The sequence below is a fragment of the Dickeya fangzhongdai genome, from assembly GCF_002812485.1.
GTDB lineage: Bacteria > Pseudomonadota > Gammaproteobacteria > Enterobacterales > Enterobacteriaceae > Dickeya > Dickeya fangzhongdai.
In genome coordinates this window covers 3,742,596-3,799,607 of record NZ_CP025003.1, presented here as the reverse complement: position 1 = coordinate 3,799,607, position 57,012 = coordinate 3,742,596, and the positions used below count along the sequence as shown (strand labels likewise).

Annotated in this window: 51 protein-coding genes, 3 tRNA genes, 3 rRNA genes and 1 other annotated feature (2 of these 58 running past the window's edge); of the genes, 29 read left to right on the top strand and 28 right to left on the bottom strand. The window is 56.3% G+C overall.

Annotated features, from left to right (window positions below; translation table 11 throughout):
• The 5 genes from ffh to rplS form a co-directional block, all read left to right on the top strand.
• Positions 1-393 carry the 3' portion of a signal recognition particle protein gene (gene ffh / locus CVE23_RS17025; RefSeq protein ID WP_038919949.1) on the top strand. 969 nt of this gene lie to the left of the window's left edge, so only the last 393 of its 1,362 coding nucleotides appear in the window; its start codon lies off the left edge, out of view; the stop codon is at positions 391-393.
• Between the two features lie 159 nt (positions 394-552).
• Positions 553-801: a 30S ribosomal protein S16 gene (rpsP, locus tag CVE23_RS17020; RefSeq protein ID WP_012768742.1), complete on the top strand. Its 249-nt coding sequence runs from the start codon at positions 553-555 to the stop codon at positions 799-801.
• 18 nt (positions 802-819) lie between these two features.
• Positions 820-1,368, top strand: a complete 549-nt coding sequence (rimM, locus tag CVE23_RS17015) for a ribosome maturation factor RimM (protein WP_100850005.1) — start codon at positions 820-822, stop codon at positions 1,366-1,368.
• A 38-nt stretch (positions 1,369-1,406) separates the two neighbouring features.
• Positions 1,407-2,162 carry a tRNA (guanosine(37)-N1)-methyltransferase TrmD gene (gene trmD, locus CVE23_RS17010; RefSeq protein ID WP_100850004.1) on the top strand — a complete coding sequence of 252 codons (756 nt, stop codon included), beginning with the start codon at positions 1,407-1,409 and terminating at the stop codon, positions 2,160-2,162.
• A 63-nt stretch (positions 2,163-2,225) separates the two neighbouring features.
• Complete coding sequence (gene rplS, locus CVE23_RS17005) at positions 2,226-2,573, top strand: 50S ribosomal protein L19 (protein WP_022634545.1); 348 nt, start codon at positions 2,226-2,228, stop codon at positions 2,571-2,573.
• Positions 2,574-2,649: 76 nt separating this feature from the next.
• Here the strand turns inward: rplS and CVE23_RS17000 are convergent, their stop codons facing one another.
• On the bottom strand, positions 2,650-3,600 hold the full coding sequence (locus CVE23_RS17000) for an SAM-dependent methyltransferase (protein WP_038919946.1): 951 nt from the start codon (positions 3,598-3,600) through the stop codon (positions 2,650-2,652).
• 404 nt (positions 3,601-4,004) lie between these two features.
• Entirely contained in the window at positions 4,005-4,355 is a 351-nt protein-coding gene (locus tag CVE23_RS16995) for a DUF2799 domain-containing protein (RefSeq protein WP_049853576.1), read from the bottom strand.
• A 641-nt stretch (positions 4,356-4,996) separates the two neighbouring features.
• Here CVE23_RS16995 and CVE23_RS16990 point away from each other — a divergent pair.
• Positions 4,997-6,061 carry a 3-deoxy-7-phosphoheptulonate synthase gene (locus CVE23_RS16990; RefSeq protein ID WP_038919944.1) on the top strand — a complete coding sequence of 355 codons (1,065 nt, stop codon included), beginning with the start codon at positions 4,997-4,999 and terminating at the stop codon, positions 6,059-6,061.
• Between the two features lie 12 nt (positions 6,062-6,073).
• Positions 6,074-7,195 carry a bifunctional chorismate mutase/prephenate dehydrogenase gene (tyrA, locus tag CVE23_RS16985; RefSeq protein ID WP_049853575.1) on the top strand — a complete coding sequence of 374 codons (1,122 nt, stop codon included), beginning with the start codon at positions 6,074-6,076 and terminating at the stop codon, positions 7,193-7,195.
• A gap of 106 nt (positions 7,196-7,301) precedes the next feature.
• Here tyrA and pheA read toward each other — a convergent pair whose 3' ends face one another.
• The 3 genes from pheA to bamD all read right to left on the bottom strand — a co-directional run bounded on the left by pheA (position 7,302) and on the right by bamD (position 10,193).
• Complete coding sequence (pheA, locus tag CVE23_RS16980; RefSeq protein WP_038921088.1) at positions 7,302-8,459, bottom strand: bifunctional chorismate mutase/prephenate dehydratase; 1,158 nt, start codon at positions 8,457-8,459, stop codon at positions 7,302-7,304.
• A 22-nt stretch (positions 8,460-8,481) separates the two neighbouring features.
• Positions 8,482-8,609 (bottom strand) — a sequence feature (Phe leader region).
• A gap of 214 nt (positions 8,610-8,823) precedes the next feature.
• Positions 8,824-9,159: a ribosome-associated translation inhibitor RaiA gene (gene raiA, locus CVE23_RS16975; RefSeq protein ID WP_038919942.1), complete on the bottom strand. Its 336-nt coding sequence runs from the start codon at positions 9,157-9,159 to the stop codon at positions 8,824-8,826.
• Between the two features lie 299 nt (positions 9,160-9,458).
• Complete coding sequence (gene bamD, locus CVE23_RS16970) at positions 9,459-10,193, bottom strand: outer membrane protein assembly factor BamD (RefSeq protein ID WP_038919941.1); 735 nt, start codon at positions 10,191-10,193, stop codon at positions 9,459-9,461.
• A 133-nt stretch (positions 10,194-10,326) separates the two neighbouring features.
• Between bamD and rluD the strand changes: the two genes are divergently transcribed.
• The 9 genes from rluD (at position 10,327) to CVE23_RS16925 (ending at position 21,428) form a co-directional block, all read left to right on the top strand.
• Positions 10,327-11,304: a 23S rRNA pseudouridine(1911/1915/1917) synthase RluD gene (gene rluD, locus CVE23_RS16965; protein WP_100850003.1), complete on the top strand. Its 978-nt coding sequence runs from the start codon at positions 10,327-10,329 to the stop codon at positions 11,302-11,304.
• 19 nt (positions 11,305-11,323) lie between these two features.
• Positions 11,324-12,049 carry a purine nucleoside phosphorylase YfiH gene (gene yfiH, locus CVE23_RS16960; RefSeq protein ID WP_167389554.1) on the top strand — a complete coding sequence of 242 codons (726 nt, stop codon included), beginning with the start codon at positions 11,324-11,326 and terminating at the stop codon, positions 12,047-12,049.
• A 134-nt stretch (positions 12,050-12,183) separates the two neighbouring features.
• On the top strand, positions 12,184-14,757 hold the full coding sequence (gene clpB, locus CVE23_RS16955; RefSeq protein WP_038919939.1) for an ATP-dependent chaperone ClpB: 2,574 nt from the start codon (positions 12,184-12,186) through the stop codon (positions 14,755-14,757).
• Positions 14,758-15,211: 454 nt separating this feature from the next.
• Positions 15,212-16,753: ribosomal RNA gene (locus CVE23_RS16950) — 16S ribosomal RNA — on the top strand.
• An 86-nt stretch (positions 16,754-16,839) separates the two neighbouring features.
• Positions 16,840-16,915: transfer RNA gene (locus tag CVE23_RS16945), tRNA-Glu, on the top strand.
• Between the two features lie 194 nt (positions 16,916-17,109).
• A 23S ribosomal RNA gene (locus CVE23_RS16940) occupies positions 17,110-20,016 on the top strand.
• A gap of 120 nt (positions 20,017-20,136) precedes the next feature.
• A 5S ribosomal RNA gene (gene rrf, locus CVE23_RS16935) occupies positions 20,137-20,252 on the top strand.
• Together the 16S, 23S and 5S rRNA genes with 2 tRNA genes alongside form the textbook arrangement of a ribosomal RNA operon.
• A gap of 66 nt (positions 20,253-20,318) precedes the next feature.
• Positions 20,319-20,395 (top strand) — tRNA-Asp (locus tag CVE23_RS16930).
• A 241-nt stretch (positions 20,396-20,636) separates the two neighbouring features.
• Positions 20,637-21,428 carry an endonuclease/exonuclease/phosphatase family protein gene (locus CVE23_RS16925; protein WP_145958430.1) on the top strand — a complete coding sequence of 264 codons (792 nt, stop codon included), beginning with the start codon at positions 20,637-20,639 and terminating at the stop codon, positions 21,426-21,428.
• 57 nt (positions 21,429-21,485) lie between these two features.
• Here CVE23_RS16925 and mltD read toward each other — a convergent pair whose 3' ends face one another.
• The gene (gene mltD, locus CVE23_RS16920; protein ID WP_038919937.1) at positions 21,486-22,886 is read right to left on the bottom strand and encodes a murein transglycosylase D; all 1,401 of its coding nucleotides are present in this window, start codon (positions 22,884-22,886) and stop codon (positions 21,486-21,488) included.
• Between the two features lie 70 nt (positions 22,887-22,956).
• Positions 22,957-23,712, bottom strand: a complete 756-nt coding sequence (gene gloB / locus CVE23_RS16915) for a hydroxyacylglutathione hydrolase (RefSeq protein WP_100850000.1) — start codon at positions 23,710-23,712, stop codon at positions 22,957-22,959.
• Between the two features lie 46 nt (positions 23,713-23,758).
• Here gloB and CVE23_RS16910 point away from each other — a divergent pair, with 46 nt between their 5' ends.
• The gene (locus CVE23_RS16910) at positions 23,759-24,481 is read left to right on the top strand and encodes a class I SAM-dependent methyltransferase (RefSeq protein ID WP_049853593.1); all 723 of its coding nucleotides are present in this window, start codon (positions 23,759-23,761) and stop codon (positions 24,479-24,481) included.
• 31 nt (positions 24,482-24,512) lie between these two features.
• On the opposite strand, the gene rnhA is transcribed toward CVE23_RS16910, so the two are convergent.
• The gene (gene rnhA / locus CVE23_RS16905) at positions 24,513-25,079 is read right to left on the bottom strand and encodes a ribonuclease HI (protein WP_161131269.1); all 567 of its coding nucleotides are present in this window, start codon (positions 25,077-25,079) and stop codon (positions 24,513-24,515) included.
• Between rnhA and dnaQ the strand changes: the two genes are divergently transcribed.
• Both dnaQ and CVE23_RS16895 read left to right on the top strand, forming a co-directional pair.
• Positions 25,033-25,767: a DNA polymerase III subunit epsilon gene (dnaQ, locus tag CVE23_RS16900; RefSeq protein ID WP_038919932.1), complete on the top strand. Its 735-nt coding sequence runs from the start codon at positions 25,033-25,035 to the stop codon at positions 25,765-25,767. The two genes, rnhA and dnaQ, sit on opposite strands and share 47 nt — an antisense overlap.
• 130 nt (positions 25,768-25,897) lie before the next feature.
• A tRNA-Asp gene (locus CVE23_RS16895) sits at positions 25,898-25,974 on the top strand.
• A gap of 52 nt (positions 25,975-26,026) precedes the next feature.
• On the opposite strand, the gene nrdF is transcribed toward CVE23_RS16895, so the two are convergent.
• The 7 genes from nrdF to CVE23_RS16860 all read right to left on the bottom strand — a co-directional run bounded on the left by nrdF (position 26,027) and on the right by CVE23_RS16860 (position 32,200).
• Positions 26,027-26,989, bottom strand: coding sequence for a class 1b ribonucleoside-diphosphate reductase subunit beta (gene nrdF, locus CVE23_RS16890; RefSeq protein ID WP_038919931.1), 963 nt, complete (start codon positions 26,987-26,989; stop codon positions 26,027-26,029).
• A 39-nt stretch (positions 26,990-27,028) separates the two neighbouring features.
• Complete coding sequence (gene nrdE, locus CVE23_RS16885; RefSeq protein WP_100849999.1) at positions 27,029-29,176, bottom strand: class 1b ribonucleoside-diphosphate reductase subunit alpha; 2,148 nt, start codon at positions 29,174-29,176, stop codon at positions 27,029-27,031.
• On the bottom strand, positions 29,155-29,562 hold the full coding sequence (gene nrdI / locus CVE23_RS16880; protein WP_038921086.1) for a class Ib ribonucleoside-diphosphate reductase assembly flavoprotein NrdI: 408 nt from the start codon (positions 29,560-29,562) through the stop codon (positions 29,155-29,157). The genes nrdE and nrdI overlap by 22 nt, the downstream gene beginning before the upstream one ends.
• Before the next feature lie 10 nt (positions 29,563-29,572).
• The gene (gene nrdH / locus CVE23_RS16875) at positions 29,573-29,806 is read right to left on the bottom strand and encodes a glutaredoxin-like protein NrdH (RefSeq protein WP_038919929.1); all 234 of its coding nucleotides are present in this window, start codon (positions 29,804-29,806) and stop codon (positions 29,573-29,575) included.
• 250 nt (positions 29,807-30,056) lie between these two features.
• Positions 30,057-30,851, bottom strand: a complete 795-nt coding sequence (gene speD / locus CVE23_RS16870) for an adenosylmethionine decarboxylase (protein WP_038919928.1) — start codon at positions 30,849-30,851, stop codon at positions 30,057-30,059.
• Between the two features lie 29 nt (positions 30,852-30,880).
• Complete coding sequence (gene speE / locus CVE23_RS16865) at positions 30,881-31,744, bottom strand: polyamine aminopropyltransferase (RefSeq protein ID WP_038919927.1); 864 nt, start codon at positions 31,742-31,744, stop codon at positions 30,881-30,883.
• Between the two features lie 108 nt (positions 31,745-31,852).
• Positions 31,853-32,200: a YacC family pilotin-like protein gene (locus tag CVE23_RS16860; protein ID WP_013319060.1), complete on the bottom strand. Its 348-nt coding sequence runs from the start codon at positions 32,198-32,200 to the stop codon at positions 31,853-31,855.
• A 238-nt stretch (positions 32,201-32,438) separates the two neighbouring features.
• Here CVE23_RS16860 and CVE23_RS16855 point away from each other — a divergent pair, with 238 nt between their 5' ends.
• Both CVE23_RS16855 and CVE23_RS16850 read left to right on the top strand, forming a co-directional pair.
• Complete coding sequence (locus CVE23_RS16855) at positions 32,439-34,046, top strand: ABC transporter permease (RefSeq protein WP_100850491.1); 1,608 nt, start codon at positions 32,439-32,441, stop codon at positions 34,044-34,046.
• A gap of 7 nt (positions 34,047-34,053) precedes the next feature.
• Entirely contained in the window at positions 34,054-35,118 is a 1,065-nt protein-coding gene (locus tag CVE23_RS16850) for an ABC transporter ATP-binding protein (protein ID WP_049853590.1), read from the top strand.
• A 169-nt stretch (positions 35,119-35,287) separates the two neighbouring features.
• Here CVE23_RS16850 and CVE23_RS16845 read toward each other — a convergent pair whose 3' ends face one another.
• Positions 35,288-35,620: a hypothetical protein gene (locus CVE23_RS16845; RefSeq protein WP_038919925.1), complete on the bottom strand. Its 333-nt coding sequence runs from the start codon at positions 35,618-35,620 to the stop codon at positions 35,288-35,290.
• Between the two features lie 156 nt (positions 35,621-35,776).
• Positions 35,777-36,229 carry a GNAT family N-acetyltransferase gene (locus CVE23_RS16840; protein ID WP_038919923.1) on the bottom strand — a complete coding sequence of 151 codons (453 nt, stop codon included), beginning with the start codon at positions 36,227-36,229 and terminating at the stop codon, positions 35,777-35,779.
• A 150-nt stretch (positions 36,230-36,379) separates the two neighbouring features.
• Here CVE23_RS16840 and hpt point away from each other — a divergent pair, with 150 nt between their 5' ends.
• Positions 36,380-36,910, top strand: coding sequence for a hypoxanthine phosphoribosyltransferase (gene hpt, locus CVE23_RS16835; protein ID WP_038669363.1), 531 nt, complete (start codon positions 36,380-36,382; stop codon positions 36,908-36,910).
• 44 nt (positions 36,911-36,954) lie between these two features.
• Here the strand turns inward: hpt and can are convergent, their stop codons facing one another.
• The gene (gene can, locus CVE23_RS16830) at positions 36,955-37,596 is read right to left on the bottom strand and encodes a carbonate dehydratase (RefSeq protein ID WP_038919922.1); all 642 of its coding nucleotides are present in this window, start codon (positions 37,594-37,596) and stop codon (positions 36,955-36,957) included.
• Between the two features lie 127 nt (positions 37,597-37,723).
• On the opposite strand from can, the gene CVE23_RS16825 reads away from it, so the two are divergent.
• Positions 37,724-38,647, top strand: coding sequence for an ABC transporter ATP-binding protein (locus CVE23_RS16825; protein WP_038919921.1), 924 nt, complete (start codon positions 37,724-37,726; stop codon positions 38,645-38,647).
• Positions 38,644-39,414 carry an ABC transporter permease gene (locus CVE23_RS16820; protein WP_038919919.1) on the top strand — a complete coding sequence of 257 codons (771 nt, stop codon included), beginning with the start codon at positions 38,644-38,646 and terminating at the stop codon, positions 39,412-39,414. Before CVE23_RS16825 ends, CVE23_RS16820 begins: the two co-directional genes overlap by 4 nt.
• Positions 39,415-39,482: 68 nt before the next feature.
• On the opposite strand, the gene panD is transcribed toward CVE23_RS16820, so the two are convergent.
• The 9 genes from panD to thpR all read right to left on the bottom strand — a co-directional run bounded on the left by panD (position 39,483) and on the right by thpR (position 46,564).
• Complete coding sequence (gene panD, locus CVE23_RS16815; RefSeq protein ID WP_033569519.1) at positions 39,483-39,863, bottom strand: aspartate 1-decarboxylase; 381 nt, start codon at positions 39,861-39,863, stop codon at positions 39,483-39,485.
• Between the two features lie 25 nt (positions 39,864-39,888).
• Positions 39,889-40,743 (bottom strand): pantoate--beta-alanine ligase, encoded by an 855-nt coding sequence (gene panC, locus CVE23_RS16810; protein ID WP_038919918.1) that lies wholly within the window; start codon positions 40,741-40,743, stop codon positions 39,889-39,891.
• A 15-nt stretch (positions 40,744-40,758) separates the two neighbouring features.
• Positions 40,759-41,553, bottom strand: coding sequence for a 3-methyl-2-oxobutanoate hydroxymethyltransferase (panB, locus tag CVE23_RS16805; RefSeq protein ID WP_038919917.1), 795 nt, complete (start codon positions 41,551-41,553; stop codon positions 40,759-40,761).
• A 160-nt stretch (positions 41,554-41,713) separates the two neighbouring features.
• The gene (gene folK, locus CVE23_RS16800; protein ID WP_049853589.1) at positions 41,714-42,202 is read right to left on the bottom strand and encodes a 2-amino-4-hydroxy-6-hydroxymethyldihydropteridine diphosphokinase; all 489 of its coding nucleotides are present in this window, start codon (positions 42,200-42,202) and stop codon (positions 41,714-41,716) included.
• Positions 42,199-43,602 carry a polynucleotide adenylyltransferase PcnB gene (pcnB, locus tag CVE23_RS16795; protein WP_100849998.1) on the bottom strand — a complete coding sequence of 468 codons (1,404 nt, stop codon included), beginning with the start codon at positions 43,600-43,602 and terminating at the stop codon, positions 42,199-42,201. The genes folK and pcnB overlap by 4 nt, the downstream gene beginning before the upstream one ends.
• A gap of 68 nt (positions 43,603-43,670) precedes the next feature.
• Positions 43,671-44,579 (bottom strand): tRNA glutamyl-Q(34) synthetase GluQRS, encoded by a 909-nt coding sequence (gluQRS, locus tag CVE23_RS16790; protein ID WP_100849997.1) that lies wholly within the window; start codon positions 44,577-44,579, stop codon positions 43,671-43,673.
• Between the two features lie 92 nt (positions 44,580-44,671).
• The gene (gene dksA, locus CVE23_RS16785; protein WP_012768782.1) at positions 44,672-45,127 is read right to left on the bottom strand and encodes an RNA polymerase-binding protein DksA; all 456 of its coding nucleotides are present in this window, start codon (positions 45,125-45,127) and stop codon (positions 44,672-44,674) included.
• 189 nt (positions 45,128-45,316) lie between these two features.
• On the bottom strand, positions 45,317-46,018 hold the full coding sequence (sfsA, locus tag CVE23_RS16780; protein WP_100849996.1) for a DNA/RNA nuclease SfsA: 702 nt from the start codon (positions 46,016-46,018) through the stop codon (positions 45,317-45,319).
• 12 nt (positions 46,019-46,030) lie between these two features.
• A complete protein-coding gene (gene thpR / locus CVE23_RS16775) occupies positions 46,031-46,564 on the bottom strand; it encodes an RNA 2',3'-cyclic phosphodiesterase (RefSeq protein WP_049853587.1) in 534 nt (177 codons plus the stop codon).
• 213 nt (positions 46,565-46,777) lie between these two features.
• Between thpR and hrpB the strand changes: the two genes are divergently transcribed.
• The 5 genes from hrpB (at position 46,778) to fhuB (ending at position 55,886) form a co-directional block, all read left to right on the top strand.
• Complete coding sequence (hrpB, locus tag CVE23_RS16770; protein WP_100849995.1) at positions 46,778-49,219, top strand: ATP-dependent helicase HrpB; 2,442 nt, start codon at positions 46,778-46,780, stop codon at positions 49,217-49,219.
• A 104-nt stretch (positions 49,220-49,323) separates the two neighbouring features.
• A complete protein-coding gene (mrcB, locus tag CVE23_RS16765; protein WP_038919912.1) occupies positions 49,324-51,825 on the top strand; it encodes a bifunctional glycosyl transferase/transpeptidase in 2,502 nt (833 codons plus the stop codon).
• Between the two features lie 328 nt (positions 51,826-52,153).
• The gene (fhuC, locus tag CVE23_RS16755) at positions 52,154-52,951 is read left to right on the top strand and encodes a Fe3+-hydroxamate ABC transporter ATP-binding protein FhuC (RefSeq protein ID WP_038669366.1); all 798 of its coding nucleotides are present in this window, start codon (positions 52,154-52,156) and stop codon (positions 52,949-52,951) included.
• Positions 52,952-52,962: 11 nt separating this feature from the next.
• Complete coding sequence (fhuD, locus tag CVE23_RS16750; protein ID WP_100849993.1) at positions 52,963-53,874, top strand: Fe(3+)-hydroxamate ABC transporter substrate-binding protein FhuD; 912 nt, start codon at positions 52,963-52,965, stop codon at positions 53,872-53,874.
• A complete protein-coding gene (gene fhuB / locus CVE23_RS16745; protein ID WP_100849992.1) occupies positions 53,871-55,886 on the top strand; it encodes a Fe(3+)-hydroxamate ABC transporter permease FhuB in 2,016 nt (671 codons plus the stop codon). The genes fhuD and fhuB overlap by 4 nt, the downstream gene beginning before the upstream one ends.
• A gap of 73 nt (positions 55,887-55,959) precedes the next feature.
• On the opposite strand, the gene hemL is transcribed toward fhuB, so the two are convergent.
• On the bottom strand, positions 55,960-57,012 hold the 3' portion of the coding sequence (hemL, locus tag CVE23_RS16740; RefSeq protein WP_100849991.1) for a glutamate-1-semialdehyde 2,1-aminomutase. The gene runs 228 nt beyond the window's last position; the window shows 1,053 of its 1,281 coding nt (coding positions 229-1,281); the start codon falls outside the window, past its right edge; its stop codon occupies positions 55,960-55,962.

Here is a 57,012-nt window from a genome sequence, read left to right as displayed (position 1 = left end):
AAGAAAGGCGATGGGTTTGATCTGACCGATTTCCTGGATCAGCTAAAGCAGATGCGCAATATGGGCGGTATGGCCAGCATGATGAGCAAGCTGCCGGGTATGGGGCAGATTCCGGATAACGTGAAATCGCAGATGGATGACAAGGTATTGGTGCGAATGGAGGCGATCATCAATTCCATGACGCAACAGGAGCGCGCCAAGCCGGAGATCATCAAAGGTTCGCGTAAGCGACGTATCGCGATGGGGTCCGGCATGCAGGTGCAGGATGTCAACCGACTGCTGAAACAGTTTGATGATATGCAGCGCATGATGAAAAAGATGAAGAATGGTGGCCTGGCCAAGATGATGCGCGGCATGAAAGGGATGATGCCGCCGGGTTTTCCAGGCCGCTAAGTCGGGGAAATGTGACCCCAACAGAAAAGTCGGTGGTGTGAATGCATGGTTTTAGATTGCTTTTTGCACCAAAATGAGTAAAATCTTCGGGCTTTTTATATGACACTGGGCCCCGTTCCTCGATGGGGCCCGGTTGTTTTATTAACTAAAGAGGATGTTATGGTAACAATTCGTTTGGCACGTGGCGGCGCTAAAAAACGCCCGTTCTATCAAGTCGTTGTGACCGATAGCCGCAATGCGCGCGACGGTCGTTTCATTGAGCGCGTAGGCTTCTTCAACCCGATCGCTACCGGTAAAGCTGAAGGCCTGCGCCTGGATCTTGACCGTATCGAGCACTGGGTTGGTCAGGGCGCAACCGTTTCTGATCGCGTTTCCGCGCTGATCAAAGACGCGAAAAAAGCAGCGTAATCTGTTGCGGTGGTGGTAATGAGCAAGCAACTCAGCCCGAAAGCCCCGGTCAACCCGATTACATTGGGGAAAATGGGGTCGACGTACGGCATCAAAGGTTGGCTCAGGGTATTTTCATCCACCGAAGACGCCGAAAGCATTTTTGATTATCAACCCTGGTTCATCCGGAATAAAGGGCTGTGGCAACCGATCGAAATCGAGAGCTGGCGGCACCATAATCAGGACCTGGTCATCAAGATCAAAGATATTGACGATCGGGATGCGGCGAATTTACTGACCAATTGCGAAATTGTCGTGGATTCTGCCCAACTGCCTGAGCTGGGTGAGGGTGATTATTACTGGAAAGATCTTATTGGCTGCGACGTCGTCACCGTAGGTGGCTATGAACTGGGAAAAGTCATCGACATGATGGAAACCGGTTCTAATGACGTTCTGGTGGTAAGAGCTAATCTGAAAGATGCTTACGGAGTCAAGGAACGGTTGATTCCGTTTCTGAATGAACAGGTTATCAAGCACGTTGACCTGTCTACGCATCGTATTGAAGTAGACTGGGATCCTGGTTTTTGAACTCTGTAGAGTCTGCAGTCAATGAGTGGAACGGCGCTATGTGGATTGGGGTAATTAGCCTGTTTCCTGAGATGTTCCGCGCCATTACTGATTATGGAGTCACAGGCCGGGCAGTTAAAAATGGCCTGCTGAGCGTACAGTACTGGAGTCCTCGCGACTTCACTTACGATCGGCATCGCACGGTGGACGATCGCCCTTACGGCGGCGGTCCCGGTATGCTGATGATGGTGCAACCCTTGCGGGATGCTATCCATGCAGCAAAAGCAGCGGCAGGCGAAGGGGCTCGGGTGATTTATCTGTCACCGCAGGGTCGCAAACTGGATCAGCAAGGCGTACGTCAACTCGCCGCACATCAGAAGATGATTCTGGTTTGCGGAAGGTACGAGGGCATTGATGAGCGTGTCATCAAAACCGAAATTGACGAAGAATGGTCAATCGGCGATTACGTTCTCAGTGGTGGCGAACTACCAGCAATGACGCTGATTGATTCTGTCGCCCGGTTTATTCCCGGCGTACTGGGTCATGAGGCTTCGGCACAAGAAGACTCTTTTGCCGATGGGTTGCTGGATTGTCCTCACTATACCCGGCCTGAAGTGTTGGAAGGTATGGATGTGCCGGCGGTATTGCTGTCGGGCAACCATGCGGAAATACGCCGCTGGCGTTTGAAGCAGTCGCTGGGCCGAACCTGGCTTAGAAGACCTGAACTTCTGAAAAGCCTAGCTCTGACTGACGAGCAAGCAGCGTTGTTGGCTGAATTCCAACTGGAATATCAGTCCGAACAACATGAGTATTAGGGGGCCGTTGCGGCAGCGCCGGACGAACCCATATATCAGTTTACCTAGGGTAAGAGACATATTATGAGCAATATTATCAAGCAGCTTGAACAAGAGCAGATGAAGCAAGACGTACCTGCGTTCCGTCCGGGTGACTCCGTGGAAGTTAAGGTATGGGTCGTTGAAGGTTCCAAAAAACGTCTGCAGGCATTCGAGGGCGTGGTTATCGCAATTCGTAACCGCGGTCTGCACTCTGCATTCACTGTTCGCAAGATTTCCAACGGCGAAGGCGTAGAGCGCGTATTCCAGACGCACTCTCCGGTAGTGGACAGCATTACCGTTAAGCGCCGTGGTGCTGTGCGTAAAGCCAAACTGTACTACCTGCGTGAGCGTGCTGGTAAGTCTGCTCGTATCAAAGAGCGTCTTAACTAAGCATACGCTTTCGCAACATCCGAAAGCGATAAGGGGTGGCATTTGCCACCCCTTTTTCTTTGGCGCCTTACTTGCGTTATGCGGCGTTTTCCATTTTCCGGGCGATCACGGTAGGGTACATCCGCATGCGATCATCAATAAAATGTATGTCGCTGAATCCTGCTTGCTCCAACTGGCGCTGTGTCTGGGCATAGGTGCGGAATGCGGTCCATCTGGCTTCCAGAATACGTGAGAACAGCAAATGCTGTAAGGGGAGTAAGCGCTGCTCTTCCTCGGTGACCTGCCAGGTCGATTCTGCCGATAGCACCGGGGGCGGCGTCAGAAAACTGGTGATCAGCGTACCCCCGGGTTTTAGTGCCTGATTAAATGCCCGATAGAGGTCCGTCACTTTTTCATCATCGTGTTCATAAACGTTGAGCCCATTACTGGTCAGGACATCCACGGGTTCAGGCAATTGTAATGACCAGGCATCGCACTGCAGCAACGTGATGCGATCGTCGCAATGCTGTTGTTTAGCCAGCGAATTCGCGGCTTCCAGCGCCTGCAGATCCAGGTCTACGCCGATTAACCGCACATCCTGATGATGCGAGTAATCCAGCAACAGCAAATCTCCCATCAGCCCGCAGGGAACAGAGGCAAATACCATTCCGTCGCGTAGGCGTGATTGTAACTGCTGGCGGAAAATACCAAACCGCTCACGGGTGGCAAGCACGGCGGGTAATCGCTCGTAAATCAATTTTTCCAGATCACTGTAGGATGACCGCGTCGCGAAAGCGGAAGGATTAGTGACCAGGTGGTGGGTCCAATAGGCATTCAACCCCCGGTGTACCAGAAGGAATTTCCCGAGGTCGAATGTCGCCAGTTCTTCGGCAATCGCGATTTGCTCTTCCACCGTCGCTCCGGGGAGATCGCCGGCCTGGCGAATTCTTGATCTGACAGCATCGAGAGTAGCGTAATGATCATCAGGTGAACTTGGGTGATGAGACAGTAGTTGTCCTTGTCCGGAATGCGATGACGTACTTTTCATAATGAAGTCCTGTTTGCCAGCTTATTGCGTGGATAGATGAGGTGAATGTCTGACCAGGGCAATGATGGCAATGCAAAACGAATGTGTGCGTTCAATTCCATTTGGCACCAGTGGTTTGTTGCGGATTGTTATGATTTAGTTAGGTTATTATAAGTTTGATTTATCACCAACGGTAGATGATTTATCCGAAAGCCATCTCAGCAGGTAACAAAACAGGCTGGATACTCAGACCGACTGCCGATGGGCGTGCCTGAAATAGCTGGCGAGCGTGAGTATGATGGATGCCTGCCAGCGACACGCTGGCCGGTTCATACAGATCTACCCAGGAGCTTAATAGAGGTCATTTGCAGGGAGAGGGGCAAAGAGTGGGGGGCGAAACAGCAGGCTGGCCTGTTATGACCAGTCTATTTATCCACCGTGTTTTGCCATACTTTTTTCAACTTTTCTGCGTCATTGACGCCATCACAGCCAGCCGGGAAGGATTTTCCCGCTCGCCCCCAGGCTGCGACATTATCGGGGTGGCACCATTCCGTCTGTCCGGCTCGATACCCATTCAGATAGGCATGACGATCTACATCCGGATTGCCAAACCATTCCGACAGTGTCTCGTTATCCCTGACAACCATACCGCTGGTGGCGTCCTTATATCCCGCGTCATACCAGAAATCGGACTCGCCTTTAGTCGGCGATACCGACGGAACGGACTGGCAGCCGGTGAGGAGCAACAACCCTATCAACACTATACCGTTTCTCATGATTGAACCTGTTTTTACAGCATCAGAATGGAGAGATACGGCCTAATATTACGCAATTTCCTGTTTTTCCTTTAATGATTTCAGTGCCCTGTGCTTGATTGGCGTTCTTCACTCAGTTCAGCGACGATACGTTTCCGCTTTCCCGAACACAACAACATACGGTGATAGCTGCGGCTGGGACGTGCTGGCATGATGCTGAATAATACGGTGTATAATTTTGTTTACGGTTGTAGCGTCACCGATGGTCGGCATTTTCGTCAGTCACGTGGTTTACCGCGGTTTAAGCAGGTCGCCAGCATCTATCCTGCGAAGGCCCGTAATCAGCATTCGCCAAATATCACCAGTAACATCATCAGGCTGTGAAATCATTTCAGATCTGCTGATTCTCTGCCTCTGAATACCTGAGAAACGGCGGCAGGTTGATAACGTCCAGCGCTTTCAATGAATTACTGTATTCGATGGTGAGACGCGCCCGATAGGCGTTAGCCAGTTTTGTGATTTCTAACCGGTTTTACGGGAGTAATTTTAACTTTACACCTATGGCTTGAAAAATTTACGACCTGTGTGTTAAGGTGTAAACCTGTTACTGACAATGACGAAATCGCTCCCCTTATACCAAAGGAACACACAGGATCATCATCATGCAAAAAGACACGCTCAATAATATTAATATCAGCGCCGAACAGGTTCTTATTACTCCCGACGAACTGAAAGCCAAATTCCCGCTCAATGAGCCGGAGCAGCAGGCGATTGCTTTGTCGCGTAAAACCATTGCTGACATTATTCATGGCAACGACAAACGTCTGCTGGTGGTGTGTGGTCCCTGTTCCATTCATGATACGGATGCCGCGCTGGATTACGCGCGTCGTCTGCAATCCCTGTCAGCCGAATTGAGCGATCGGCTGTATATCGTCATGCGTGTCTATTTTGAGAAACCCCGTACCACTGTCGGCTGGAAAGGGTTGATCAATGATCCCTACATGGATGGTTCCTTTGATATGGAGGCGGGGCTGCATATCGCCCGCGATTTGCTGCTTAAGCTGGTAAACATGGGGTTGCCGCTGGCGACCGAAGCGCTGGACCCGAATAGCCCGCAGTACCTGGGGGACTTGTTCAGCTGGTCGGCGATTGGCGCCAGAACCACCGAATCCCAGACTCACCGCGAGATGGCTTCCGGGTTATCAATGCCGGTGGGTTTCAAGAACGGCACTGACGGTAGTCTCGGCACCGCCATTAATGCCATGAAAGCCGCATCAATGCCGCATCGTTTTGTCGGTATCAATCAGAGCGGTCAGGTTTGCTTATTGCAGACGCAGGGAAATCCGGATGGACACGTGATCCTGCGTGGCGGCAAAAAGCCGAATTACAGCGCGGAAGACGTGGCTGAGTGTGAAAAACAGATGCGCGATGCAGGACTGAATCCGGCGCTGATGATAGATTGTAGCCACGGTAACTCCAGCAAAGACTACCGTCGGCAGCCGCTGGTGGTGGAGTCGGTGATCGAGCAGATCAAATCCGGTAACCGTTCTATTATCGGGCTGATGCTGGAGAGCCATATCCACGAAGGCAATCAGTCTTCCGAGCAACCGCGCGCCGACATGCGTTACGGGGTATCGGTGACGGATGCCTGCATCAGTTGGGAAAGTACAGAGACATTGTTGCGCTCGGTTCATAAAGAGCTGAGTGCGCGAAGCGCCAATCAGTAAGGAGAAGAACAGATGGTCGCTGAACTGACCGCATTGCGTGATCAGATAGATGAGGTAGATAAAGCATTATTGGCGTTGTTGTCGCGTCGGCTACGTCTGGTGGCGGAAGTCGGCGAGGTAAAGAGCCGTTATGGTTTGCCAATTTATGCGCCTGATCGGGAAGCAGCGATGCTGAGTTCACGACGTAAGGAAGCGGAAACGCTGGGTGTTCCCCCGGATTTGATTGAGGATGTTCTGCGTCGGGTGATGCGGGAGTCCTACGCCAGCGAGAATGACAAAGGGTTTAAAACGTTGTCTCCGTCGCTGCGCCCGATTGTGATCGTGGGAGGGCGTGGTCAGATGGGGCGCCTGTTTGACAGAATGCTGACGCTGTCCGGCTATCAGGTACGTATCCTGGAGCAGGAGGACTGGCCGCAGGCGGAGATGCTGCTGGCGGATGCTGGCATGGTGATCGTCAGTGTGCCAATCCATGTCACCGAACAGGTTATTGCCCGTCTGCCCCAACTGCCGGATGACTGTATTTTGGTGGATTTGGCGTCGGTTAAGAATGGTCCGCTGCAGGCGATGCTGGCGGCGCATCAGGGGCCGGTGCTGGGGCTGCACCCGATGTTCGGCCCGGATATCGGCAGCCTGGCCAAACAGGTTGTCGTGTATTGTGACGGACGCCAGCCGGAGGCCTATCAGTGGTTGCTGGAGCAGATCCAGGTGTGGGGCGCCCGGCTTCATCGCACCAGTGCGGTGGAACACGACCAAAACATGGCGTTCATTCAGGCGTTGCGCCATTTCGCGACATTTGCCTATGGCGTGCATCTGGCGGAAGAAAATGTGCAGCTGGAACAATTGCTGGCGCTTTCTTCGCCGATATACCGGCTTGAACTGGCGATGGTGGGGCGGCTGTTCGCGCAGGATCCGCAACTCTATGCCGACATCATCATGTCTTCCGGCAACAATCTGGCATTGATAAAACGTTACTACCAGCGTTTTGGTGAGGCGATTTCATTGCTGGAAGCGGGAGATAAAGCTGCGTTTGTCAGCAGCTTCAAGAAAGTCGAACACTGGTTCGGTGATTATTCGCGGCGATTCATGGCCGAAAGCCGTACTCTGCTGCGTCAGGCGAACGATATCCGCCAGTAGCGCAAAGGGCCTTGATGGTTTCCTGAAAAACCACCCTCGTTGAGAGGGTGGTTTTTTTATTGACGGGGTAGTCCATAGCTCCTGGCGGATACTGATGCGGAGTGGGTTATGCCGGTTCCACCGGCACCACATTTTCGCTGGGATAGCAGCCCAAAACCTTGAGCGAGCGGGTAATCGCGGCCAGCCCCTGCAGCGCTTTACGGGTATTGTCGTTGCGCAGATTGGCCTGCACATCAATATAAAACATCTCTTCCCACGGATTGCCGTTTATCGGCCGCGATTCCAGTTTTGTCATCACGATGCCGTGTTCGCGCAGCACCAGCAGCGCTTCCACCAGTGCGCCGGATTGCTGTCCGGTAGCCATGATTAAGGTGGTTTTAGCCGGCACTTGTTCGGTGACGTCGATCGGCTTGCGGGCCAGTACGATGAATCGGGTGATGTTTTGCACCTGATTGGCCAGATTCTGCTCCAGCGCCTGTAACTGATAAAGCATTCCACCGGCTTCGCTGCCCAGCGCGGCGGCATGCGGGGAATTGAGCTCGGCGACTTTCGCCATCGCGGCGGCGGTGCTTTCGCAGTACTCGATTTTCCAGTGCGGAAAACGGTTGATGAAATGGCTGCACTGCTGGAAAGGCTGCGGGTGGCTGTAAACGGTCTGGATCTGGTCCAATTGCGTATCCACCGCAACCAGCACGCAATGGTCGATAGGCGTGGTCAGCTCACCGACGATGGATAACCCGGTGTGCTGCAGCAGGTCGTAGACATCGTTGATTGAACCTGAGCTGGTGTTTTCTATCGGCAGCACGGCGTAATCGGCCTGGCCGGTTTCAACCAGGCTGATGATGTCCTGAAAACGCTGGCAGCCGCATTCAATAATCTGGTCAAAATGGCGCGCGGCATACTGACGGGCGGCTAAATGAGAGTAAGAGCCTTTGGGGCCGAGAAAAGCGACGCGGGCGGAATGCGACGCGCCAGAGTTGAGGTGCTGTTGCAGCAGCGCCTGCTGGGTCAGTACCGAATCTTCAATAATCAACTGGAACAGACGGGTAATGTAGTGACCGTCGAGCTGCCGCTTTTTACCTTCTTCTGCCAGCCGGGACAGTAAATCCCGCTCACGCTCTTTATCGCGAATAGGGCGATGAGAGTGCTGTTTGGCTCGCGCTACATCCAGCGCCAGCTCCCTTCGTTGTGCCAACAGTTCGAGCAGTTGCATATCCAGCGCGGTAATGCGCTCGCGCAGCGCCAGTAATGGATTATCGGTCATGGTGTGTACCTGTTTGCTGTCCAATAAAAAAGCCTCCTGATTCAGGAGGCTTTTTTTGTTCGTCTTCGTATTCTTACTCACACGACAAATCGCCCCCCCGGATCGGGGAGAGTAAAGAAGAATACGAAGAAAAACGGTTGTGGCGTCATGTCACCAAATCCTTGTTGGGAATGTTGATTAAGGTAACTGTTGCCTTTTCATCCTGTCAATACAAAATCGCCGGGAGCGATGCGCTCGCGTAGCGTTGTTCCATCAGGGAAGAGGAAACGTGAACCGTAAAAAACGCGCCTTACGGCGCGTTTCAGGCAACGGACAGGATCTGTCATTAAAAATGGAGACGCGGTGGGCGCGTCATCAGGTACTGCTATTCTGCCGGGGCCTGCTGATTGACATCTTTGATGCAGCTGTCCGCACGGCGGGCTTCGCCTTTGTGCTGGACCTTGTTCAGCTGTCGTTCCAGTTTTGTGATGAGTTCATTGACAGCGGTATACATATCTTCGTGTTTGGCGCTGGCCACCAACGGGCCATTGGGCGTACTGATGGTGGCGTCGACCACAAAACCCTGCGGCTCTTTAGACAGGATAATGTGCGGATTGATCAGGTGAGTCTGCCATTTATCCAGTTTGCTGAGACGGTCTTCGACATGCTGACGTATTGCGGGGGTAATATCCATCTGCTTGCTGGTAATGTTGATAGTCATAAAAACTTACCTCTCTGCCTTTTCCGTCTTGGGTGATTTCAGCATACCCCTAGTCGATGCAAAGTGGGTGATTTTGATCACCTTTTCTGGTCACTTTTCCGTCATGTGAATTGATTTGTGAGCGGCTTTGGGGAACCGGTGCGGCGCGCTTGTCGCCTTGCCAGGGCTGTGCCATTATCTATTAGATGTATTGGCGGGATTATCCGGTTACATTCAGGATGGCTGGCCATAGATCGAAAAAACAGGGCGAAAAAAACGGCAACCGAAGTTGCCGTGGTAATAGGGTTTCAGGCGTCTCTTCAGGCAGAAGGGTTGGCGGCGATGATTTTAGCCACCTTGTCGGCCTGCGCAGTCAATCGCAGTTCCCGATAGGCATTTTCCATCAGCGGCAGCGCGGTGCGCGTTGCCTGCGTATCCGGATAGTCCTTCAGCATTTGCTCTACGCGGTTAACCACTGCGACATAAGCGCCGCGTTTCGTGTAATACTGTGCGACAGAAAGCTCATATTTGGCCAAACGTTCTTTCAGGAATGCCAGGCGCTTGCTGCCGTCTGTGGCGTATTGGCTGTTCGGGTAGCCCTGAAGCAACTGGCTGAAAGCTTTAAACGCTGAACGAGCATACTGAGGATCGCGGTCTGAACGGTCGACGCCGAAGAAGCCTTGCAACATGCTGTCATCCTGCGCCATGTTGGTCAGCCCGCGCATATAGAGGACATAGTCCACGTTCGGGTGCGTCGGGTTCAGGCGGATGAAGCGATCAATCGACGCCTGAGCCAACGGCAACTCGGCGGATTTGTAATAGGCGTAAATCAGGTCCAGTTGGACCTGCTGGGAGTAAGGGCCGAATGGATAACGGTTATCCAGCGCTTCCAACTGCGTGATGGCGGCTTTAAAGTTGCCGTCCTGCAGTTTCTCCTGGGCGGTGGCATACAGTTCTGAAGGTGGACGGTCGGGAACCGCATCTTTGGAATTGGAGCAACCAGCCAGCGTCAGGCTCAACGTGGCAGCAGCCACCAGGTATTTCATACGCGTCATGACGATTTGATTATCCTCAGAGTGTTTTTCCGGGAAACTGTCCGTTAAGCTCCCGATTAAGACCAGCTACAATGGTACATTATTTTAAACGGCATCGCCGTTAAAACCCAACGTTAATAAGAAGCAGCATACTATGTCCCAACAAGTACAACTCACCGCGACGGTGGCCGAATCCCAACTTGGACAACGTTTAGATCAGGCTTTGGCCGAATTGTTCCCTGATTATTCACGTTCCCGCATAAAAACGTGGATTCTGGAACAGCGGGTACAGATTAACGGCAAGATGGTGGATAAACCAAAAGAGAAAGTGCTTGGCGGGGAATCTGTCGCTATTGATGCTTTGATCGAGGAAGACGCCCGCTGGGAAGCGCAGCCGATCTCGCTGGATATCGTCTATGAAGACGAAGACATTCTGGTGATCAATAAACCGCGCGATCTGGTGGTACACCCTGGCGCCGGTAATCCTGACGGCACCGTGCTGAACGCGCTGTTGCATCACTATCCGGAGATTGTCGATGTGCCGCGTGCGGGGATTGTCCATCGCCTGGATAAGGACACCACCGGCTTGATGGTGGTGGCCAAGACTGTACCGGCCCAGACCCGGCTGGTGGAATCATTGCAGGCGCGTGAAATCACCCGCGAATATGAAGCGGTGGCGATCGGCACGATGACGGCGGGCGGCACGGTAGAGGAGCCGATTGCCCGCCATTCCACCAAACGCATGCACATGGCGGTACACCCGATGGGGAAACCGGCCGTGACGCACTATCGCATCATGGAACATTTCCGTGCACATACCCGGCTGCGGCTGCGGCTGGAAACGGGCCGGACCCACCAGATTCGCGTCCACATGGCGCACATCAACCATCCGCTGATAGGCGACCCGTTGTATGGCGGTCGTCCGCGTCTGCCCAAAGGGGCTTCCGAGGCATTTATCGAGACGCTGCGCAATTTTGATCGCCAGGCACTGCACGCCACCATGTTGCGCCTTTATCATCCTATCAGCGGTATCGAGATGGAGTGGCATGCTCCCTTGCCGCAGGATATGGTGGATCTGATTGCCGCGTTGAAAGCGGATACCGATGCGTTTAAAGATCAACTTGACTGGTGATGGCATGGCGTCTGACAACATGATGTTAATACCCGACTGGCCTGCTCCGGCGACGGTACGGGCCTGTAGCACCACTCGTCTTGGCGGCGTCAGCGGCGCGCCGTATGACTCGCTCAATCTGGGTAATCATGTGGGAGACGATCCGCTGCATGTGCAGGATAACCGGCAACGTCTGGCCGCCGCGGCCGGATTGCCGGTCATGCCGCACTGGCTGGAACAGGTGCATGGCACAGAGGTGATTAACCTTGATCAGACATCGCCTGCGTCACTGACGGGCGATGCCGCTTATACCACCCGTAAGGATCGGGTATGCGCGGTAATGACCGCCGATTGTCTGCCGGTTCTGTTCTGCTCTGTTGATGGACGCGAAGTGGCGGCGGCGCATGCCGGCTGGCGTGGCTTGCAGGCCGGCGTGTTGGAACAGACGCTGCGTCATTTTCGTGCTCGCCCGGCCGACATTCTGGCATGGATGGGGCCGGCGATCGGTCCGCAGCAATTTGAAGTCGGGGGTGAGGTCCGTGAGGCTTTTATGCAGGGCGACCCCGCCGCCGATTGCGCTTTTATCCCCCGTAATGGTAAATTCCTCGCCGATATTTACCAACTGGCCCGTTTACGTTTACAGGCCGCTGGCGTCAGCCAGGTGTTCGGCGGCGACGACTGTACGGTCAGCGACGCCGGCCGGTTTTTCTCCTATCGACGCGATGGAACAACCGGACGTATGGCAACTTTGATTTGGCTGATATAACCTATTGAATTAAGACGATCCGGAGGATTAACGTTTTTCCTTCTATTATTACTGGCAAAATCATCTTGAATTTTTGAGGGATGACCTCACTTAATCTCCAGTAGCAATTTTGACCAGTATGTATGGGAGGAGTTATGCGTCTGGATCGTCTTACCAATAAGTTCCAGCTTGCCCTCGCTGATGCCCAATCTCTCGCCCTCGGACGAGATCATCAATTCATTGAGCCGCTGCATTTGATGAGTGCCCTTCTGAATCAGGAAGGGGGCACCGTCGGCCCGTTATTGACAGCAGCTGGGGCAAATGTGAGCCGTCTTAAAAGTGAAATTGAGCAGGCAATCAGCCGATTACCACAGGTGGAAGGCACCGGTGGCGATGTTCAACCGTCCAGCGAGCTGGTACGGACGCTCAATATCTGCGACAAGCTGGCGCAGAAAAAGGGCGACACATTCATTTCTTCAGAATTATTCGTGCTGGCGGTGTTTGAATCGCGCAGCGCATTGGGTGATCTGCTAAAAAATGCAGGCGCCACTCAACAGAATGTCACTCAGGCTATCGAGCAGGTTCGCGGCGGGCAGCAGGTCAACGAGCAGAGCGCCGAAGATCAGCGTCAGGCACTGAAAAAATTCACGATTGATCTCACGGAGCGTGCCGAACAGGGCAAGTTGGACCCGGTGATTGGCCGTGATGAGGAAATTCGACGCACTATCCAGGTGCTGCAGCGCAGAACCAAAAACAACCCGGTTTTGATCGGCGAGCCTGGCGTCGGGAAAACCGCCATTGTTGAAGGGTTGGCGCAGCGTATCGTCAATGGCGAAGTCCCTGAGGGGCTGAAGAATAAACGCGTGCTGGCGCTTGATATGGGTGCGCTGGTGGCGGGAGCCAAATATCGCGGTGAGTTCGAGGAACGTCTGAAAGGCGTGCTGAACGACCTGTCCAAACAGGAAGGCAACGTCATCCTCTTTATCGACGAGCTGCACACCATGGTCGGTGCCGGCAAGGCTGACGGCGCGATGGATGCCGGCAACATGCTCAAGCCGGCGCTGGCGCGCGGCGAGTTGCACTGCGTAGGGGCGACGACGCTGGATGAATACCGGCAATACATTGAAAAAGACGCCGCCCTTGAGCGTCGTTTCCAGAAAGTGTTTGTCGCCGAACCGACCGTTGAAGACACCATCGCCATTCTGCGCGGTCTGAAAGAGCGCTATGAGCTGCATCATCACGTGCAAATCACCGATCCGGCGATTGTCGCGGCGGCCATGTTATCGCACCGGTACATTTCCGATCGGAAATTGCCGGATAAAGCGATCGATCTTATTGATGAAGCCGCATCCAGTATCCGTATGCAGATCGATTCCAAACCGGAGCCGCTGGATCGCCTTGATCGCCGAATTATCCAGCTGAAGCTGGAACAACAGGCGCTGAAGAAAGAGTCTGATGAAGCCAGCCTGAAACGTCTGGAGATTCTGAATGCCGAGCTGGAGCAGAAAGAGCGCGAATACTCAAAACTGGAAGAAGAGTGGAAAGCCGAGAAAGCATCGCTGACGGGCACACAAAATATTAAGGCGGCACTGGAGCAGGCAAAAATTTCTCTGGAACAGGCAAGACGCCAGGGGGATTTAGGCCAGATGTCGGAATTGCAGTACGGCAAAATTCCTGAATTGGAAAAGCAACTGGCCGCTGCCACCCAGGTTGAAGGCAAAACTATGCGCTTGCTTCGTAACCGGGTAACGGATGCCGAGATTGCCGAAGTACTTGCCCGCTGGACCGGTATTCCGGTTTCACGGATGCTGGAAAGCGAGCGGGAAAAACTGTTGCGCATGGAGCAGGAGTTGCACCAGCGGGTGATTGGACAGAACGAAGCGGTGGAAGCCGTCGCCAATTCTATTCGCCGCAGCCGTGCCGGATTGTCGGATCCCAACCGTCCCATCGGTTCGTTTCTGTTCCTCGGGCCGACCGGCGTGGGTAAAACCGAATTATGCAAGACGCTGGCGTCGTTCCTGTTCGATAGCGATGACGCCATGGTCCGTATTGATATGTCCGAGTTCATGGAGAAGCATTCGGTTTCCCGTCTGGTGGGCGCTCCTCCGGGATATGTCGGTTATGAAGAAGGTGGGTATCTGACTGAAGCGGTACGCCGCCGGCCTTATTCCGTCATCCTGCTGGATGAAGTGGAAAAAGCGCACCCTGACGTGTTCAACATTCTATTGCAAGTGCTGGATGACGGCCGACTGACTGATGGACAAGGCCGCACGGTGGATTTCCGCAACACGGTGGTGATCATGACCTCCAACCTGGGTTCGGATCTGATCCAGGAACGGTTCGGTGAGATGAATTACAACCAGATGCGTGACATGGTGTTGAGTGTCGTCAGCCATCATTTCCGTCCGGAGTTCATCAACCGTATTGATGAGGTTGTGGTATTTCATCCGCTGGGTAAAAACCATATTACTTCAATTGCGCAGATTCAGTTGCAGCGGCTCTACAAACGGATGGAGGAGCGCGGCTATACCGTCACAATATCCGATGCGGCGCTGGAATTGCTCGGTAACTCAGGTTTTGACCCGGTGTACGGCGCCCGGCCGTTGAAACGCGCCATCCAGCAGATGATTGAGAATCCGCTGGCGCAGCAGATATTGTCAGGGGCTTTAGTTCCCGGTAAACCGGTTACCCTGGATGCAGATGACGAGGCGATTGTTATTCGCCAGTAATCGTTATTCTTATGATGAAGCCCGGCTAATGCCGGGCTTTTGTTTTATTTATCGCCTAATGGAGTGGTAAATCGCCATTAATTGTGGTTTTGGTTCAAAATGTGAGCGGTTGAGTTTTTTTTTGAAAATTAGTCTTGTCAGGCCAGAAGAACTCCCTATAATGCGCCTCCACTGACACGGCAACGGCGATGAGCCGGCGCGGTGTGAGGCGGAGAAAACGGGGAAAAAGTCGTTGACTCTGAATGAGGAAAGCGTAGTATACGCCACCTCGCGACAGCAGGCTGTAAGCCGGTCGCACTGCTCTTTAACAATCAATCAGACAATCTGTGTGGGCACTCGCAGGACGCTTCACTAAAATATTTGTGAAAAGTCTTGAAGAGTGACAACAGTTAATTCATACGAACTAACAGTAAATTCTTTGAGCACGTTTTCTTCGGAAAACACATCAAACTTTAAATTGAAGAGTTTGATCATGGCTCAGATTGAACGCTGGCGGCAGGCCTAACACATGCAAGTCGAGCGGCAGCGGGGGGAAGCTTGCTTCCCTGCCGGCGAGCGGCGGACGGGTGAGTAATGTCTGGGGATCTGCCCGATGGAGGGGGATAACTACTGGAAACGGTAGCTAATACCGCATAACGTCGCAAGACCAAAGTGGGGGACCTTCGGGCCTCACGCCATCGGATGAACCCAGATGGGATTAGCTAGTAGGTGGGGTAACGGCTCACCTAGGCGACGATCCCTAGCTGGTCTGAGAGGATGACCAGCCACACTGGAACTGAGACACGGTCCAGACTCCTACGGGAGGCAGCAGTGGGGAATATTGCACAATGGGGGAAACCCTGATGCAGCCATGCCGCGTGTGTGAAGAAGGCCTTCGGGTTGTAAAGCACTTTCAGCGGGGAGGAAGGCGGCAAGGTTAATAACCTTGTCGATTGACGTTACCCGCAGAAGAAGCACCGGCTAACTCCGTGCCAGCAGCCGCGGTAATACGGAGGGTGCAAGCGTTAATCGGAATGACTGGGCGTAAAGCGCACGCAGGCGGTCTGTTAAGTTGGATGTGAAATCCCCGGGCTTAACCTGGGAACTGCATTCAAAACTGACAGGCTAGAGTCTCGTAGAGGGGGGTAGAATTCCAGGTGTAGCGGTGAAATGCGTAGAGATCTGGAGGAATACCGGTGGCGAAGGCGGCCCCCTGGACGAAGACTGACGCTCAGGTGCGAAAGCGTGGGGAGCAAACAGGATTAGATACCCTGGTAGTCCACGCTGTAAACGATGTCGATTTGGAGGTTGTGCCCTTGAGGCGTGGCTTCCGGAGCTAACGCGTTAAATCGACCGCCTGGGGAGTACGGCCGCAAGGTTAAAACTCAAATGAATTGACGGGGGCCCGCACAAGCGGTGGAGCATGTGGTTTAATTCGATGCAACGCGAAGAACCTTACCTACTCTTGACATCCAGCGAAGACTGCAGAGATGCGGTCGTGCCTTCGGGAACGCTGAGACAGGTGCTGCATGGCTGTCGTCAGCTCGTGTTGTGAAATGTTGGGTTAAGTCCCGCAACGAGCGCAACCCTTATCCTCTGTTGCCAGCACTACGGGTGGGAACTCAGGGGAGACTGCCGGTGATAAACCGGAGGAAGGTGGGGATGACGTCAAGTCATCATGGCCCTTACGAGTAGGGCTACACACGTGCTACAATGGCGTATACAAAGAGAAGCGACCTCGCGAGAGCAAGCGGACCTCATAAAGTACGTCGTAGTCCGGATTGGAGTCTGCAACTCGACTCCATGAAGTCGGAATCGCTAGTAATCGTAGATCAGAATGCTACGGTGAATACGTTCCCGGGCCTTGTACACACCGCCCGTCACACCATGGGAGTGGGTTGCAAAAGAAGTAGGTAGCTTAACCTTCGGGAGGGCGCTTACCACTTTGTGATTCATGACTGGGGTGAAGTCGTAACAAGGTAACCGTAGGGGAACCTGCGGTTGGATCACCTCCTTACCGAGTTGAAGCGCCTGCGTGGTGTCCACACAGATTGTCTGATGATAAGAAAGAGTCAAAAGCGTCTTGCGAAGCTGACAAGTGATGTCCCCTTCGTCTAGAGGCCCAGGACACCGCCCTTTCACGGCGGTAACAGGGGTTCGAATCCCCTAGGGGACGCCAGTATGACTGACAGTGGGTGAAAGGCACGGTCAACGCTAACCTAAAACTGATTAGTGATAGTCAGGTTTATGTTATCTGCTCTTTAACAATCCGGAACAAGCTGAATAATTTGAAACGACGGCATATGAGTGTGAATTCGTATGTTGTTCGAGTCTCTCAACATACCCGCATCCCGAGACATTTTCGGGTTGTGAGGTTAAGCGACTAAGCGTACACGGTGGATGCCTAGGCAGTCAGAGGCGATGAAGGGCGTGCTAATCTGCGAAAAGCGTCGGCAAGGTGATATGAACCGTTATACCCGACGATACCCGAATGGGGAAACCCAGTGTGATTCGTCACACTATCATTAACTGAATCCATAGGTTAATGAGGCGAACCGGGGGAACTGAAACATCTCAGTACCCCGAGGAAAAGAAATCAACCGAGATTCCCCCAGTAGCGGCGAGCGAACGGGGAGGAGCCCAGAACCTGAATCGGCTTGTGTGTCAGTGGAAGCGTCTGGAAAGTCGCACGATACAGGGTGAAAGTCCCGTACACGAAGATGCACAGGCCGTGAGTTCGATGAGTAGGGCGGGACACGTGGTATCCTGTCTGAACATGGGGGGACCATCCTCCAAGGCTAAATACTCCTGACTGACCGATAGTGAACCAGTACCGTGAGGGAAAGGCGAAAAGAACCCCGGCGAGGGGAGTGAAATAGAACCTGAAACCGTGTACGTACAAGCAGTGGGAGCACCTTTTGGGTGTGACTGCGTACCTTTTGTATAATGGGTCAGCGACTTATATTCTGTAGCAAGGTTAACCGCATAGGGGAGCCGCAGGGAAACCGAGTCTTAACTGGGCGTTAAGTTGCAGGGTATAGACCCGAAACCCGGTGATCTAGCCATGGGCAGGTTGAAGGTTGGGTAACACTAACTGGAGGACCGAACCGACTAATGTTGAAAAATTAGCGGATGACTTGTGGCTGGGGGTGAAAGGCCAATCAAACCGGGAGATAGCTGGTTCTCCCCGAAAGCTATTTAGGTAGCGCCTCGTGAATTCATCTCCGGGGGTAGAGCACTGTTTCGGCTAGGGGGCCATCCCGGCTTACCAACCCGATGCAAACTGCGAATACCGGAGAATGTTATCACGGGAGACACACGGCGGGTGCTAACGTCCGTCGTGAAGAGGGAAACAACCCAGACCGCCAGCTAAGGTCCCAAAGTCATGGTTAAGTGGGAAACGATGTGGGAAGGCCCAGACAGCCAGGATGTTGGCTTAGAAGCAGCCATCATTTAAAGAAAGCGTAATAGCTCACTGGTCGAGTCGGCCTGCGCGGAAGATGTAACGGGGCTAAAACCATGCACCGAAGCTGCGGCAGCGACGCTTAGGCGTTGTTGGGTAGGGGAGCGTTCTGTAAGCCGTTGAAGGTGGACTGTGAGGTCTGCTGGAGGTATCAGAAGTGCGAATGCTGACATAAGTAACGATAATGCGGGTGAAAAACCCGCACGCCGGAAGACCAAGGGTTCCTGTCCAACGTTAATCGGGGCAGGGTGAGTCGACCCCTAAGGCGAGGCTGAAAAGCGTAGTCGATGGGAAACAGGTTAATATTCCTGTACTTGGTGTTACTGCGAGGGGGGGACGGAGAAGGCTATGTCATCCGGGCGACGGTTGTCCCGGTTTAAGCGTGCAGGTGGGTGGACCAGGTAAATCCGGTCTGCTGTCAACACTGAGGCGTGATGACGAGGTACTACGGTACTGAAGTGACAGATGCCCTGCTTCCAGGAAAAGCCTCTAAGCATCAGGTAACATTGAATCGTACCCCAAACCGACACAGGTGGTCAGGTAGAGAATACTCAGGCGCTTGAGAGAACTCGGGTGAAGGAACTAGGCAAAATGGTGCCGTAACTTCGGGAGAAGGCACGCTGGGCATGGTGAAGTCCCTTGCGGACGGAGCTGAGCCCAGTCGCAGATACCAGCTGGCTGCAACTGTTTAATAAAAACACAGCACTGTGCAAACACGAAAGTGGACGTATACGGTGTGACGCCTGCCCGGTGCCGGAAGGTTAATTGATGGGGTTATCCGTAAGGAGAAGCTCTTGATCGAAGCCCCGGTAAACGGCGGCCGTAACTATAACGGTCCTAAGGTAGCGAAATTCCTTGTCGGGTAAGTTCCGACCTGCACGAATGGCGTAATGATGGCCAGGCTGTCTCCACCCGAGACTCAGTGAAATTGAACTCGCTGTGAAGATGCAGTGTACCCGCGGCAAGACGGAAAGACCCCGTGAACCTTTACTATAGCTTGACACTGAACCTTGAGCCTTGATGTGTAGGATAGGTGGGAGGCTTTGAAGTGTGGACGCCAGTCTGCATGGAGCCAACCTTGAAATACCACCCTTTAATGTTTGATGTTCTAACGTAGACCCGTAAACCGGGTTGCGGACAGTGTCTGGTGGGTAGTTTGACTGGGGCGGTCTCCTCCCAAAGAGTAACGGAGGAGCACGAAGGTTAGCTAATCCTGGTCGGACATCAGGAGGTTAGTGCAAAGGCATAAGCTAGCTTGACTGCGAGAGTGACGGCTCGAGCAGGTGCGAAAGCAGGTCTTAGTGATCCGGTGGTTCTGAATGGAAGGGCCATCGCTCAACGGATAAAAGGTACTCCGGGGATAACAGGCTGATACCGCCCAAGAGTTCATATCGACGGCGGTGTTTGGCACCTCGATGTCGGCTCATCACATCCTGGGGCTGAAGTAGGTCCCAAGGGTATGGCTGTTCGCCATTTAAAGTGGTACGCGAGCTGGGTTTAGAACGTCGTGAGACAGTTCGGTCCCTATCTGCCGTGGGCGCTGGAAGATTGAGGGGGGTTGCTCCTAGTACGAGAGGACCGGAGTGAACGCACCACTGGTGTTCGGGTTGTGATGCCAATTGCATTGCCCGGTAGCTAAGTGCGGAAGAGATAACCGCTGAAAGCATCTAAGCGGGAAACTTGCCCCGAGATGAGTCTTCCCTGGGCCCTTGAGGCCCCTGAAGGGACGTTCGAGACGAGGACGTTGATAGGCTGGGTGTGTAAGCGTAGCGATACGTTGAGCTAACCAGTACTAATGACCCGAGAGGCTTAACCTTACAACACCGAAGGTGTTTTGGTGAGAGAGACGAGAAAGAATTTGGCTTGTTCGACGGATGGATTCTGATGGTTGTGCGGCGCATGAGTGTGGGCATAACGGTTGGAATGAAAAGAATTTGCCTGGCGGCGAGAGCGCGGTGGTCCCACCTGACCCCATGCCGAACTCAGAAGTGAAACGCCGTAGCGCCGATGGTAGTGTGGGGTCTCCCCATGCGAGAGTAGGGAACTGCCAGGCATCAAATTGTGGTGTAAGAAAACACCGGTTATCGGATTGACTCCTCTGATAACGTACAGAATCGGTGGTGCGGTAGTTCAGTCGGTTAGAATACCGGCCTGTCACGCCGGGGGTCGCGGGTTCGAGTCCCGTCCGCACCGCCAACATATAAAAGCCCTGAGCATAAGCTCGGGGCTTTTTGCTATTGTCCCTGCTCATCATTCTCTGACTGACGCTGGCGATCGTTTTTACCTCGTAATCGATCTTTTCAAAGCTATCATCTACCGCATTACATGCTATTCGATCTTGATACCGAATTTTTCATCTGACGAGTTATACCCATTGAAACTCGAAGATAAAAACCCTATAACGATTAACAGTTCATCGGTTATAAGCAGGAACAATGTGCGTAAGAAAACCTATGCCATGAGGTACGTTGCCGGACAGCCTGTTGAACGTATCTTTCAGCCTGCGGCAATGCATTATTTAAAACAGCAGCCTGCATCTTCGGGTCCTCTGATGCCAACGGAGAATCGCTTGCGGGTGATGGTGTGGAATATTTTTAAACAACAGCGTACGAATTGGCTCTCGGTCCTGAAAGGTTTTGGCGAGAACACCCAGTTGATGCTGTTGCAGGAAGCACAATCAAGTCCTGAACTGATTCGTTTTGCCACTACGCATTATCTTTCTGCCGAACAGGTACCCGCTTTTGTTCTTCCCTCTCATCCTTCGGGTGTGATGACGTTATCATCTGCACAACCTATGTATTGTTTTCCGTTACGCGAGAGAGAGCCGTTGATTCGTCTGGCTAAATCAGCGCTGATCACTGTGTATTCACTGAGCGATGGGCGTTTATTGATGGTCATAAATATTCATGCTGTCAATTTTAGCCTGGGTGTTGAGGCTTATACAAAACAGCTGGAAACTATTGGCGAACAGTTGAAGCGCCATAACGGACCAGTGGTGATGGCGGGGGACTTTAATGCCTGGAGCCAGCCCAGAGTGAGCGCGCTTTATCGGTTTGCCCATCGAATGGGACTTGGAGAGGTGGTGTTTTCTGACGATCAGCGGCGCCGCGCATTTGGCCGTCCGTTGGATTTCGTCTTTTATCGCGAGCTGGGGGTGGCAAATTCGTCGGTGCTGGTTACCGACGCATCCGATCATAACCCTTTGCTGGTGGAATTCGATGTTTCCTGAGCTCCTGCTGCACCAATAAAAAAACCGCCGTAAATGGCGGTTTTTTACTTACTAGTATCAGGAGTCCGGTGATTGTCTATTGGTGACATAAAGTGTCAGCCTGTCGCCTGGCTGGAGGTTGGCATCTTTGATGACCGTATTCCAGCGCATGACATCAGCAATGTTAACGCCATGGCGTTTGGCAATGCTTGCCAGCGAATCACCTTTGCGAACCTGATAAACAATCGAGTTCGACTTGTTGTTGCTTGCTACGACACCGGCCGTCACGGGCACCGTTGCTTTGGCAACCTGCAATGTTTGACCCACCTTCAGAGCGCTGCCCTTGAGGCGGTTCCAGCTTTGCAGATCCTGCGTGCGGACATTCATTCGTTTGGCGATGCTTGATAACGTATCACCTGCGCGAACTTTGTATCCTACAGAGCGAGTCGCGACCGCCGGTTGCGCGGCTTTAGCCGGTTGGACAGCGGCAATGTCACCGTCTGCCAGCGAGTCTTTCAACTGTCCCACATGAGACTTGGGTACCATAATGTAATGCGGCCCATTTGGCGCAGTAACATCACGTGTGTAACCCGTGTTGTAGCTCTTCAGCTTGGTGACAGATAATCCCGCCAGTTCAGCTGCTTGCGTCAACTCCATCTGCTGACCCAGATCTACTCGCGCCAGAGCGCGGTTTTCATTGGGCTTAGGCAGCTCAACTCCATATTTTTTGCTGTGCTTGAGAATATCGCTCAGCGCCAACATCTTGGGCACATAGGTTGACGTTTCATACGGCAACGCCAGCGCCCAATAATTAGTTGGACGGCCTTTCGCTTTATTCGCTTTCACCGCTTGCATGATTCGCCCTTCACCCGCGTTGTAGGCAGCCACGGTTAGTAACCAATCGCCGTCAAACATGCGGTTCAGGCGCTGCATCATATCCAATGCAGCGGTCGTGGATGCAACAACATCACGACGTCCGTCATACCATTGGGTATGTTTCAACCCATAATTGCGCCCGGTGCCAGGAACAATCTGCCAAAGCCCTACGGCGTTGGATGATGACCTGGCGTTTGGGTCAAAAGCGCTCTCCACTATGGGTAGCAGTACCAGTTCCATCGGCATCTTACGTTCTTTAATCTGCCCGACTATCCAGTACATGTACGGCTCTGCCCGTAATGTTACATCGTGGAGATAGCTCTTATTTTTTAAGTAACGCTGTTTTTGCTCGCGGATCCGGGTGTTTTCCGGAACCTCCATCTTCAGCTCGTCGCCAATGAAGTTCCACAGATCTCGTTGCGCGATGCTGTCATCATCCAGCCACCGCGCACCGGTCTCTCGACCATCTGTGTACTTTCCTGCTTCACTTTGACCTGCCGAAGACAGACTCTGTGCATGCTGTCTGGGTTGGGAGGTGTCATTAGGCGGCACCTGGCAACCGGTCAGCACGACTGAGGCGATAAATATCGCTTTAGTCTTCATATCTGTGTCAATAGTTGCTTAAAAGACAAACAATGATACTTTGATTGGCAATTCAGTACAACAAAAACCGTCAGAATCGGTCTTTCATGGCGCGTAAGTGCGCAAAAATCTGCCAATCACCCTTGTGGTCCGTATTAATGGACAATTTTCTTTGCAAATCAATGTCATGGTAACGTAAAAAAATATTTATTCTTCGTTCCCGCCCCAGTGTGGAAGGGAGGGATGATTCTCCTTTTTCACGTAATTGCCTGATTTTAAGTAGGTAATCATTGATATCCGCATCTTCTGGCCAAACGTGGTGCGCGAACTCCAGATTGGATAATGTGTACTCGTGTGCACAACATACTTGGGTTTCATCGGGTAAATCAGCCAACTTGATCAATGATTCGAACATTTGTTGTGCTGTACCTTCAAAAATGCGACCGCACCCAGCAGAAAATAATGTATCGCCACAGAACAGATATGGGCGGCTATGATACGCGATATGTCCTGCGGTGTGCCCGGGCACGGAAAAAATAGAAAATTCCGAGCCGGCCGCAGTAATTACGTCGCCTTCCTGTACTGTATGTGTCGCGCCACACGGTTTGGTTTCCTGTGGGCCGTAAATTTGTATGCCGGGGTAGTGTTCCGCCAGTTGGCGAACGCCGCCAGTATGATCATTATGGTGATGGGTCAACAGAATGGCGACAGGGAACAGCTTGTGATCTTCCAACGCCTGTAGCACGGGTGCGGCTTCGCCCGGATCCACAATCACGCATTGCTTTTCATCGTTGGCCAGTAGCCAGATGTAGTTGTCTTTGAAGGCCGGTACACTGATAAGATTCATGCTGCATCCTCATTTTTTGCGATTAGCCTGCGGAAGATACTAAAACATGAAGCCAGCACAAACATCCCAGAAGATCGTAGCGCCTGATAGTTGGGAGGCGATTCCCTGGGGAGAGTACTATCTTCATACGCTGAATTCGGCGCTGTCCCCGTGGTGGAGTCGGATATTTGGATTCCACCTGCTGAAAATCGGCCGGTTGAGTACGGCGATTGACAGCCAGACGTGTACGATTCCGCATCAGGTCAACGTCAGCCGGGAGCCGCAAGCGGCGCATGTCATGGCGGATCCTTACCAGCTTCCGTTTGTCGAGAAGTCGGTGGATGCCTGTCTGCTGGCTCATGTGCTGGCTTATTCTGCCGATCCTCACCGGATTGTACGCGAGGTGGACCGGATCTTGATTAACGATGGCTGGATCATCATCAGCGGGTTCAACCCGGTCAGCCTGGTTGGTCTGGGGCGACTGGTGCCCGGTATGCGTCGGCGTCAGCCGTATTGCAGCCGGATGTTCAGCCAGATGCGTGTGATGGACTGGCTAAGCCTGCTGAATTACGAGATTGTGCATCATAACAGTTTGCAGGTGCTGCCCTGGCGTCAGCCCGGCCAGGGCAAGTGGAACAATACGCTGCCGCTGCTGGGATGTCTGAACCTGATTGTCGCGCGCAAACGCACGATTCCGCTGACCATGACGCCGTCCAAAACCCTGCTGAGGAAATCACCGCTGAATCGCCCGGTCGGGGCGACGAAAAGCTATCGTTATCGGCATGATTGAACGTCAGTCAGGGGGGCTCGTTACGGTAAGGCTACTCCGGCTGATAGCCGGTGTCATCAAGCGTGGGTGCGCTGGCAGCCTGGCGGGCCAGTTCATCACAGCGTTCGTTTTCCGGATGGCCGGCATGGCCTTTCACCCATTGCCAGTGCAGGGTATGGCGCTGAATAGCCTGATCCAGCCGCTGCCACAGGTCGACGTTTTTCACTGGTTTTTTATCCGCGGTTTTCCAGCCGCGCTTTTTCCAGTTATGGATCCAACTGGTAATGCCCTGGCGGACATACTGGCTGTCGGTAGTGATGGTTACCTCGCAAGGTGTGGTCAGGGTTTCCAGCGCGACGATTGCCGCCATCAATTCCATCCGGTTATTGGTGGTGAGCCGGTAGCCTGCGCTGAGGGGTTTTTCGTGTTGCTTGTAACGCAGCAGTGCCCCGTATCCACCTGGACCGGGATTGCCGAGACAGGATCCGTCGGTGAAAATCTCTACCTGTTTTAGCATCTCTGGTAGACTCTTATTCATGGTCAAAAGTACAAGTCTGACATAAACGAAACCGATGAGCACTGTAATTACACGACAAATCGTTCTTGATACTGAAACCACCGGTATGAATAAACTGGGGGTTCATTATGAAGGGCACAAGATTATTGAGATCGGTGCGGTCGAGGTGGTGAACCGTCGTCTGACCGGGCGCCACTTCCATGTCTACCTCAAACCGGACCGGTTGGTGGATCCGGAGGCCTATAACATTCATGGCATCAGTGATGAATTCCTGGCGGATAAGCCGACTTACGGCGATGTCGTCGATGATTTTCTCGATTTCATCCGCGGCGCCGAGCTGGTGATCCATAACGCGGCGTTCGATATCGGCTTTATGGACTATGAGTTTCGCTTACTGAAGCGCGATATCCCGAAAACCGAGACGTTCTGCACCATTACCGACAGCCTGCTGATGGCGCGCCGGTTATTTCCCGGCAAACGTAATAACCTGGATGCGTTGTGCGATCGTTACCAGATAGATAACAGCAAGCGTACGCTGCACGGCGCGTTACTCGATGCCGAAATTCTGGCCGAAGTTTATCTGGCGATGACCGGCGGTCAAACGTCGCTGGCCTTTTCGATGGAGGGCGATACCCAGCAGCAGGCGGCGCAAGCGGAAACCATCCAGCGCATTTCACGCCCGGCATCGGCTCTGGCGGTGTTGTATGCCAGCGACGAAGAACTGGTGGCGCATGAGCAACGTCTGGATTTGATTGTGAAAAAAGGCGGCAGTTGCCTGTGGCGTAACTGAGTTTATGGTCTTTGATCACAAAGGCGGCGCTGCGCTGAAAATGTAAGCAAACAGAAGCAGTTAGTGATAAAAAGCATTGACGCAACCGATGGCGCCCCGTAGTATGCACCTCGCTCACTGAGCACAGCGCGGTGCGGTAGTTCAGTCGGTTAGAATACCGGCCTGTCACGCCGGGGGTCGCGGGTTCGAGTCCCGTCCGCACCGCCAACCATTCTGAAGCCCTGAATCATCTGATTCAGGGCTTCTTCGTTTCCGGGCTTCAGAAATCCCAGTCTTCGTCTTCGGTTTCCACCGCTTTGCCAATCACATAGGATGAGCCGGCCCCGGAGAAGAAATCGTGATTTTCCTCTGCGCCCGGCGACAGGGCGGCCAGAATAGCCGGATTGACGTCGGTCATGCTGGCGGGAAATAGCGCTTCATAGCCCAGATTCATCAGCGCTTTGTTGGCGTTATAGTGCAGGAACTTCACTACATCATCGCTCCAGCCGACGCCGTCATACAGTTCGTGGGTGTAATCCACTTCATTGTCGTACAGAGTTTGCAGCAAATCGTAGGCGAAGGCCTGCAAATCGCGTTGTTGTTGCGTACCCACGTGTTTTAACCCCTGCTGATATTTGTAGCCGATATAATACCCGTGCACCGCTTCGTCGCGGATGATGAGGCGAATCAGGTCGGCGGTATTGGTCAGCCGGCCGCGGCTGGCCCAGTACATCGGCAGGTAAAAACCGGAGTAAAACAGAAAGGACTCCAGAAAGACGCTGGCGATTTTCTTTTTCAGCGGGTCGTCATGCTGGTAATGCGAGAGGATCAGCGCCGCCTTGTTTTGCAACGGCTGGTTGCGTTCGCTCCAGCTATAGGCGTCGTCCACTTCGCTGGTCAGACACAGGGTGGAAAAGATGGCGCTGTAAGAGCGGGCGTGGACCGCTTCCATAAACCCGATGTTGGAGAGCACGGCCTCCTCATGCGGCGTCAACGCATCGGCCATCAGCGCAGGTGCGCCCTGGGTATTCTGCAATGTATCCAGCAGCGTCAGGCCGGTAAACACGCGCAGCGTGAGTTGACGTTCGATGTCGCTCAATTGCGCCCAGGACGGCATATCGTTGGACAGCGCGATTTTCTCCGGCAGCCAGAAATTGGTGGTCAGCCGGTTCCAGACCTCCAGATCCTTGTCATCCTGCGGGCGATTCCAGTTAATGGCCTTCAGGGGCGAAAGCGGACTCATGCAGTTATCTCCGTTGTTCATGTGGTGCAGCAGCGTGTATTAGAGCGAGCAGGACACACAGCCCTGAATCTCGGTGCCTTCCAGCGCTTTTTGGCGCACGCGAATGTAGTACAGGGTCTTGATGCCTTTTTTCCAGGCGTAGATCTGCGCTTTGTTGATATCGCGGGTGGTGGAGGTATCGGGGAAAAATAGCGTCAGCGACAGCCCCTGATCGACATGACGGGTCGCCACGGCATAGGTGTCGATAATTTTCTCCGGGCCGATTTCATAGGCGTCCTGATAAAAGCGTTGGTTGTCGTTGGTCATGTACGGCGCAGGGTAATAAACTCGCCCCAGTTTGCCTTCCTTGCGGATTTCGATGCGCGAAACAATCGGGTGGATGCTCGCCGTAGCATGATTGATATAGGAAATCGAACCGGTGGGCGGCACTGCCTGCAGGTTTTGATTGTAGAGCCCGTGGCGCATCACCTGCGCTTTCAGTGTCAGCCAGTCTTCCCGTAAGGGAAGCGCAATGCCGGCGGAAGCGAACAGGTCACGCACGCGTTCCGTGGCCGGTTGCCACTCCTGCGACAGATAACGATCAAAAAACGCGCCGCTGGCGTACTGCGAATCAGCGAAACCAGCGAAGGTTTGGTTATGCTCCTGTGCCAGCAGGCTGGAGGTGTGCAGGGCGTGATACGTCACGGCATAAAAATAGAGGTTGGTAAAATCCAGCGCCTCTTCCGAACCGTAAAACAGCCCTTCACGCGCCAGATAGCCGTGCAGGTTCATCTGCCCGAGCCCGATGGCGTGAGACTCAGTATTGCCGTTGGCGATAGACGGCACCGCGCCGATATGGCTCATATCGGACACGGCTGTCAGCGCCCGCACGGCAATTTCCACTGAACGGGCCAGGTTGCCGCCATCCATCACCCGGGCAATATTGAGCGACCCGAGGTTACAGGAAATGTCCTTCCCGACCTGACGATAATTCAAATCTTCCTGATACTCGCTGGCGCGGCTGACCTGCAGAATCTCCGAGCACAGGTTGCTCATGGTGATGCGCCCGGCCACCGGGTTGTGGCGGTTCACGGTATCTTCGAACATCAGGTAGGGATAACCGGATTCAAACTGGATCTCGGCCAGCGTCTGGAAGAACTGACGGGCGTTGATGGCCCACTTGCGAATCCCGGGGTGACTGACCAACTCGTCGTATTTTTCGCTGACGCTGATTTCCGACAGCGGCATGCCATACACCCGCTCAACGTCATAGGGTGAGAACAGGTGCATATCCTGATTGGCGCGGGCCAGACGCAGTGTAATATCCGGAATGACCACCCCCAGCGACAGGGTTTTGATGCGAATTTTTTCGTCGGCGTTTTCCCGGCGAGTATCAAGAAAGCGCAGGATATCCGGATGATGGGCATGCAGATAAACCGCTCCGGCCCCTTGCCGGGCGCCGAGCTGATTGGCGTAGGAAAAGGCGTCTTCCAGCATTTTCATGATGGGGATGATGCCGGATGACTGGTTTTCGATGCGTTTTATCGGCGCGCCGGTTTCACGGATGTTGGTCAGCATAAAGGCTACGCCGCCGCCGCGTTTGGAGAGCTGCAGCGCGGAATTGACCGCCCGGCCGATGGACTCCATGTTGTCCTCAATACGCAGCAGAAAGCAGGACACCAGCTCGCCGCGCTGCTGTTTGCCGCAATTGAGGAAGGTCGGCGTGGCAGGCTGGAAACGACCGCTCATCATTTCATCCACCAGTTGGCGCGCCAGTTGGACGTCGCCCCGCGCCAGCGTCAGCGCCACCATGCAGACCCGATCGTCATAGCTTTCCAGATACTGGCTGCCGTCGAAGGTTTTCAGCGCATAGCTGGTGTAAAACTTGAAGGCGCCCAAAAAGCTCTGGAACTGGTAGCGATGTTTGGCCGCGCGCTGGAACAGATCGGCGATGAAGTCAGGCTGGTAGCGCGTCAGCACCTGGGGTTCGTAATACCCTTCCTGTTGCAGCCAGCGCAGTTTCTCTTCCAGAGACGGGAAGCGGCGGGTGCGCGGCAGCACGTGATCGCGGAAATAGGCCTGAATCGCCTGTCGATCCTGTTCAAACTGAATACGGCCATCGGCGTCATAAATGTTCAGCATGGCGTTGAGCGCATGGTAATCCAGCTGGCTGGAAGGCGCTTCGGTCAGGAATTCTGCTGTAGCCAAAATTGGGTCACTCCTCTGCGTACGTTGTCTACATCTTCCGGGGTGCCAGACAGCTCAAAGCGGTAAAGGCAGGGAACCTGGCATTTGGCGGCGATAATGTCGCCGGCGATGGCGTAGGCGGCGCCAAAGTTACGGTTCCCGGCGGCGATGACGCCGCGCAGCAACGCACGGCGCGATGATTGGTTCAGAAAGTGGATGACCTGACGGGGCACCGCGCCGTGTGTACTGCCGCCGCCGTAGCTGGGCACCACCAGAATGTAGGGGCTGGCGATATCCGGCATTGGCGCTTCGGCCTGCAGTGGTATCCGCATCGCCGGCACCCCCAGACGACAGACGAACCGATGCGTGTTTTCCGACTGGCTGGAGAAATAGATGATCGGATTCATCATCGTTGTCTCAGGCTGTGACGGCGCGCAGCGATCGGAGTTTATCCGGGCGGAAACCACACCAGTGCGCCCCGTTGGTCTCCACCACCGGCACCTGACGGTAGCCGAGCGCCAGTACATGTTCCCGCGCCTGCTCATCGCTGGAGATATCGATCTTGCGGTAGGTCACGCCATAGCTATCCAGCGTGCGGCAGGTAGCGTCGCATTGGGGGCAGTCTGCTTTGCTATAAACGCTAATGATCATGATTCGTATTTACCTTTGTCATCGAAAGTGAGAGAGTCAGGGCGCTTTTGGGTGAGCCGGTTTTCAATGCATAGTTCAATACATGGTTCAATGCATACGGGCGAACCGTTGCTGTCCGTCTCGCAATAAATACTAGATATTGTGTTTTAAAATATCAACCACGCAATATATAGAGGTTTTGGCAAAGTGAACCTGGGAAAGGAATTGGTCGGCGAAGGAAACCTGAGGGCGGGCGCCCTCAGGTGAATGGTCAAACGGTCGCGATGTTTCTGCCGTAATAGATCTCCTGCATCTCTCGATACAGCAAATCGGTAATACGTTTGCGCTCTTCCGGGCTCAGTTCTTGCGGACTAACGTTAAACAGGTAGTGCTTCAGGTCGAAATCCTTCAGCAGCATTTTGGTGTGAAAAATGTTTTCCTGGTAAACGTTTACGTCCATCAGGTGATAGAGCGATTTTATGTCGTCAGACATGAAGTTCTGAATCGAATTGATTTTGTGGTCGATGAAATGCTTGACGCCGTTGATGTCGCGGGTAAAACCGCGCACACGGTAATCGATGGTCACGATGTCCGATTCCAGCTGATGAATCAGATAGTTGAGCGCTTTGAGCGGCGAAATGACCCCACAGGTAGATACTTCGATATCCGCACGGAAGGTGCACAGGCCGCCGCCGGGGTGGCTTTCCGGATAGGTGTGTACGCAGATATGGCTCTTGTCGAGATGCGCGACGACGGAGTTCGGTAGCGGGCCGGGATGTTCGGAGGTATCCACGTCGCGTGGGTCCATCGGTTCCTCGCTGACCAGAATAGTGACGCTGGCGCCCTGTGGTTCATAATCCTGGCGGGCAATATTCAAAATGTTGGCGCCAATGATGGAACAGGTTTCACTCAGGATTTCTGTCAGACGGTTCGCATTGTACTGCTCATCAATGTACGCGATATAGCCATCGCGGTCGGCAGGCGTTTTGGCGTAACAGATATCGTAGATACAAAAACTCAGGCTTTTGGTCAGATTGTTAAAGCCATGTAGTTTCAGCTTTTGCAATTTAATTCACCCCCTTATGGATGCCGTGGTCAGCGGGCGGCTGACAGGGCATTCAGTAAATATTGCGGCAGGGCAAAGCTGCCGGTATGAATGGCCGGATTGTAATAGCGGCATTCGATTCCCGCGGCGTCAAACCGCTGCTGCAGGCTATTTTGATCGATCGTACGCAATGCCGGGTTGTTGCTGGCCCAGGCAAAGGTCATGATTCCGCCGTAGTAAGTCGGAATGGCGGTCTGATAAAAACTGACGTCGCTGAAATAGCGGCTCAGTTTCTGATGGCTGTTGACCGCTTCATCCTGCTGCAGGAAGCAGACGCCGTTCTGCGCCACGAAGATTCCCCCGTCGTTCAGGCAGCGTGCGCATCCCTGATAAAAGTCCGAGGTAAACAGACTTTCGCCGGGGCCGATAGGATCGGTGCAGTCGGAAATGATGATATCGAACTTTTCCTGACAGGCGTTGACGAAGTTAACACCGTCGTCAATCACCAGACGAAAGCGCGGGTCATCGTAGGCGCCGGCGCTGTGGTTGGGCAGATACTGACGGCAGAACGCCACCACGCCGGCATCGATTTCCACCATCGTGATCTGTTCCAGGTTACGGTGGCGGCAGACTTCGCGCAGCATGCCGCCGTCGCCGCCGCCGATGATCAGCACGCGTTTAGCGTTGCCGTGGGCCAGCAGCGGAACATGGGTCATCATTTCGTGATAGATGAACTCGTCGCGTTCGGTGGTCTGCACTACGCCATCCAGCGCCATAATCCGGCCCAGCGCGGCGTTTTCGAAGATGATCAGATCCTGATGGTCGGTTTTTTCATGATAGAGCACCTGGTCTATCGAAAAGTACTGACCAAAGTTGGCATGCAGGGTCTCATACCAAATTTCTTTCTGGGACATGTTAGGGCTTCCTCCGCGATAACAGCCATGAAAATTGGCGCGCTATGATAGCTAACTCTCATGGTGCTTGCACGGTCAAATTTCACGCAATGCGGAGGATTTTACGCTTTACTGAGTATTCGCGAGTAAACTTAGCGAATTTCGTGCCAGATACTGGCATTTCTTCGGGGTGGGGATGGCGATGCCGCTCAGGTCGCGGTAACTGGCTTCGCCAAGGGCGATCATATCGAACTGATTGTAGTTGCTCAAATCCCAGCGATTTTGCTGGGCAAAGATCACCAGCGCCCGGCGGATTTGCTCGTTGGGGAGATCTTTGTAACCACAGTTGTTTTTCAGATAAACAAAAATGGCGGTCAGATCGGCGAGGTCTTCAGCCTCGAAATCATTCAATGCCTTACTGGCGGAGGAGAAGCCCAACAGCGAAAGCAGGAGCAGCACCAGCGCGGAATGTTTCATAATTCAACCTGTTTCATCTTTCATCAGATGACGTTATCACAGTTACCGGCCCGGATTTCAAGTTTTATTAAGATCAGCGTGATATCCGCAAGAGGCGAAGAACCGCGCCGGGCGGGGCAAACGGAGGGGTGTATGTTCAATGGCGCAATTACCGGCTATTTATCAGCGATTGACACCATGACGCCAGCGTCTGGCTTTGATATTAATAGTGCAGTTTAAATTTATCTCACGATTTCTCATGACTTCAGGTATCTGGCGCATCAGTAGTGTGCTGTTGGCAGGAATACTTCTATTCCCGCTGGTAACCATGGTCGGGATGGCGTTGTCCGCTCCTGGCGACGCGGTGTCGGCGCTATGGCATGCTCTGCCCGTTTATGGCATGAACTCGCTGATGCTGGTGGCGGGCTGCGTGCTGTTTAGCCTGCTGTTTGCGTTGCCGCTGGCCTGGCTGATGTCGCGCTACCGCTTCGCCGGTCAGGTGTGGCTGCATCGCGCGCTGTTGCTGCCGCTGGCGATGCCCGGTTATCTGCTGGCTGCGGTCTATGGCGACGCGCTGGGGTACGAAGGGCCGGTTAAGCAAACGCTGTACGCCCTGTCGTTTGATACGGACGTTGCGCCCCAGACATTCTGGCAACAGGCGCTGATGGTGGCGTGCGCCAGCCTGTGTCTGGCGCTGGTGCTGTTTCCGTATGTCTACCTGCTGGTTCGAACGGCGCTGATGTCGCAACCGGTCAGTCTGCAACAGGCTGCCCGGCTGATGAACCAGACCCGCGCTCAGGTATTCTGGCGTGTCGTTTTTCCCATGGCCCGCCCGGCGATCGCGCTGGGTATGGTGCTGATGGCGTCGGAAGCGCTCGGCGATTACGGTATTTCCGCTTACTTCTCTTTGCAAACGATCACCACGGCCGGTCTGGACCTGTGGCGCGACAAGGCGCAGCACGGTACGGCGGCATTATTGATGTCGTTGTTGTTGCCGCTGGTGTTCCTGATCTGGTTTCAGGCGCGTCGCAGCCGCGCCCGTCAGTTGCGTTACCAGAAAAACTGCGGAATATGCCCGAACAACTTGCCGGTGCTGCACGGGTGGCCGCGTTTTCTGACGATGCTGTTTGGCGGCGCACTGGTGGTGATTGCGTTTGTGGTGCCGGTCGGTCGGATGGTGGGGTGGGCGATAGTGTCCGAAGCGCCAATCTGGAGTTTGCCGTTTTTGCTGGCGTTTACCAGTAGCTTCATGGCGGCCTCCTGCGCGATGTTGCTGGTGATTGGGCTGGCGGTGGTGTGTACGTTTGATTTCCAGGCAATCGGCAATCCCGCTTACCGTAACCCGCTGCGCTGGCTGAATCTCAATCGGTTATTGCCCTCAACGGCGTTGGGTATGGGCCTACTGGTGCCGTTTCTGGGGCTGGATGCCTGGCGCGCCACGGCCGGCGGTGTGGTGGACGACCCCTGGGCGGGGTCAGTGCTGGTGCTGATTCTGGCTTACTGCATGCGTTTTAGCGGTTTGCTGATTGACCGGTTGCAAGTCCGTATGTCCCGCCTGTCGGGCGCCATGACGCATGTCAGCCAGTCGCTTGGCTATACGCCGGCCCTGCAGGTGCTGTGGGTTTATCTGCCGCAGTTGCGTCACTGCATGATTGTCGGCGTATTGCTGGTGTTTACCGAAAGCCTGCGTGAGCTGAATGCATCGCTGTTGTTGCAGCCGTTTGAAGTGGAAACCATGGCGACCTATGTGTTCCGCTTCATGATGGATGAACGGCTGCCGCTGGTGGCGACCCCCGCGCTGATGCTGGTGGGCGTGGGGATGATCCCGCTGTTTGGGATAACCCGATTGATGAGAATGGAAGGATAGGTAAGTTATGGCGACCCCGGAGATACTAACGATAGCCTCGCTCAGTTGCCGCTATCCGCAACTTTCCGTGCTGGAAAACGTGAGTTTTTCGGTGCATGAAGGCGAAATGGTGTGCCTGCTTGGGGCCAGCGGCGATGGTAAAACCACGCTGCTGAAATCGATAGCGGGTCTGCTGCCGCAGGAACAAGGCAGAATAGTCATCGCCGGTCAGAAGGCGGACTCCCAGGCGCAGGGCGCCGAGTCATCGCCGCGCGTCGTGGGGATGGTGTTTCAGGATGATGTGCTGTTTCCCCATCTGACGGTCATGGAGAACATTACCTTCGGGCTGCGCGGCAGGTCATCGGAAGAAGTCAGCACTCTGGCGATGGATGCGGTAGGGTTGATGCAACTGGAAACCTTTACCCGGTGTTATCCCCATGAATTGTCCAGAGAGCAGAATCAACGGGCGGCGCTGGCCCGTGCGCTGGCGTGCCAGCCTAAACTGTTGCTGCTGGATGAGCCTTTTTCCTCCGTTGACAGCCAAATCCGTTACCGCTTGATCAGCGAGCTGCGCCAGATTCTGCGGCAGCGTCAGATCGCCACGCTGTTTGCGACATCTGATCGGGAAGACGCCTTCGCCTTCGCCGATCACCTTATCCTGATCCATGACGGCGGTATTGTGCAGCAGGGGTTTTCCGCCGATCTCTACTACCGGCCGGTCAATCGTTATGTGGCAAGTTTTATGGGCAACACCAATTACCTGCCGGTGAAGATCAGCGGTGACCGTCAATGGCAGAGTTTTCTCGGCGAGCATCAGGCGACGCGAGCGTTGAAACTGCCGCATGGCGCACGTTATGACTGGCTGGTTCGTCCGCAGGAAATTGCGCTGGCGCTGGATGAGGAAGGCTCGGGCGTAATCGAAGATCGGTTGTTTATGGGAACCAGCAATTTTTACCGCGTCCGGGTCAATGAGCTGGAGCTTCAGGTGCAAAGCGGCAACTGGTTTGAACCGGGGCAGCCGGTCCGGCTCAGTATTCGCACCGATCAACCGGTTCTGTTTCCGCCGGAAACGGCGATCGGTTCGCAGGAGTAGCGGGCGTCAGGCCCGCCTCGTCCGTCGAACGCCGGGAGCGCCTGCTAACGACCTTGTTCAACACAGGCGCTCACCGTTCTGCTTTTTTCTCCGGGCTACCGGCATGGTCATCAATGCTTCGGTACTATCAGTTTCAGTACTATCAATTTCAGTACTATCACACGCGATGCTATTTGGCTGCATTCGGCGCGTGTGGTTCAGGCTGAGGCATGGGGGGAATTTCCCGCACGCTGATGCTGACTTCATAGGTTTTGCCATTGCCTTGCGGCACGTTGGCGACTAGCTTGTTGACGGCTTGCACCGGGTCGGTCGCCTGCAGCGACGCCTGGTACAGCGCAGGCATCGGCGGCGGGAATCCGGGCGGTGGTGGAAATGCGCCGGGTTTGCTGAATGCCGGCGGCTCGGCGCCTTCCGGATGAGCGGAGGCCACGGATACGGCGGAAATCAGAGAAATACCGGCGATAAGCGCTGCAGTACGGCAAATTTTCGATAGTGATGTCATGTTACACCTCTCCATAGGTTGGTCATGACATATGAAAAACCTTGTACTGATGCAGCGCAACGCGTTTTACCCTCTTTTATCTGCCGATAACGAAATCCTGACTCTCTTGCGAATACGTTGATATTTTCACCACACTCGGCAAACCTCACGCAGACCTCAACGCTCCAGCGCGAGAAAGTCGCCCGCCAGAATGTGCCAGGCGCTGGGGTGGGCTTCAAAGCCGATTTTGGGGTAATAATCCACGGCCTGAGGCGCGGCAATCAGAATCAGACGACATTGTGGTTTGAGCTGCTGTACGGTATGCGCGATAAGCTGACGACCGATGCCGCCATGCTGACAAGTTTCGTCCACCGCCAGGTCGGACAGGTAGCAGCAAAAGTGATAATCCGTCACACTGCGCGCCACGCCCACCAGTTCATCGCCGCGCCATGCCGTCACCAGCAGGTCCGTTTCGGTTAGCATGCCCGCAAGGGTATCCCGCTGATCCAGCGGTCGTCTCGGGCCCAGCGAGGTTCGGTTTAGCAGATGGATAAACTGATCGACATTGATGGGATCATTCACTTTATAGGTGATGGCGCTGTCAGCCATTGAAGACGATAAGGATGTCATGCTCTCTCCGCTAGTGGGGTGGGTGAACTCAGGCTTTCTGTTATACTGCGCGCCGTGATGAATTGCGGCACAGCCTGGCTGTGTGTCAGCATCGGAGTATGGCCCCAGAGGCCGATACTGGATACCTTTTTTCTGTGAGTTGTCAGTATGATGAAACATACGGTGGACGTCATGATCTCCGAGCGGGAGGTCAAGGCGCGGGTGGCCGAACTCGGACGCCAAATCAGCGAGCATTACCGCAACAGCGGCAGCGACATGGTGCTGGTGGGACTGCTGCGCGGCTCCTTTGTGTTTATGGCCGATCTGTGCCGCGCCATTGACCTTTCCCACGAGGTGGATTTTATGACCGCCTCCAGTTACGGCGGCGGCATGAACTCGTCGCGCGACGTGAAGATTCTGAAGGATCTGGATGAAGATATCCGCGGCAAAGACGTGCTGATTGTCGAAGATATCATTGACTCCGGCAATACCCTGAGCAAGGTGCGGGAAATTCTGCAACTGCGCGAGCCGAAGTCGCTGGCCATTTGTACGTTGCTGGATAAGCCGTCACGCCGTGAAGTTCAGGTACCGGTAGAATGGGTTGGTTTTTCCATCCCTGATGAGTTTGTGGTGGGGTATGGCATCGATTATGCCCAGCGTTATCGCCATCTGCCGTTTATCGGCAAGGTGATTCCGCAGTAAAGCGTGAAATCGCGCCCATGCCGGTATGGGCGCGATAGGAATGATTACAGCAGCGACGAGACCGCCCGGCGGTAACGCTGCTCCAGCGTCTCGCGGCTGGTGGCGGTGACTTCCAGGTCACGCAGACGACCATCCTGAATCCCGTAGACCCAGCCATGAATCGTCACCTTCTGGCCGCGTTTCCAGGCCGACTGCATGATGGTGGAGTGACCCAGGTTGTACACCTGTTCCACTACGTTGATTTCACACAGTTTGTTAATTCGCTGTTCGGGTGGCAATTCTCCCAGTAATGAGCTGTGCTTATACCACAGGTCACGGATGTGGAGCAGCCAGTTGTTGATCAACCCCAGTTCCGGGTTTTCAACCGCGGCCTGCACGCCGCCGCAGCCATAGTGGCCGCAAATGATGATGTGCTCCACTTCCAGAACCTCAACGGCGTACTGCACTACGGACAGGCAGTTAAGATCGGTATGGATCACCAGGTTAGCCACGTTGCGGTGAACGAACAGTTCGCCCGGTTCGAGGCTGGTCAGGCTTTCTGCGGGAACCCTGCTATCAGAACAACCAATCCACAGAAAGCGGGGACGCTGAGCTAATGCCAGTCGTTCAAAATAATCAGGGTCTTCTTTCACTATCGTTTCAGACCATTGCTGGTTATTGGCGATCAGCGTTTCTATCGTTTTCATGAAAGTAAATGACCTGTAACAACAAAAGGGCGGTGAGGGGTAATATAGAGCAATCACAGGGGTTTTGAAATCGAAAACTGGGTCCGACCAGGACTCGCTCAACTGATAATAAGGCACGCTTTCAGCTATGACATATGCACTGGAATTGATGAATGTGACCAAAACGTACCCGGGGGGCGTTCGCGCGCTGCGCGGTATCGACCTGCGCGTTGAAGCCGGGGATTTCTATGCTCTGCTGGGCCCTAATGGCGCAGGCAAGTCCACCACCATCGGCATCATCAGTTCACTGGTCAACAAGACCGACGGCAGGATTCAGGTGTTCGGCCACGATCTGGACCGGGATATCGTGAACGCCAAGCGGCAACTGGGGCTGGTGCCGCAGGAGTTCAACTTCAATCCGTTTGAGACCGTGATGCAAATTGTGGTCAATCAGGCCGGTTACTACGGCGTTCCCCGGCAGGAGGCGTTGCGGCGCGCCGAAAAATACCTCAACCAGCTCGACCTGTGGGGCAAGCGCAACGAGCGCGCCCGCATGTTGTCCGGCGGGATGAAGCGCCGGCTGATGATTGCCCGGGCGTTGATGCATGAACCCAAGCTGCTGATTCTTGACGAGCCGACCGCCGGGGTGGACATCGAATTGCGTCGCTCAATGTGGGGGTTCCTCAAAGAACTCAACGGGCAGGGCACCACCATCATCCTGACCACCCATTATCTGGAAGAAGCGGAAATGCTGTGCCGCAATATCGGCATCATCCAGTCCGGGCAACTGGTGGAAAACACCTCGATGAAGGCGCTGCTGGCCAAGCTGCAATCGGAAACCTTCTTTTTCGACTTGGCGGCGAAGAGCGCCCTTCCCAGGCTGGAAGGCTATCAGCACCGACTGGTGGATACCTCTACGCTGGAAGTGGAAGTGAGACGCGAGCAAGGGCTGAACGGCATTTTCAGCCAGCTCAGCGCGCAAGGCATTCAGGTTCTCAGTATGCGCAACAAGGCCAATCGCCTGGAAGAACTGTTTGTCGCGCTGCTCAATAACAACGGAGATAAAGCATGATGGGGTTATATTGGGTAGCGTTGCAGAGCATCTGGAGCAAGGAAATCAACCGCTTCGCCCGGATCTGGATCCAAACGCTGGTGCCGCCAGTGATTACGATGTCGTTGTACTTCATCATTTTCGGCAATCTGATCGGTACCCGCATCGGCGAGATGAACGGCTTTAGTTACATGCAGTTCATCGTGCCGGGGCTGATCATGATGTCGGTGATTACCAACGCCTATGCCAACGTCGCGTCGTCATTTTTCAGCGCCAAATTTCAGCGCAATATCGAAGAGCTGCTGGTGGCGCCGGTGCCGACCCACATCATCATCGCCGGTTATGTCGGCGGCGGCATGGCGCGCGGCATCTGCGTCGGCGTGCTGGTCACGGCGGTGTCGCTGTTCTTTGTGCCGCTGCACGTCCATGCCTGGTGGATGGTGGTGGTGACACTGTTGCTGACGTCGATGCTGTTTTCGCTGGCGGGGCTGATTAACGCCGTATTCGCCAAAACCTTCGACGACATCAGCCTGATTCCCACCTTCGTGCTGACGCCGCTGACTTATCTGGGCGGCGTGTTCTATTCGCTGTCGTTGCTCTCGCCGTTCTGGCAGGCGGTATCCAAACTGAACCCGGTCGTTTATATGATCAGCGGTTTCCGCTTCGGATTCCTGGGTATTCATGATGTGCCGCTGCCACTGACGCTGGCGGTGCTGCTGGCGTTTATCGTGGTGTTCTACGGGCTGAGCTGGTGGTTGATTGAGCGTGGGCGCGGCTTGCGCAGTTAATCAGGCGTTTTTGTCGGATGTGAAGCGGGATGGCGTGTGCCGTCCCGCTTTTTTATCGGCGCAATGACTCAGGCGATCTGCACCGGAATGGCTTTGGCGGTGCGCTGCAACGTATTGTTGTCGCCAAAATAGGCGACCTTCGGGCGGTGCTCGCGCGCCTGCTCATCCGGCATCTGCACATAGGAGCAGATAATCAGCTTGTCGCCGACGCAGGCGCAGCGTGCGGCCGCGCCGTTGACGGAAATGATGCGGGAGCCGCGTTCAGCGGCGATCGCGTAGGTGGAAAAACGATGGCCGTTGTCCACGTTGTAGATGTCGATCGCTTCGTATTCAAGAATACCGGCGGCGTCCATAAAATCCTGATCGATGGCGCAGGACCCTTCATAATGTAAATCTGCCTGGGTTACCTTCACCCGGTGCAGCTTACCTTGCAGCATGGTTCGAATCATCGGTCTGTCACTCTGGTTGGAGAAATCAGGTGGTCAAATCCACCTGCTGGTTGTCAATCAGGCGCGCCTTGCCCAGCCAGGCCGCCATCAGCACCACGGCACAGGTGCTGTCGATGGTCAGCGGCTGCAGCGTTGCGGCGTCGCGGATAAATAGCTCGTCGGGCGTGAATCCGGCCTCGCGCAGCGCCTCTGATGCGTTGGCGAGCATATCATCAATTTGCCGGTCGCCGTTGGATAATTGCTCTACCACCTCGTTCATGATGCGGCGAAGCTGTGGCGCCTGCTGACGCTCTTCGGCGGTGAGGTAACCGTTGCGAGAACTAAGCGCCAGGCCGTCTTTGGCGCGCACGATAGGCACGCCGACGATGCTGATGTCGTAGTCCATGTCGGCCACCATCTGACGGATCAGCGCCAGTTGCTGGTAATCTTTTTCGCCAAAGCAGGCTACATCCGGCTGCACCAGATTGAACAGCTTGCTGACGACGGTGGAGACGCCGCGAAAATGCCCCGGACGGCTGGCACCTTCCAGCATCTGCGACAGCCCCGGGACTTCCACGAACGTCTGCTGTTGCAGGCCGTTAGGGTAGAGAGTGTCGGGGGCGGGCGCGAACACCAGGTCAACGCCGCGCCGCGTCAGCTTCTCGCAGTCTTCCTGCAGGGTGCGCGGGTAGCGGGCCAGATCGTCCGCCCGCTCAAACTGCAATGGGTTGACAAAAATACTGACCACCACGATGTCGGCCCGAGCCCGGGCCTCGTCCACCAGCGTCAGGTGGCCGTCATGCAGGTTGCCCATGGTGGGCACCAATGCGATGCGTTTTCCTTCCTGACGCCAGCGGCGGAGTTCGCGGCGCAGCAGCACCGGCGTTTCAATAATCAACACACGCTTGCTCCTGTGTTAAACAAAACTGTATTGCTCGTCGGGAAAGGTTCCCTGTTCGACTTCCTGCACATACAGGCGAACGGCGGCGCGGATATCCGCTGCTTCCGCCATGAAATTGCGGGCGAACTTCGGCGTATGGCCGCCGGTCACGCCCAGCGCGTCGTGCATCACCAGAATCTGGCCGTCGGTGACATTGCCGGCGCCGATGCCGATGACCGGGATACTGAGTGCGTCGGTCACTCGCTGGGCCAGCGATACCGGCACGCATTCCAGCACCAGTAACTGAGCGCCAGCCTGTTCCAGCGCCAGCGCGTCTTCCAGCAGCTGGCTGGCGGCGGCTTCGTCACGCCCCTGGACTTTATAGCCGCCAAAGATATTGACCGACTGCGGGGTCAGCCCCAGATGTCCACACACCGGGACGGCGCGTTCGGTCAGCATGCGCACGGTCGGCACGAGCCAACTACCGCCTTCGATCTTGACCATATTGGCGCCGGCGCGCATCAACGCCGCGGCTTGCTGGCAGGCTTGTTCCGGCGTGGCGGCGCCCATGAAGGGGAGATCGGATAACAGCAGGCAATGCGGTGCGCCGCGCCGTACGCAGCGGGTGTGATAAACCATATCGTCAATGGTAACGGGCAGGGTCGAATCGTGGCCCTGCACGGGCATACCGAGAGAGTCCCCCACCAGCATTACGCGGATACCCTGTTCATAAAACAACTGGGCGAAGCTGGCGTCGTAAGCGGTCAGTGTGGCGAACTTTTTCTGTTCCTGTTTCCACTGGCGCAGATGAGAAATCGTCGTCGCTTTCATGGCAACCTTCCTGAGTCAACTCAAGGGCATTTCAAAGGTGAGTCATTCTAATGGAAGGCAGGCATCAGGAACAGCGATCTATTTCTATTTGTAAAACAAGAGATTGGTACCTATCCGGCGCCAACCGCGCGTCGCGGTCGGCAGGAGAATGGGGGGATGGTTATTGGTCGGCCCACAGGGTCAGGCCGTTGCGGGGGATCTGCTGTAACCGCGTCGCCAGCGCTTCTCCATCGGGAAACACCAGTTCCGGCGCCAGTTCAGCCAGCGGGTAGAGCATGAACTCACGGTTTTTCATGTCATAGTGCGGCACCGTGAGTCGTTCGGTATGCAGCGTCAGGGAGCCAAACAGCAGAATATCAAGGTCGAGAGTACGCGGTCCCCAGCGGTGATCCTTACGTACTCGTCCTTGTTCCTGCTCAATGCGCTGGGTATGGTCCAGCAGCGTTTCCGGCGGCAACGCGGTCTGTAACTCGGCGACCGCATTGAGATAATCAGGCTGATCCTGCGGGCCGAGCGGGCGGCTGCGATAAAATGACGAACAGCGCGCCAGCCGGGTGTGCGGAATGGCGTCCAGCGCGGTTAGCGCTGCGCGCACCTGTTGCAATGGTTCGGACAGGTTGCTGCCCAGCGCCAGATAAACCCGGATCACCGGGCGTTGTCCCGGCGGGCAGGGCGCTTGCGCGGGCGACGTGAGCGGCGATGCGGCGTCGGGCCGTCATCCAGCGTGTTCAGCATCACCTGCTGGCGCGGCGGCGCGGCGACCTGAAACTCGCCCCACCACTGCGCCAGGCGCTGTAGCTCATGATGGTTTTCGATTTCCGCGCGCAGGCAGAGCAGGTCATACGCGGCGCGGAATTTCGGGTGTTCCATCAGCTTGAAGGCGCGTTTGCCCTGACGGCGCGACAGACGCAACTGCAATTGCCAGATATCGCGGACAAGCGAGGTAATACGTTTGGGGATCGCCAGCGAGCGGCACTGTTCGTCCAGTACGTCGTTCATGGCTAAGGCGAACGCCTCGAAGTAGGCCAGCCCGCTCTCCTGCGTCAGTTTCTGGGCGTGCTCCACCAGCGGGTACCACAGCATGGCGGAAAACAGAAACGCCGGGTTGACGCGCATGTCGTTCTGGATGCGTTGATCGGTGTTTTTCAGCACCTGCACGATCATCCGCTCCATCGTACTTTCGCCGTTAGCGGTGAAATAACGGCTGATCAGCGGAAACAGCGGCTGAAACAGCTGGTATTCGCACAGCAACTGATAGGTCGGATAGCCGTAGCCCGCCTGCAACAGTTTCAGGGATTCTTCAAACAGCCGCGCCGGCGGAATATCGTGCAGCAGCGAGGCCAGACGGGGAATCGGCTCGGCGGTTTCCGGGCTGATGCGCATACTGAGTTTGGCGGCGAATCGCACGGCGCGCAGCATGCGCACCGGGTCTTCGCGGTAGCGGGTTTCCGGTTCGCCAATCAGGCGAATCAACCCCTGACGCAGGTCGTTCAGGCCGTTGGTGTAGTCACGAACGGTGAAGTCGGCGATGCTGTAATAGAGGCTGTTGATGGAGAAGTCGCGCCGCTGGGCGTCTTCCTCGATGGTGCCGAAAATGTTGTCGCGCAGCAGCATACCGTTGTGGCCTTGCTGGGCGGCGTTTTTCGTTTCCTGTTCCTGATGCTGTTCGTGGTGGCCGCGGAATGTCGCGACTTCAATAACTTCGGGGCCGAACATCACATGCGCCAGACGGAAACGGCGGCCCACCAGCCGGCAGTTGCGGAACAACTTGCGGACCTGTTCCGGGGTGGCGTTGGTGGTGATATCGAAGTCTTTGGGTTTTTTGCCCAACAGCAGATCGCGGACGCCGCCGCCCACCAGATAAGCCTCATAGCCCGCTTTGCTCAGGCGATACAGTACTTTCAGCGCATTCTCACTAATGTCGCTACGTGAAATGGCGTGCTGGTCACGGGGAACGACCATCATCGCCTGCGGCGGATTGTCCGCCCTGGCGGGCTCATTCTCACGATTCAGTACCTTGCGGCAAAAATTAGCTACCCGGGTAAAGATAATACACCTCGATAATCATTGGAAAATTAACGGCACAACAAAAAATAGCGGCTAATCATAGCTCACCCTCAGCCCTTTGAGAATGCTGATGTTATTTCCGGCGATGTAAGAGCGGCTTCGACAGGGACCGTAGCCAGCGACCAGTGCGCGACGGCCCACGCGAGCAACGCGTCCCGATCGAGGTCCCGCCAGTGCGCAGGCAATGGCTGGCGCAAAAAGGCCAGCGCCTGTGCCAGCACGGCCCGAGGATCGCCATCCGGCAGCGCCGGAGCATGGTTCTGCTTGGAGAGCTTATTGCCGTCGCAATTGAGCGCCAGCGGCAGATGTACGTAGGCCGGAGCCGGATAATCCAGCTGGTGGTACAGCGATAACTGGCGCACCGTCGGTTCGATCAGGTCCGCGCCGCGTACGATTTCGGTGACGCCCTGATCGTGGTCGTCGACCACGACGGCCAGATTGTAGGCAAACAGGCCATCGCGGCGATGGATAATAAAGTCTTCTCGCGCCAGCATCGGGTCGGCATCAATCTGCCCGCGCAAGCGATCGTGAAAGCTGAGAACCGGCTGGCTCTGGCGCAGGCGCAACGCCGCCTGATTTGACGGCAGGCCACGAGCGCGGCAGTGACCATCATAGTGGCCGCCAATCTGCTGGATGCGTTGCCGGGTACAGGTACAGTAGTAGCATTTCCCCTGACGCTGCAGGTCGGCCAGCACCGCGCGGTAAAGATCGTGGCGGCGGGACTGGTACACCACGTCGCCGTCCCAGAGCAGGCCATACTGTTCCAGTTGGCGGAGAATGCGTGCGGCGGCGCCGGGCACTTCGCGCGGCGGATCGATATCCTCGATACGCACCAGCCAGCGTCCGCGGCAGGCGCGGGCCTGCAGATAGCTGCCCAGTGCGGCAATCAGGGAACCAAAGTGGAGATCGCCAGACGGAGAGGGCGCAAAACGTCCGACGTAAGGGCGTGATTCAGGCATACGGCGACATCATGCCGGTTGAAGGTGATGCTGACTGGTCATAACAAGCGAAAACCCGGCGGTAGGGCGTTTGCTCTCCCGCCGGGCTGATATCATCCGGCCATCTGCTTTTCGCGGATTTCGGCCAGCGTTTTGCAGTCAATGCACAAATCGGCGGTGGGGCGGGCTTCCAGACGACGGATACCGATTTCCACGCCGCAGGACTCGCAATAGCCAAAGTCCTCGTCTTCGATTTTCTGCAATGTTTTGGCAATCTTCTTGATCAGCTTACGCTCGCGATCGCGGTTGCGCAGTTCAAGGCTGAATTCTTCTTCCTGCGCGGCACGGTCTACCGGGTCCGGGAAGTTAGCGGCTTCATCCTGCATGTGCGATACGGTTCGATCGACTTCGTCCCTGAGTTGATTGCGCCATGCTTCAAGAATTCGCCTGAAATGAGCCAGCTGAGCGTCGTTCATGTATTCTTCGCCCGGCTTCTCCTGGTACGGCTCCACTCCGGCAATCGCGAGAATGCTCAGAGAGGATGTCTTACGGTTTTGCCCTTCTTGCATGTTGCTTCTCCTACATAAACACGACACGCAGTATCGACTCCCCCAGGGGGGAAAAACAGGCCGCTATAAATAACAGATGGAGGTTAGGTTGGCAATGATTCCCGACACCGGCCTGACAAAGTGTGAGAAACGGCATAATCCCATCAGATAATACATAACGTGCGGCAGAATTAGCTCGCTGTCGTCACGTTATTGAAACGGTAACAATTGCCCCAGCGTCATGCCATCAGGGGTGATATGGGCACCGTAACACAGAATTTCAACCCCCTGCTGCCGGGATAGTTGTAATAATTCGGCGTAATGTCGGTCAATGTGTTGCGCCGGCGAAATCCGGTCGATGCCGGAGTGCAGCGCGGCGAAACACAATACGGCACGACGACCCTGCGCCGCCACCTGTTGCAGTTCCCGCAGATGCTTTTGCCCTCTGAGCGTTACCGCATCGGGAAAGTAACCACATCCGTGTTGCAATAATGTGACGGATTTGACTTCAATATAGCAGTCCGCCCGGTCCTCTGCCTGCAATAACACATCTATCCTGCTGTTTTCCGAACCATAGCGCACTTCGGCGCGGATAGTGGTGTAACCTGTGAAATCGGCCAGCAGGCCTGCGTGCAGCGCCTCAAGCACCAACTGATTGGCGCGCAGGGTATTTACGCCGATCCAGTGTCCCTGCGTGGTTTGCGTCAGTTCCCAGGTATGGGGGTACTTGCGTTTCGGGTTATCCGAAGTGGAGTACCAGACGGTATCGCCCGGCGCGCCGCAGCCGGTCATCGCGCCGGTATTGGGGCAGTGCAGCGTCAGGGTTTTCCCGTCAGGAGTCACCACATCCGCCAGAAATCGTTTGTAACGTTTGAGCAGCGTGGCGGGTTGCAGGCGTGGGGAAAATTGCATGAATGATGTCTCTCAGGAAGTCAGCAGCGGCCAGTGGGCGATGGGGTGATAATGGGTTCGCCCCGCGTCGGCGCGCGATTCGTACAGAAAAAAACGCTCGACCGGCACCGTCCAGCCGAACGTGGCGGCCGGCACCGGCACCGGGCGGGTGGCGCCGCGCAGCAGCGTGATATGCGGATGAAACGGCTGAGGGGGTTGATAACAACCGTTACGCGCCGCCTGCGAGCGTAACATATCCGCCAGTTGCAGCAATCCTCGCGGCGCCTGACGACAACCGAGCCACACCACGCCAGGTCGGGGCCAGTGTCCGGCGTCGTTCAGAGTGAGGGTAAACGCCGGCTGGCGGATACGGCCGGCCAGCGTCTGCAAAATCTGCATTTTGGCGTCGCTGACCTCGCCGAGGAATGCCAGCGTCAGGTGCAGGTTGGCCGCCGCCACCGGGCGCCCGGCTTCGGGAGCGAATTGCGCGGCGCGCCAGTGTACGATCTGCTGGCCGATCGCGTCCGGCAACGACAAGGCAAAAAACAGGCGGCGGGTCGGGGTCATGGCAATCTCTCCGTTCTGCGGGGTTCCGATGCTACAATGCCCGCCGCATAAAGTTAAGGTTGCGTTCCGCTATTCGCCGTGTTCAGACGCCGGCCGGCGCGCCGCTTTTCTATTTATTGAGATAATGTCTTTAGATAACGTCCGGCTAGTGTTGTGCAGTTGTTGTGCTGTATTGCTGTGCCGCCGGATTCAGCCATGATTACGGAGAGTTGTGTGAGTCTACCCCCCGTCAGCGCCGTACTGGATGACGTCATCCAGGCGTTGCATACCGCGCCGCAGGTGTTGCTGCATGCCCCGACCGGCGCAGGAAAGTCCACCTGGTTGCCGTTGCAACTGTTACAGCAGGGCGGGCTTCCCGGCCGCATTATTATGCTGGAGCCGCGTCGGCTGGCGGCTAAAAGCGTGGCTTTCCGGCTGGCGGAGTGGCTGGGGGAAACGCCGGGGCAGACCGTCGGTTACCGCATGCGTTCGGAAAGTCGGGTTAGCAGCCAGACCCGGCTGGAAGTGGTGACGGAAGGCATTCTGACCCGGATGCTGCAACATGATCCGGCGCTGGATGGCGTTTCGCTGGTAATGCTGGACGAATTTCACGAACGTAGTTTGCAGGCCGATCTGGCGCTGGCGCTGCTGCTGGATGTCCAGCAGGGGCTGCGCGATGATCTCAAGCTGCTGATCATGTCCGCCACGCTGGATAATTTCCGGCTCTCTTCTTTATTACCGCAATCGCTCAGCGTGTCGTCGCAAGGGCGCTCCTGGCCGGTGGAACGGCATTACCAGCCGATTGGCTCGCAGGAGCGGCTGGAGGAGGCGACGGCCCGGCTCGTTTACCGTCTGTTGCAGGACGAAACCGGTTCGTTGCTGGTATTTTTGCCGGGCGTGGCGGAAATCAAACGGTTGCAGACGCTACTGGAAAACGCGGTGCCGGCGGAGGCGGATATCTGCCCGCTGTACGGCGCGCTGACGCTGGCGGAGCAACAGAAAGCGATTCTGCCGGCCGCCGCCGGGCGGCGCAAAATAGTGCTGGCGACCAACATCGCGGAAACCAGTCTGACCATCGAAGGTATTCGGGTGGTGGTGGATTGTGGTCTGGAGCGGGTGGCGTTGTTTGATGTCAAAACCGGGCTGACTCGCCTGACGACGCAGCGTATCAGCCAGGCATCGATGGTGCAGCGCGCCGGACGCGCCGGGCGACTGGAGCCGGGCGTGTGCTGGCATCTGTTCGCCCGCGAGCAGGCTGAACGCGCTGCGGCGCAAAGCGAGCCGGAAATTCTGCACAGCGATCTGTCCGGGGTGCGGCTGGACCTGCTGCAGTGGGGCTGCAACGACGTCGCGCAGCTCTGTTGGCTGGATACGCCGCCTCAACCCGCATTGCTGGCGGCGGACCGTTTGCTGGCGCAACTGGGCATGCGCGATGCGCAACAACGGCTGACGGCGGACGGGCGTAAGATGGCGGCGCTGGGCAGCGATCCGCGGCTGGCGGCGATGTTGCATGCCGCCGGGCAGGATGCGGATGCGCTGGCGACGGCGGCGTTGCTGGCGGCGATCATCGAAGAGCCGCCGCGCGCCGGGTCGCCGAATCTGTCCGACGCCCTGCATCGTCCCGCCGGCCATTGGCAGCGCCGGGCGCAACAGCTGGCGCGCCGTGCCGGCAAGACGTCAGGCAAAGTGAATGAACGTCTGGCCGCAGGGTTGTTGTCGGCGGGATTCGCGGATCGCATCGCCCGGCGGCGTGGTCAGGATGGGCGCTATCAACTGGCGAACGGGTCCGGAGCCAGTCTGCCGCCGGAAGAGGCGCTGGCGGCGTCGGAATGGCTGCTGGCCCCGGTTCTCATGCAAAGCCCGCACAGCGCCGACGCCCGTATTTTACTGGCGCTGCCGATTGATATCGACCAACTGGCGCGGCAGCGACCGGAACTGGTGACAGAACAGAATCTGATGCACTGGGACGAAGAAAAAGGTACCCTGCGCGCCAGCCTGCGAACGCAGATCGGTAGCCTGACGCTGTCGTCGCGGCCATTAGCTAAACCGTCGGACGAGGCGTTGCAGCAGGCGATGCTTAACTGGTTGCGTGAACAAGGGCTGTCGGTGTTGAACTGGGACGAACCGGCGTTGCAGCTGCGCCAGCGGTTGCTGTGCGCCCGGCAGTGGTTGCCGGAGGTGGCGTGGCCGGCGGTGGATGACGCCGCCCTGCTAGGGTCGCTGGAGCTATGGTTGCTGCCGTCGCTCAACGGCGTGCGGGATCGTCGCACGCTTAATCAGATCAACCTGAGCGAAGCGCTGTGGCGTTTGCTCGACTGGTCGCAGCGCCAGCGGCTGGATAGCGCGCTGCCCAGCCATTACACTGTGCCCGGCGGCAGTCGTTTGCCGATCCGTTATGATGCTGATCAGCCGCCGGTGCTGGCGGTGCGGCTGCAGGAGATGTTCGGCGAACAGGCCAGCCCGTTGCTGGCTGAAGGGCGGGTGGCGCTGGTGCTGGAACTGCTGTCTCCGGCGATGCGGCCGTTGCAGATCACCCGCGATCTGGCGGCGTTCTGGAACGGCGCCTACCGGGAAGTGCAGAAAGAAATGAAAGGGCGCTATCCCAAGCATGTCTGGCCGGACGATCCGGCGAATACGGCGCCGACCCGGCGCACCAGAAAATACCAGAATACCTAATTTCAGATGTTTCCCCCTTCCTTGCGCAGCGTGGGAGACACAGAGTAGACGGCCACGGCGGGCAATCCGACGGCCGTCAGTAACCTGATGGAGATGTCACTGTAATGTCTCGGGATGACCGCGAACCTATCGGGCGCAAACGTAGTGCGTCACGACAAACTCCCCCTCGCAGGCAAGCGACTCGCCGTCGCAGGGATGATGACTACGACGACGATTATGAAGAAGAGTACGAAGAAGACTATGACGACGATGAGGATGACGAGGAAGAAGTCATGAGCAAGCGGCCGCGTAAGAAGCGCCGCTGGCTGGGGTTGCTGATCCGGCTATTCCTGATTTTCGTGGTGGTGATGTCGATTTATGGCGTTTACCTCGACGGGGAAATTCGCAGTCGTATCGACGGCAAAGTGTGGCAACTGCCGGCGGCGGTGTATGGCCGCATGGTCAACCTCGAACCGGGCATGGCCTACAGCAAGAAAGAGATGGTCAATTTGCTGGAAGGCATGCAATACCGCGAGGTCAGCCGCATTACCCGGCCGGGCGAATTCACGGTACAGGCCAACAGCATCGAAATCCAGCGTCGTCCTTTCGACTTTCCGGACGGCAAGGAAGGCCAAATCCACGCCAAAATGATCTTCAGCAGCGACCGGTTGTCGCAGATCCAGAACATGGATAATCAGCGCAATTTCGGTTTCTTCCGGCTCGACCCGAAACTGATCACCATGTTGCAGTCGCCGAACGGCGAACAGCGACTGTTTGTGCAGCGTTCAGGTTTTCCCGACCTGCTGGTGCAAACGCTGATCGCCACCGAAGACCGCCATTTCTACGAGCATGACGGCATCAGTTTCTACTCCATCGGCCGTGCGTTGATCGCCAACCTGACGGCGGGGCGGGCGGTGCAGGGCGGCAGTACGCTAACCCAGCAGCTGGTGAAAAACCTGTTCCTGACCAACGAACGCTCGTTATGGCGTAAAGCCAACGAAGCCTATATGGCGTTGATCATGGATTACCGCTACAGCAAGGATCGCATTCTGGAGCTGTATCTGAACGAGGTGTATCTCGGTCAGAGCGGCAACGATCAGATCCGCGGTTTTCCGCTGGCCAGCCTTTACTATTTCGGGCGGCCGGTAAACGAGCTGAGCCTCGACCAGCAGGCGATGCTGGTGGGGATGGTGAAAGGGGCGTCGCTCTATAACCCGTGGCGCAACCCGCAGGTGACGCTGGAGCGTCGTAACCTGGTGCTGAAACTGCTGCAGAACCAGCAGGTCATCGACGAAGATCTTTACAACATGCTGAGCGCCCGTCCGCTGGGGGTTCAGCCGAAAGGCGGGGTGATCAGCCCGCAGCCGGCGTTCATGCAGATGGTGCGCCAGGAACTGCAACAGCGGTTGGGCGACAAGGCGAACGATCTGTCCGGGGTGAAAATCTTCACTACGCTGGATCCGGTGTCGCAGGATGCGGCGGAAAAAGCGGTGGAAGACGGCATTCCGGCGCTGCGCGCGGCGCGCGGCGTCAAGGATCTGGAATCGGCGATGGTGATTGTCGATCGCTTTAGCGGCGAGATTCGGGCGATGGTGGGCGGTTCCGACGCGCAGTTCGCCGGTTTCAACCGCGCCATGCAGGCGCGCCGTTCGGTCGGTTCGCTGGCGAAACCGCCTACTTACCTGACGGCGCTCAGCATGCCGGATCGCTATCGCCTCAACACCATTCTGGCGGATGAGCCGATTTCGCTCAAACAGCCGAACGGTACGATTTGGGAACCGAAAAACTACGATCGCGAATTCCGCGGTCGGGTGATGCTGGTGGACGCGCTGGCGAACTCGCTCAACGTGCCGACGGTCAATCTGGGGATGGCGGTCGGTCTGGATCAGGTCAGCGATACATTGCAGAAGCTGGGGATCCCGCAGAACCAGATTCAGGCGGTGCCGGCGATGTTGCTCGGCGCCATCAGCCTGACGCCGATGGAAGTGGCGCAGGAATACCAGACTATCGCCAGCGGCGGTAACCGCGCGTCGCTCTCTGCGCTACGTTCGGTGATCGCCGAAGACGGCAAAGTGCTGTATCAGAGCTTCCCGCAGGCTGAACGGGCCGTGCCGTCACAGGCCGCCTACCTGACGCTGTACGGTATGCAACAGGTGGTGGAACGCGGCACCTCGCGTTCGCTGACGGTGAAATTCGGTAATTACCACCTGGCGGGGAAAACCGGTACCACCAACGACCTGCGCGACAGCTGGTTTGCCGGCGTCGACGGCAAGGAAGTGGTGATCACCTGGGTTGGCCGAGACAACAATGGCCCGGCGAAACTGACCGGCGCCAACGGCGCGCTGACTATTTATCGCCGCTATCTGGAAAACCAGACGCCGTTGCCGCTGATGCTGACGCCGCCGGAAGGCATTACCACCATGACGGTGGACGGCAGCGGCAACTTTATCTGTAACGGCAGCGCCGGTCGGGCATTGCCGGTGTGGACGGATAACCCGCAGGCGTTGTGCCAGGCCAGCCAGCAAGCGGTGCAGCAGCCGGCCAATTCGCCGAACGGTCAGCCACAACAAAATCAGCAGGAAGGCGGCAGCGTTCCCGACTGGATTAAGCAGATGTTCGGGCAGTAAACGCCTAACGACATGTCAATACCCACGCCCGGTTCGCCGGGCGTGCTTTTTTCCTTCCTTCCTTCCTTCCTTCCTTCCTTCCTTCCTTCCTTCCTTCCTTCCTTCCTTCCTTCCTTCCTTCCTTCCTTCCTTCCTTCCTTCCTTCCTTCCTCCCTCCCTCCGCTATTTTCCCGGCGCCCGTATTTCATGCGCCCGCGTCTAAATCGGTTGCGGATAGCCTCGGCTTACGCCTATCATTCAATCTTTATAAGAATCATTATCGTTTTCATATTCGCCCGCCGTGATAACTGGCGGACGAACCGAATACCTTCAACGCACGAACTTCATGATGCAAAAAGCTATGATGCCGCCGGAGATCACCTTCCGGCTGAACGAGGTCAGCTTTTCCGTGGCTGACCGGGTACTGCTGCATCCGCTGACACTGACTTTTCCCGCGGGAAAAGTCTGCGGCTTGCTCGGTCATAACGGGTCCGGCAAATCCACCCTGTTGAAAATGCTGGGACGCCATCAGGCGCCTTCCGGCGGTTCGGCGTGGCTGGCGGAAAAACCGCTGCTGGAGTGGGGCGGTAAGGCGTTTGCCCGCCAGGTCGCCTATCTGCCGCAGCAATTGCCCGCCGCCGACGGCATGACGGTGCGCGAACTGGTGGCGGTTGGTCGCTACCCGTGGCACGGCGCGCTGGGGCGTTTTGCACCGGCCGACCAGCAGAAAGTGGATGACGCCATTGAACTGGTGGGGCTGTCGCCCTTTGCCCACCGACTGGTGGACAGCCTGTCCGGCGGCGAGCGGCAACGCGCCTGGCTGGCGATGACCGTGGCGCAGGACAGCCGCTGTCTGCTGCTGGACGAACCGACGTCGGCGCTGGATATCGCCCATCAGGTAGAGGTACTGTCGCTGATCCGGCGGATGAGCCAGCAACGCGGTCTTACGGTGATTGCCGTGTTGCACGACATCAACATGGCGGCGCGTTACTGCGACGAACTGGTGGCGCTGCGTCAGGGGCGGGTAGTGGCGCAGGGAACGCCGCAGGCGCTGATGCAGGCGGAGGTGCTGCAGGCTATTTACGGCATCCCGATGGGGGTGTTGCCCCATCCGGTCGAAGGGACGCCGGTCAGTTTTGTGTGTTGAATGAGTGTCGTATGCTGAACAAGATGATGGGTAGCCCGAACAAACCGGATGCGCTCCGGCGCCGTCTGCTGGCGGCAATGCTGGTTGCCCCGTGGTTTTCTCCTTTTAGTACCCACGCTGCCGCGGTGGATAGCCAGCGCATCGTGGCGCTGGAATGGTTGCCGGTAGAATTATTGATGGCGCTGGGCGTCATGCCTATGGGCGTGGCGGATATCCACAACTACCGCCTGTGGGTGCAAGCGCCGGCGTTGCCGGCCAGCGTGGTGGATGTCGGCCTGCGCACCGAACCCAACCTCGAACTGCTGGCGCGGCTTAATCCTTCACTGCTGCTTTATTCGACGGGGTATGGCCCGGCGGCGGAACAGCTTGAGCGCATTGCGCCGTCACTGGGCTTTGCGTTTAGCGACGGTAACGGTAAGCCGTTGCAGGTCGCAAGACAGTCGCTGGCGACGCTGGCGGAACGTCTGGAGATGAATGCCGCCGCTGAACGTCATCTGACGGCGTTTGATCAGTTTATGGCGGAAGCCCGCGTCAGATTGCAGCCCTATACCCGCCGTCCGCTGTTGCTGTTTTCGGTGTTGGATGAGCGTCATGTGCTGGTGGTGGGAAAAAACAGCCTGTTTCAGGACGTGCTGGATCAGCTTGGCATTGAAAACGCCTGGCAGGGCAGTACCAATTTCTGGGGCAGTACGGTGATTGGCATGGAACAACTGGCGTCAGTCGGTCATGCCAATGCCATTTGCTTCGAACATGGCAACGATGGGTTGATGTCGCGGGTCAGCGCTAATCCTGTCTGGCAGTCGCTGCCGTTTGTTCGTGACCAGCGCTGGCAGCGTGCCGAGGCTGTCTGGCTGTATGGCGCCACCCTGTCGGCGATGCGTTTCTGCCGTCTGCTGGACGGGGCGATGGAGCGGCTGACATGACCGTGGAGAATGCCGTGAATATGCCAACGCGTGCGTCGAAGTCCGGTTTGCTGGCGGGGGTAGTGGCGGCGCTGTCGCTGCTGGCTATCCTGATGGCGTTCTATAATCTGCGTCAGCAGTTGCCGCTGGCGCTATGGCGGCAGGGCGCGCTGTCGCCCGATGTCGCCGATCTGCGTCAGTTGCTGTTCCATTACAGCCTGCTGCCGCGTCTGACGCTGGCGTTGCTGATCGGCGCCGGGCTGGGGCTGGTGGGCGTGCTGTTTCAGCAGGTATTGCGCAATCCGCTGGCCGAGCCGTCAACGCTCGGGGTGGCGAGCGGCGCGCAGTTGGGGCTGACGGCGGCGACGCTGTGGGCGTTGCCCGGCGGCTGGTTGGCGTCGCAACTGGCGGCGATGGCGGGCGCGTTGCTGGTGGGCGCGCTGGTGTTTGGCGTAGCCTGGGGCAAGCGCCTGTCGCCGGTCACGTTGATTCTGGCCGGGCTGGTGCTGAGTTTGTATTGCAGCGCCGTCACGCAACTGCTGGCGCTGTTTCACTACGAGCAGTTGACCAATCTGTTTCTGTGGAGCAGCGGTTCGCTCAATCAGCAAGACTGGCAGAGCGTAATGCGGGTGCTGCCGGCACTGGTCGTCGGTGTCGTGTTGACGCTATTGCTGGCGCGTCCGCTGACGTTGCTGGGGCTGGATGACGGCGTTGCCCGCAATCTGGGGCTGAGCCTGTCAGTAGCTCGCGTCGGCACATTATTGCTGGCGATTTTCCTCAGCGCGCAGTGGGTCAACGCCGCCGGTATCATCGGGTTTATCGGCCTGTTTGCGCCGCTGATGGCGAAAATGCTGGGCGCGCGCCGATTGGGGCAACGTCTGTGGCTGTCGCCGTTATTGGGCGCGTTGCTGCTGACACTGACCGATCAGATCTTACTGTGGCTGGCGGGCGTCTGGCGTGAGGTGCCGACCGGCGCCGCCACTGCGTTGATTGGCGCGCCATTGTTGTTGTGGCTGCTGCCGCGTTTGCGCTCTACCGCGCCGCCGGTGCTGCAGGACGGGCAGAAAGCGCTGACCGAACGCGCCAACTGGGGCGGATGGTGGTTGGCGGGGCTGGTTTTGCTGCTGGCGGTGGTAGCGGTGGCGCTGTCTCTGGGGCGCGAACCCGCCGGTTGGTACTGGGCGAGCGGCCAGGAGTTCTCGGCGCTGTTGCCCTGGCGTTGGCCGCGGGTGACGGCGGCGCTGACCGCGGGTGTGATGCTGGCGATGGCCGGTAGCCTGATTCAGCGTTTAACCGGTAACCCGATGGGCAGTCCGGAAGTGCTGGGGATCAGCGCCGGCGCGGCGTTTAGCGTGGTGGCGTTGCTGTTTCTGGTGACGGGCAACGTCACGGACTGGATGCTGCCGGCCGGTACGTTCGGGGCTGCGGTCACGCTGCTGCTGATCATGATGGTGGCCGGGCGCGGCGGTTTTTCGACGCAACGCATGCTGTTGGTAGGGATTGCGCTGGGCACCGCGTTTACCACGTTGATCAGCCTGTTGCTGGCCAGCGGCGATCCCCGCGGCGGAAGCCTGCTGACCTGGCTGTCCGGTTCGACCTATCAGGTGACCGGCACGCAGGCGATGACGTCTGCGGCGGTGGCGCTGCTGGCGTTGCTGGTGGTACCGCTGTGTCAGCGTTGGCTGCGCATGCTGCCGCTGGGTGTGACCACGACCCGGTCGTTGGGGGTAGCGGTGACGCCGGTGCGTTTGCTGATTCTGTTGCTGGCCGCGGTATTAACGGCGGTGGCGACCATGACGGTGGGGCCGATGAGTTTTGTCGGGCTGATGGCGCCGCACATGGCGCGCATGCTGGGGTTCAATCGCGTGATCCCGCAGTTGGCCTGCTCGGCGCTGGTCGGCGGTGGTTTAATGGTGCTGGCCGACTGGTGCGGCCGGATGCTGTTGTTCCCAAATCAGATTCCTGCCGGTTTACTGGCGACCTTCATTGGCGCGCCCTATTTTATCTGGCTGCTGCGCCGTCAGGCGCGGTAAAGCGGGAAGGAATAATAGCCGGTGGGGAAGGTCCCACCGGCACAGGGAGATAGCGTTTACAGGGAGATAGCGCTTACAGTTTGGCGAAGCTGCGACGGGCGGCGTCAACGGTGTGCTCAATATCCTGCTGACTGTGCGCCAGCGACATGAATCCCGCTTCGAACGCCGACGGCGCCAGATAGACGCCTTCTTCCAGCATCAGGTGGAAGAAACGTTTGAACCGTTCCACATCACACTTCACCACATCCTGATAGCAGGTCACCCGATCGGCATCGGTAAAGAAAATCCCGAACATCGCACCGACATGGTTCACCACCAGCGGGATCCGCTGCGTTTTCGCCGCCGCCAGCAGGCCGTCCGCCAGTTGAGTGGTCAGTTCGGTCAGTTTCTGGTGGACGCCGGGCTTGGCGACTTCGCTCAGGCAGGCGAAACCGGCGGCCATAGCAATCGGGTTGCCGGACAGCGTACCCGCCTGATACACCGGACCGGTCGGCGCCAGCGCTTCCATGACGTCGCGGCGGCCGCCAAACGCGCCCACCGGCATACCGCCGCCGATAATCTTGCCGAGGCAGGTGAGGTCAGGACGCACGCCGTAGTATGCCTGCGCGCCGCCCAGCGCCACGCGAAAGCCGGTCATCACTTCATCGATGATCAGCAGCGCGCCGAATTCATCGCACAGCGCACGCAGCCCCGGCAGGAAATCCGGCAGCGGCGGAATGCAGTTCATGTTGCCGGCCACCGGTTCGACGATAATCGCGGCGATGTCCTGCGGGTATTGTTCGAACGCGGCGCGCACCGAGGCCAGATCGTTGTAGGTGCAGGTCAGGGTATGGCGGGCGAAATCGGCCGGTACGCCGGGAGAATTGGGTTGCCCCAGCGTCAGCGCGCCGGAACCTGCTTTCACCAGCAGGCAGTCGGCGTGGCCGTGATAGCAGCCCTCGAATTTGATGATTTTGTCGCGGCCGGTGAACCCGCGCGCCAGCCGGATGGCACTCATGGTGGCTTCGGTGCCGGAGTTAACCATGCGCACCATCTCCATGCCCGGCACCAGCGACGTGACCAGCCGCGCCATATTGACTTCCATTTCGGTGGGCGCGCCAAAACTCAGGCCGCGCTCAGCCGCCTC

What these genes read in the sequence shown, in the direction of transcription:
- rpsP (WP_012768742.1), top strand. Translation starts at nt 553, where the DNA reads ATGGTAACAATTCGTTTGGCACGTGGCGGCGCTAAAAAACGCCCGTTC.
- rimM (WP_100850005.1), top strand. Translation starts at nt 820, where the DNA reads ATGAGCAAGCAACTCAGCCCGAAAGCCCCGGTCAACCCGATTACATTG.
- trmD (WP_100850004.1), top strand. Translation starts at nt 1,407, where the DNA reads ATGTGGATTGGGGTAATTAGCCTGTTTCCTGAGATGTTCCGCGCCATT.
- rplS (WP_022634545.1), top strand. Translation starts at nt 2,226, where the DNA reads ATGAGCAATATTATCAAGCAGCTTGAACAAGAGCAGATGAAGCAAGAC.
- CVE23_RS17000 (WP_038919946.1), bottom strand. Translation starts at nt 3,600, where the DNA reads ATGAAAAGTACGTCATCGCATTCCGGACAAGGACAACTACTGTCTCAT.
- CVE23_RS16995 (WP_049853576.1), bottom strand. Translation starts at nt 4,355, where the DNA reads ATGAGAAACGGTATAGTGTTGATAGGGTTGTTGCTCCTCACCGGCTGC.
- CVE23_RS16990 (WP_038919944.1), top strand. Translation starts at nt 4,997, where the DNA reads ATGCAAAAAGACACGCTCAATAATATTAATATCAGCGCCGAACAGGTT.
- tyrA (WP_049853575.1), top strand. Translation starts at nt 6,074, where the DNA reads ATGGTCGCTGAACTGACCGCATTGCGTGATCAGATAGATGAGGTAGAT.
- pheA (WP_038921088.1), bottom strand. Translation starts at nt 8,459, where the DNA reads ATGACCGATAATCCATTACTGGCGCTGCGCGAGCGCATTACCGCGCTG.
- raiA (WP_038919942.1), bottom strand. Translation starts at nt 9,159, where the DNA reads ATGACTATCAACATTACCAGCAAGCAGATGGATATTACCCCCGCAATA.
- bamD (WP_038919941.1), bottom strand. Translation starts at nt 10,193, where the DNA reads ATGACGCGTATGAAATACCTGGTGGCTGCTGCCACGTTGAGCCTGACG.
- rluD (WP_100850003.1), top strand. Translation starts at nt 10,327, where the DNA reads ATGTCCCAACAAGTACAACTCACCGCGACGGTGGCCGAATCCCAACTT.
- yfiH (WP_167389554.1), top strand. Translation starts at nt 11,324, where the DNA reads ATGATGTTAATACCCGACTGGCCTGCTCCGGCGACGGTACGGGCCTGT.
- clpB (WP_038919939.1), top strand. Translation starts at nt 12,184, where the DNA reads ATGCGTCTGGATCGTCTTACCAATAAGTTCCAGCTTGCCCTCGCTGAT.
- mltD (WP_038919937.1), bottom strand. Translation starts at nt 22,886, where the DNA reads ATGAAGACTAAAGCGATATTTATCGCCTCAGTCGTGCTGACCGGTTGC.
- gloB (WP_100850000.1), bottom strand. Translation starts at nt 23,712, where the DNA reads ATGAATCTTATCAGTGTACCGGCCTTCAAAGACAACTACATCTGGCTA.
- CVE23_RS16910 (WP_049853593.1), top strand. Translation starts at nt 23,759, where the DNA reads ATGAAGCCAGCACAAACATCCCAGAAGATCGTAGCGCCTGATAGTTGG.
- dnaQ (WP_038919932.1), top strand. Translation starts at nt 25,033, where the DNA reads ATGAGCACTGTAATTACACGACAAATCGTTCTTGATACTGAAACCACC.
- nrdF (WP_038919931.1), bottom strand. Translation starts at nt 26,989, where the DNA reads ATGAGTCCGCTTTCGCCCCTGAAGGCCATTAACTGGAATCGCCCGCAG.
- nrdI (WP_038921086.1), bottom strand. Translation starts at nt 29,562, where the DNA reads ATGAATCCGATCATCTATTTCTCCAGCCAGTCGGAAAACACGCATCGG.
- nrdH (WP_038919929.1), bottom strand. Translation starts at nt 29,806, where the DNA reads ATGATCATTAGCGTTTATAGCAAAGCAGACTGCCCCCAATGCGACGCT.
- speE (WP_038919927.1), bottom strand. Translation starts at nt 31,744, where the DNA reads ATGTCCCAGAAAGAAATTTGGTATGAGACCCTGCATGCCAACTTTGGT.
- CVE23_RS16860 (WP_013319060.1), bottom strand. Translation starts at nt 32,200, where the DNA reads ATGAAACATTCCGCGCTGGTGCTGCTCCTGCTTTCGCTGTTGGGCTTC.
- CVE23_RS16855 (WP_100850491.1), top strand. Translation starts at nt 32,439, where the DNA reads ATGACTTCAGGTATCTGGCGCATCAGTAGTGTGCTGTTGGCAGGAATA.
- CVE23_RS16850 (WP_049853590.1), top strand. Translation starts at nt 34,054, where the DNA reads ATGGCGACCCCGGAGATACTAACGATAGCCTCGCTCAGTTGCCGCTAT.
- CVE23_RS16845 (WP_038919925.1), bottom strand. Translation starts at nt 35,620, where the DNA reads ATGACATCACTATCGAAAATTTGCCGTACTGCAGCGCTTATCGCCGGT.
- CVE23_RS16840 (WP_038919923.1), bottom strand. Translation starts at nt 36,229, where the DNA reads ATGACATCCTTATCGTCTTCAATGGCTGACAGCGCCATCACCTATAAA.
- hpt (WP_038669363.1), top strand. Translation starts at nt 36,380, where the DNA reads ATGAAACATACGGTGGACGTCATGATCTCCGAGCGGGAGGTCAAGGCG.
- can (WP_038919922.1), bottom strand. Translation starts at nt 37,596, where the DNA reads ATGAAAACGATAGAAACGCTGATCGCCAATAACCAGCAATGGTCTGAA.
- CVE23_RS16825 (WP_038919921.1), top strand. Translation starts at nt 37,724, where the DNA reads ATGACATATGCACTGGAATTGATGAATGTGACCAAAACGTACCCGGGG.
- CVE23_RS16820 (WP_038919919.1), top strand. Translation starts at nt 38,644, where the DNA reads ATGATGGGGTTATATTGGGTAGCGTTGCAGAGCATCTGGAGCAAGGAA.
- panD (WP_033569519.1), bottom strand. Translation starts at nt 39,863, where the DNA reads ATGATTCGAACCATGCTGCAAGGTAAGCTGCACCGGGTGAAGGTAACC.
- panB (WP_038919917.1), bottom strand. Translation starts at nt 41,553, where the DNA reads ATGAAAGCGACGACGATTTCTCATCTGCGCCAGTGGAAACAGGAACAG.
- gluQRS (WP_100849997.1), bottom strand. Translation starts at nt 44,579, where the DNA reads ATGCCTGAATCACGCCCTTACGTCGGACGTTTTGCGCCCTCTCCGTCT.
- dksA (WP_012768782.1), bottom strand. Translation starts at nt 45,127, where the DNA reads ATGCAAGAAGGGCAAAACCGTAAGACATCCTCTCTGAGCATTCTCGCG.
- sfsA (WP_100849996.1), bottom strand. Translation starts at nt 46,018, where the DNA reads ATGCAATTTTCCCCACGCCTGCAACCCGCCACGCTGCTCAAACGTTAC.
- thpR (WP_049853587.1), bottom strand. Translation starts at nt 46,564, where the DNA reads ATGACCCCGACCCGCCGCCTGTTTTTTGCCTTGTCGTTGCCGGACGCG.
- mrcB (WP_038919912.1), top strand. Translation starts at nt 49,324, where the DNA reads ATGTCTCGGGATGACCGCGAACCTATCGGGCGCAAACGTAGTGCGTCA.
- fhuC (WP_038669366.1), top strand. Translation starts at nt 52,154, where the DNA reads ATGCAAAAAGCTATGATGCCGCCGGAGATCACCTTCCGGCTGAACGAG.
- fhuD (WP_100849993.1), top strand. Translation starts at nt 52,963, where the DNA reads ATGCTGAACAAGATGATGGGTAGCCCGAACAAACCGGATGCGCTCCGG.
- fhuB (WP_100849992.1), top strand. Translation starts at nt 53,871, where the DNA reads ATGACCGTGGAGAATGCCGTGAATATGCCAACGCGTGCGTCGAAGTCC.